This window comes from Pseudomonas sp. F8002 (genome assembly GCF_013385495.1).
GTDB lineage: Bacteria > Pseudomonadota > Gammaproteobacteria > Pseudomonadales > Pseudomonadaceae > Aquipseudomonas.
Genome location: NZ_JACAPW010000014.1, coordinates 54,803 through 96,296, shown reverse-complemented (window position 1 = coordinate 96,296; position 41,494 = coordinate 54,803). Strand labels below are relative to the sequence as shown.

The 41,494-nt window shown below is 61.0% G+C and carries 46 protein-coding genes, 1 tRNA gene and 1 pseudogene (1 of these 48 only partly in view); 23 read left to right on the top strand and 25 right to left on the bottom strand.

Translation table 11 applies throughout. The features are described 5' to 3' along the window. Positions 1-33 precede the first annotated feature (33 nt). The 4 genes from HX811_RS11725 to HX811_RS11710 form a co-directional block, all read right to left on the bottom strand. Entirely contained in the window at positions 34-1,437 is a 1,404-nt protein-coding gene (locus HX811_RS11725; protein WP_177020529.1) for a heavy metal sensor histidine kinase, read from the bottom strand. After that, entirely contained in the window at positions 1,434-2,108 is a 675-nt protein-coding gene (locus HX811_RS11720; RefSeq protein WP_003214417.1) for a heavy metal response regulator transcription factor, read from the bottom strand. The genes HX811_RS11725 and HX811_RS11720 overlap by 4 nt, the downstream gene beginning before the upstream one ends. A gap of 219 nt (positions 2,109-2,327) precedes the next feature. Continuing rightward, the gene (locus HX811_RS11715; protein ID WP_177046005.1) at positions 2,328-2,513 is read right to left on the bottom strand and encodes a hypothetical protein; all 186 of its coding nucleotides are present in this window, start codon (positions 2,511-2,513) and stop codon (positions 2,328-2,330) included. A gap of 160 nt (positions 2,514-2,673) precedes the next feature. Continuing rightward, entirely contained in the window at positions 2,674-4,002 is a 1,329-nt protein-coding gene (locus HX811_RS11710; protein WP_134325732.1) for an OprD family porin, read from the bottom strand. A gap of 238 nt (positions 4,003-4,240) precedes the next feature. Between HX811_RS11710 and HX811_RS11705 the strand changes: the two genes are divergently transcribed. From HX811_RS11705 to HX811_RS11695, 4 genes and pseudogenes are all read left to right on the top strand, one after another. Further along, positions 4,241-4,573: a DUF2790 domain-containing protein gene (locus HX811_RS11705; RefSeq protein WP_177022676.1), complete on the top strand. Its 333-nt coding sequence runs from the start codon at positions 4,241-4,243 to the stop codon at positions 4,571-4,573. Positions 4,574-4,622: 49 nt separating this feature from the next. Further along, a pseudogene (locus tag HX811_RS32225) lies at positions 4,623-5,456 on the top strand (PAS domain-containing protein); the annotation flags it as partial. 108 nt (positions 5,457-5,564) lie between these two features. After that, complete coding sequence (locus HX811_RS32220) at positions 5,565-5,996, top strand: methyl-accepting chemotaxis protein (RefSeq protein WP_371132413.1); 432 nt, start codon at positions 5,565-5,567, stop codon at positions 5,994-5,996. A 54-nt stretch (positions 5,997-6,050) separates the two neighbouring features. Continuing rightward, positions 6,051-6,626: a flavin reductase family protein gene (locus HX811_RS11695; RefSeq protein WP_003214424.1), complete on the top strand. Its 576-nt coding sequence runs from the start codon at positions 6,051-6,053 to the stop codon at positions 6,624-6,626. A 164-nt stretch (positions 6,627-6,790) separates the two neighbouring features. Here the strand turns inward: HX811_RS11695 and HX811_RS11690 are convergent, their stop codons facing one another. Then, the gene (locus HX811_RS11690; RefSeq protein ID WP_102368105.1) at positions 6,791-7,675 is read right to left on the bottom strand and encodes a LysR family transcriptional regulator; all 885 of its coding nucleotides are present in this window, start codon (positions 7,673-7,675) and stop codon (positions 6,791-6,793) included. 121 nt (positions 7,676-7,796) lie between these two features. Between HX811_RS11690 and HX811_RS11685 the strand changes: the two genes are divergently transcribed. Further along, positions 7,797-9,167, top strand: a complete 1,371-nt coding sequence (locus HX811_RS11685) for an MFS transporter (protein ID WP_218172300.1) — start codon at positions 7,797-7,799, stop codon at positions 9,165-9,167. 121 nt (positions 9,168-9,288) lie between these two features. Here HX811_RS11685 and HX811_RS11680 read toward each other — a convergent pair whose 3' ends face one another. Next, positions 9,289-10,092, bottom strand: coding sequence for an AraC family transcriptional regulator (locus tag HX811_RS11680; protein WP_010177073.1), 804 nt, complete (start codon positions 10,090-10,092; stop codon positions 9,289-9,291). 204 nt (positions 10,093-10,296) lie between these two features. Between HX811_RS11680 and HX811_RS11675 the strand changes: the two genes are divergently transcribed. From HX811_RS11675 to ddlA, 4 genes are read left to right on the top strand one after another with little or no spacing between them, the layout of a single operon-like run. Then, on the top strand, positions 10,297-10,851 hold the full coding sequence (locus tag HX811_RS11675; RefSeq protein ID WP_010177072.1) for a DUF2975 domain-containing protein: 555 nt from the start codon (positions 10,297-10,299) through the stop codon (positions 10,849-10,851). Positions 10,852-10,858: 7 nt separating this feature from the next. Continuing rightward, positions 10,859-11,074 (top strand): helix-turn-helix transcriptional regulator, encoded by a 216-nt coding sequence (locus HX811_RS11670; protein ID WP_010177071.1) that lies wholly within the window; start codon positions 10,859-10,861, stop codon positions 11,072-11,074. A 41-nt stretch (positions 11,075-11,115) separates the two neighbouring features. Next, positions 11,116-11,754 carry a LysE family transporter gene (locus HX811_RS11665; protein ID WP_177045999.1) on the top strand — a complete coding sequence of 213 codons (639 nt, stop codon included), beginning with the start codon at positions 11,116-11,118 and terminating at the stop codon, positions 11,752-11,754. A 43-nt stretch (positions 11,755-11,797) separates the two neighbouring features. After that, a complete protein-coding gene (ddlA, locus tag HX811_RS11660; RefSeq protein ID WP_010177069.1) occupies positions 11,798-12,892 on the top strand; it encodes a D-alanine--D-alanine ligase in 1,095 nt (364 codons plus the stop codon). A gap of 13 nt (positions 12,893-12,905) precedes the next feature. Here ddlA and HX811_RS11655 read toward each other — a convergent pair whose 3' ends face one another. From HX811_RS11655 to ggt, 4 genes are all read right to left on the bottom strand, one after another. Then, entirely contained in the window at positions 12,906-13,220 is a 315-nt protein-coding gene (locus tag HX811_RS11655; RefSeq protein WP_010177068.1) for a DNA-binding transcriptional regulator, read from the bottom strand. Next, the gene (locus HX811_RS11650; protein WP_087693782.1) at positions 13,207-13,527 is read right to left on the bottom strand and encodes a transcriptional regulator; all 321 of its coding nucleotides are present in this window, start codon (positions 13,525-13,527) and stop codon (positions 13,207-13,209) included. The genes HX811_RS11655 and HX811_RS11650 overlap by 14 nt, the downstream gene beginning before the upstream one ends. A 158-nt stretch (positions 13,528-13,685) precedes the next feature. Further along, on the bottom strand, positions 13,686-14,408 hold the full coding sequence (locus HX811_RS11645) for a polyphenol oxidase family protein (protein ID WP_177045997.1): 723 nt from the start codon (positions 14,406-14,408) through the stop codon (positions 13,686-13,688). Positions 14,409-14,431: 23 nt separating this feature from the next. Beyond that, on the bottom strand, positions 14,432-16,258 hold the full coding sequence (gene ggt / locus HX811_RS11640; protein ID WP_177045995.1) for a gamma-glutamyltransferase: 1,827 nt from the start codon (positions 16,256-16,258) through the stop codon (positions 14,432-14,434). Between the two features lie 197 nt (positions 16,259-16,455). Here ggt and HX811_RS11635 point away from each other — a divergent pair, with 197 nt between their 5' ends. After that, positions 16,456-17,346: a bifunctional helix-turn-helix transcriptional regulator/GNAT family N-acetyltransferase gene (locus HX811_RS11635; protein WP_218172297.1), complete on the top strand. Its 891-nt coding sequence runs from the start codon at positions 16,456-16,458 to the stop codon at positions 17,344-17,346. Positions 17,347-17,388: 42 nt separating this feature from the next. On the opposite strand, the gene HX811_RS11630 is transcribed toward HX811_RS11635, so the two are convergent. The 4 genes from HX811_RS11630 to rimJ all read right to left on the bottom strand — a co-directional run bounded on the left by HX811_RS11630 (position 17,389) and on the right by rimJ (position 21,947). Next, positions 17,389-19,797, bottom strand: a complete 2,409-nt coding sequence (locus HX811_RS11630; RefSeq protein ID WP_087693778.1) for a TonB-dependent siderophore receptor — start codon at positions 19,795-19,797, stop codon at positions 17,389-17,391. 75 nt (positions 19,798-19,872) lie between these two features. After that, positions 19,873-20,817: a FecR domain-containing protein gene (locus HX811_RS11625; RefSeq protein WP_102368112.1), complete on the bottom strand. Its 945-nt coding sequence runs from the start codon at positions 20,815-20,817 to the stop codon at positions 19,873-19,875. Continuing rightward, positions 20,814-21,329 carry a sigma-70 family RNA polymerase sigma factor gene (locus tag HX811_RS11620; protein ID WP_003217834.1) on the bottom strand — a complete coding sequence of 172 codons (516 nt, stop codon included), beginning with the start codon at positions 21,327-21,329 and terminating at the stop codon, positions 20,814-20,816. The genes HX811_RS11625 and HX811_RS11620 overlap by 4 nt, the downstream gene beginning before the upstream one ends. 33 nt (positions 21,330-21,362) lie before the next feature. Then, positions 21,363-21,947, bottom strand: coding sequence for a ribosomal protein S5-alanine N-acetyltransferase (rimJ, locus tag HX811_RS11615; RefSeq protein WP_177045991.1), 585 nt, complete (start codon positions 21,945-21,947; stop codon positions 21,363-21,365). A gap of 145 nt (positions 21,948-22,092) precedes the next feature. On the opposite strand from rimJ, the gene HX811_RS11610 reads away from it, so the two are divergent. Next, on the top strand, positions 22,093-23,133 hold the full coding sequence (locus HX811_RS11610; RefSeq protein ID WP_177045990.1) for a DMT family transporter: 1,041 nt from the start codon (positions 22,093-22,095) through the stop codon (positions 23,131-23,133). 81 nt (positions 23,134-23,214) lie between these two features. On the opposite strand, the gene HX811_RS11605 is transcribed toward HX811_RS11610, so the two are convergent. Beyond that, positions 23,215-23,291: transfer RNA gene (locus tag HX811_RS11605), tRNA-Met, on the bottom strand. A gap of 269 nt (positions 23,292-23,560) precedes the next feature. Then, positions 23,561-23,881 (bottom strand): DUF6124 family protein, encoded by a 321-nt coding sequence (locus HX811_RS11600; RefSeq protein ID WP_063033154.1) that lies wholly within the window; start codon positions 23,879-23,881, stop codon positions 23,561-23,563. A gap of 426 nt (positions 23,882-24,307) precedes the next feature. On the opposite strand from HX811_RS11600, the gene HX811_RS11595 reads away from it, so the two are divergent. Beyond that, positions 24,308-25,525 (top strand): MFS transporter, encoded by a 1,218-nt coding sequence (locus tag HX811_RS11595; protein ID WP_063033153.1) that lies wholly within the window; start codon positions 24,308-24,310, stop codon positions 25,523-25,525. Positions 25,526-25,639: 114 nt separating this feature from the next. Here HX811_RS11595 and HX811_RS11590 read toward each other — a convergent pair whose 3' ends face one another. After that, positions 25,640-26,185, bottom strand: a complete 546-nt coding sequence (locus HX811_RS11590; RefSeq protein WP_177045987.1) for an RNA polymerase sigma factor — start codon at positions 26,183-26,185, stop codon at positions 25,640-25,642. A 263-nt stretch (positions 26,186-26,448) separates the two neighbouring features. Here HX811_RS11590 and sctW point away from each other — a divergent pair, with 263 nt between their 5' ends. The 11 genes from sctW to sctU all read left to right on the top strand — a co-directional run bounded on the left by sctW (position 26,449) and on the right by sctU (position 36,670). Beyond that, positions 26,449-27,543, top strand: coding sequence for a type III secretion system gatekeeper subunit SctW (gene sctW / locus HX811_RS11585; RefSeq protein WP_177045985.1), 1,095 nt, complete (start codon positions 26,449-26,451; stop codon positions 27,541-27,543). Next, entirely contained in the window at positions 27,540-29,636 is a 2,097-nt protein-coding gene (gene sctV / locus HX811_RS11580) for a type III secretion system export apparatus subunit SctV (protein ID WP_177045984.1), read from the top strand. The genes sctW and sctV overlap by 4 nt, the downstream gene beginning before the upstream one ends. Before the next feature lie 85 nt (positions 29,637-29,721). After that, positions 29,722-30,621, top strand: coding sequence for an FHA domain-containing protein (locus tag HX811_RS11575; protein ID WP_177045982.1), 900 nt, complete (start codon positions 29,722-29,724; stop codon positions 30,619-30,621). Further along, positions 30,618-31,976: a FliI/YscN family ATPase gene (locus HX811_RS11570; RefSeq protein WP_177045980.1), complete on the top strand. Its 1,359-nt coding sequence runs from the start codon at positions 30,618-30,620 to the stop codon at positions 31,974-31,976. The genes HX811_RS11575 and HX811_RS11570 overlap by 4 nt, the downstream gene beginning before the upstream one ends. Continuing rightward, the gene (locus HX811_RS11565; protein ID WP_177045978.1) at positions 31,963-32,391 is read left to right on the top strand and encodes a YscO family type III secretion system apparatus protein; all 429 of its coding nucleotides are present in this window, start codon (positions 31,963-31,965) and stop codon (positions 32,389-32,391) included. The genes HX811_RS11570 and HX811_RS11565 overlap by 14 nt, the downstream gene beginning before the upstream one ends. Then, positions 32,388-32,846, top strand: coding sequence for a type III secretion system HrpP C-terminal domain-containing protein (locus HX811_RS31990; protein WP_256344421.1), 459 nt, complete (start codon positions 32,388-32,390; stop codon positions 32,844-32,846). Before HX811_RS11565 ends, HX811_RS31990 begins: the two co-directional genes overlap by 4 nt. Continuing rightward, entirely contained in the window at positions 32,843-33,856 is a 1,014-nt protein-coding gene (locus HX811_RS11555) for a FliM/FliN family flagellar motor switch protein (RefSeq protein ID WP_177045976.1), read from the top strand. Before HX811_RS31990 ends, HX811_RS11555 begins: the two co-directional genes overlap by 4 nt. Continuing rightward, the gene (gene sctR, locus HX811_RS11550) at positions 33,853-34,506 is read left to right on the top strand and encodes a type III secretion system export apparatus subunit SctR (protein ID WP_177045974.1); all 654 of its coding nucleotides are present in this window, start codon (positions 33,853-33,855) and stop codon (positions 34,504-34,506) included. Before HX811_RS11555 ends, sctR begins: the two co-directional genes overlap by 4 nt. A 7-nt stretch (positions 34,507-34,513) precedes the next feature. Next, a complete protein-coding gene (gene sctS / locus HX811_RS11545; RefSeq protein ID WP_010177045.1) occupies positions 34,514-34,777 on the top strand; it encodes a type III secretion system export apparatus subunit SctS in 264 nt (87 codons plus the stop codon). A gap of 10 nt (positions 34,778-34,787) precedes the next feature. Beyond that, complete coding sequence (sctT, locus tag HX811_RS11540; RefSeq protein WP_177045972.1) at positions 34,788-35,576, top strand: type III secretion system export apparatus subunit SctT; 789 nt, start codon at positions 34,788-34,790, stop codon at positions 35,574-35,576. Further along, positions 35,573-36,670 carry a type III secretion system export apparatus subunit SctU gene (gene sctU, locus HX811_RS11535; RefSeq protein ID WP_177045970.1) on the top strand — a complete coding sequence of 366 codons (1,098 nt, stop codon included), beginning with the start codon at positions 35,573-35,575 and terminating at the stop codon, positions 36,668-36,670. The genes sctT and sctU overlap by 4 nt, the downstream gene beginning before the upstream one ends. Here the strand turns inward: sctU and HX811_RS11530 are convergent. The 8 genes from HX811_RS11530 to sctJ all read right to left on the bottom strand — a co-directional run. Next, complete coding sequence (locus tag HX811_RS11530; protein WP_177045968.1) at positions 36,667-37,026, bottom strand: transcriptional regulator; 360 nt, start codon at positions 37,024-37,026, stop codon at positions 36,667-36,669. The two genes, sctU and HX811_RS11530, sit on opposite strands and share 4 nt — an antisense overlap. 5 nt (positions 37,027-37,031) lie before the next feature. Further along, positions 37,032-37,226 (bottom strand): HrpT family type III secretion system protein, encoded by a 195-nt coding sequence (hrpT, locus tag HX811_RS11525; RefSeq protein WP_177045966.1) that lies wholly within the window; start codon positions 37,224-37,226, stop codon positions 37,032-37,034. Beyond that, positions 37,223-39,364 carry a type III secretion system outer membrane ring subunit SctC gene (sctC, locus tag HX811_RS11520; RefSeq protein WP_177045964.1) on the bottom strand — a complete coding sequence of 714 codons (2,142 nt, stop codon included), beginning with the start codon at positions 39,362-39,364 and terminating at the stop codon, positions 37,223-37,225. Before sctC ends, hrpT begins: the two co-directional genes overlap by 4 nt. A 15-nt stretch (positions 39,365-39,379) precedes the next feature. Beyond that, a complete protein-coding gene (locus tag HX811_RS11515) occupies positions 39,380-39,799 on the bottom strand; it encodes a type III secretion protein (RefSeq protein WP_256344420.1) in 420 nt (139 codons plus the stop codon). Next, a complete protein-coding gene (locus HX811_RS11510) occupies positions 39,777-40,013 on the bottom strand; it encodes a hypothetical protein (RefSeq protein WP_177045962.1) in 237 nt (78 codons plus the stop codon). Before HX811_RS11510 ends, HX811_RS11515 begins: the two co-directional genes overlap by 23 nt. 103 nt (positions 40,014-40,116) lie before the next feature. Beyond that, a complete protein-coding gene (sctL, locus tag HX811_RS11505; protein WP_177046009.1) occupies positions 40,117-40,695 on the bottom strand; it encodes a type III secretion system stator protein SctL in 579 nt (192 codons plus the stop codon). A gap of 11 nt (positions 40,696-40,706) precedes the next feature. After that, a complete protein-coding gene (locus HX811_RS11500) occupies positions 40,707-41,033 on the bottom strand; it encodes a type III secretion protein (RefSeq protein WP_256344419.1) in 327 nt (108 codons plus the stop codon). Positions 41,034-41,253: 220 nt separating this feature from the next. Then, on the bottom strand, positions 41,254-41,494 hold the 3' end of the coding sequence (sctJ, locus tag HX811_RS11495) for a type III secretion system inner membrane ring lipoprotein SctJ (protein WP_177045960.1). Its footprint extends 545 nt past the window's final position; only the last 241 of its 786 coding nucleotides appear in the window; its start codon lies beyond the right edge, outside the window — the gene reads right to left on this strand; the stop codon is at positions 41,254-41,256.

The window sequence follows — 41,494 nt, the reverse complement described above, 5'->3', positions numbered from 1 at the left end:
AAGACGGGGTGGGGCCTCCCTCACCACAATGGGTTATTGGCAGATAGCGTTGGTATGAAGGGGAAACACCAACCGAAACACAGTGAAATCTCCGGGCTCGCTGCTGACTTCTGCCCGGCCTTGATGCAGGGTCATGATCGACCGCACGATGGCCAGCCCCAGCCCGGTCCCCCCTTCGGAGCGGGCGCGGCTGCTGTCGACGCGGTAGAAACGCTCGAACAGGTTCGGCAGGTGGTGCGCTTCAATCCCCGGGCCCGGGTTGCCCACCGACAGCGAGACTTGCTGCCCGTGGGTTTCCACCTGCAACGACACCGTGGAAGCGTGTGGCGTATGACGGATGGCATTGGACAACAAGTTGGAAATCGCCCGCTGAATCATCAGGCGATCGCCATGCACCGAGGCATCACCGTGAAGGCTCAGGCTCAGTTGCTTGTCTTCGGCACTCAACGCAAACAGTTCCATCACCCGGCGTGCCTCAGCGGCCAGGGACACGGGCGCAAACGAAACCCGCGCCGCCGGGTGGCTGACCTGTGCCAGGAACAGCATGTCGGAAACGATCCGCGCCAGCCGCTCCATTTCTTCGGTGCTGGATTCCAGCACCGCCTTGTACTCCTCGGGCGGTCGCTCCCGGGACAACGTCACCTGGGCCTTGCCCATCAAGTTGGTCAGTGGCGCGCGCAGCTCGTGGGCCAGGTCATCGGAGAACTGCGACAGCTGCTGCACACCGCCATCCAGGCGCTGCAGCATGAAGTTGATGCCCTGCGCCAACTCGCCCAACTCGTTGGGCAAGTTATCCACAGCCAGGCGGTGGGTCAGATCCTGTGTGGTGACCTTGGCCGCGACGCGGCTGAACTGTTGCAGCGGTGCGAGCCCGCGTTGCACCACCCACCACGCGCCGATGCCGATCAGCAGCAACAGCAGCGGCAGGGCGATCACCGTGGAACGCAGGTAAGCACTGAGCAATGCCTGATCGTCCATGCGGTCCAGGGACAGCAGCACCCGCACGCGTTCGCCGCTGGACAGGCGCATCAGGCTGGAGGCGCTGAGCACCTGGTTGCCGTTGCTGTCGTCCCAGTTCAGGTAACCGAGGGTCTGGCGTGGTGCGAAGTCGGTCAGCAACGGTTCCTGTGGCTTGGCACCGACGCTCAGCAGCACCGCCTCATCGGGTGCGGTGCCGACGATGGTCAGGTAGAAATTGTCATGCCCCATCACCAGGTCCATCAGCGAATGCGGGCGGGCCTTTATGTCGCGGGTGTCCAGGCCGAGGGCGAGGCTGTGCTGGATCTGCTCCATCTTGCTTTCCAGGCCCTTGCGCGCCAGTTTCTCAAGCTCGTGGGTCAGCGCCAGGTAGGCCAGTGTCGCGAGCAGCACCACCAGGCCCGCGCCCATCAGGCTCACCGTCAGCCCGAGGCGCATCGACAGGCTGCTGGCTTTCATTGGCGGGCCTCCAGCACATAGCCCACGCCGCGAATGGTATGGATCAGCTTGACGTCACTCTGGTCATCGACCTTGGCCCGCAGGCGGCTGATGGAGACCTCCACCACGTTGGTGTCGCAGTCGAAATTCATGTCCCACACCAGGGAAATAATCTGCGTGCGGGTCAGCACTTCGCCGGACTGACGCATCAGCACATGCAGCAGCGCGAACTCCTTGGTGGTCAGGTCAATGCGCCGGGTGCCGCGATAGGCGCGGTGGCGGCGCGGGTCCAGTTCAAGGTCCGACACGCGGAAGACTTCCGGCACCGGTATGTGCTCGCTGCGGCGCAACAGCGTACGCACCCGGGCCAGCAATTCGGGGAATTCGAAGGGTTTGACCAGGTAATCATCGGCGCCCATGTCCAGGCCCTTGATCTTGTCAGTCAGCCGGCCACGGGCTGTGAGCATCATCACCCGTTGGTTGCTGTCGCGGCGCAGTTGCTCCAGCACTTCCCAGCCGTCCTTGGCCGGCAGGTTTACATCGAGAATCACCAGTTCATAGGCGTGTTGCCCGGCCAGGTGCAGGCCGTCCACGCCGCTGGCGGCGCAGTCGACCACGTAACCGCTTTCGGTCAGGCCCTGCTGCAGGTAGGCGGCGGTTTTTTGCTCGTCCTCAACCACAAGGATACGCATGGGGGTTTACCTTTTACTGATAGAGAGAGACTGAAATTCGAATTTTCCGAAGCCTGAAGGCTGAAGTAGCTACAGGGTCAATCAGCCAGTTTGTGACTGGTTGTTGCGTTGCAGAACGGGCGGGCAAAAAAAACGCCCCATCCGGGGCGTTAAAAATTCATCTCTTTCCAAAGGAGCTACACAAAAGCTTCAGAGATGAATGTGCTCGGTGTGCGCCGTTCAGATCGACTGCTTCTGTGCGTCGGCGGGCGCGGTCTCGGCCACGGACTGTTCACCGTGGACCTGCTGCTGTTGCTGGCGGAACTCGGCGAGGAACTGCCGGGAACGGTCGGCGCCGTCGTCGGCGAATGCGAGGGTGGAAGTGGCGCCGAGAAAACTGATCAATAACAGGTGGAATGGCTTCATGACGTGTCTCCAAATAAGGCGTGTGCCGTTAGTTGTGACCAGTATATGAAGCGCAACTTAACGAGAAGGTGAGGCGCATATTACAGTTCTGACAGGCTTCAATTTGTGAACAGATGTTAGTCAACGGCAAATGAATGTAAGCATTTGCCGTTGTGTTCATTTACAGAATTGCCAATGGGTATTCGACAATCAACCGAACTTCTTCCAAGTCCGACTCAAAGGCACTTGAGCGAACGGTCGCCTGGCGCAAACGCAGCGACAGGTCTTTCAAGTTACCGCCCTGCACCACGTACTTCGCCTCGATATCCCGCTCCCAGCGGCGTTGATCGGTCAGCGGGTCGCCGGCCGCGTCACGGCGCATGTACACGCTGTTGGCGTTGCTGTAGTCGGCGCCGGTACCTTTGCCATAGCGGGTCATGAAGGTCAGGCCAGGAATGCCGAAGGCCTGCATGTCGAGGTTATAGGCGAGCATCCACGAGCGTTCCCTGGGCGAGTTGAAGTCGCTGTACTGGATCGAGTTGTTGAGGAAGATCGAGTCCGACATGCGCAGGTAGTCAAAGTCGTCATCGCCGTTGTTGCGCTGGTGCGACAGGGCCAGGCTGTGGGCGCCGACCTTGACCCCAAGCCTGGCGCTCCAGATGTTGTTATCGAACTCGCCAAGGCGTTTCTTGCCCTCGTCCACGGCCTTGTAATAATTGAAGTCGCCAAACAGCGACACGTCATCGTTCAGCGGGTAGCTGGCGGCGCTGCCGAAGTAGTACTGGTCCCAGGCATCCTTCAGGCGGCTGGTGTACAGGCTGACGCTGAGGTGTTTGTTCACCTGGTAGTCGCCGCCGGCATAGCCGATCCAGGGTGAATCCACCTTGCCCGCATAAAAGGTCGCGAAGCCTTTATCCATGCCGCTCTGGGTGGGCTGGCTCATGCCGCTCAAGTGCCCGGCCTGCAAGCTCAAGCCGTCAATGCTGGTGTTTTGCGCGGTGACGCCACGGAAGCTTTCCGGCAACACCCGCGAGTCGCCGTAGGCCACCACCGGGGTCAGCGGGAACACGTCACCGGCCTTGATCACGGTATCCAGCAGGCGCACTTTTACCGCGCCGCCGAGCTTGCTGTAGCCGTCCTCGGGGTGGTTGTCGCTGTCTACCGGCAGTACGCCGAACGAGCCCTTGCCGCCGCTGCGACCGGTGCCGGAGTCGAGTTTCAGGCCATACATCGCAAACGCATCGAGGCCGAAACCCACCGGACCCTGAGTGAATCCGGATTCGAACTTGCCGATAAAACCCTGGGCCCAGGCTTCGGAATAGCCATTGCCGGTGGGGCTCGACTGGCCCTTGCGGTCATCGCGGTTGAAGTAGAAGTTGCGGGCCAGCACGTTCAAGGTGCTGCCTTCGATAAACCCTTCGGGTTTTTCTTCCACGGCCATGCCTGACAGCGGGGTGAGCCCCGCCAGGGCGGCAATCATGGAGAGTGAAAATGTGCGGTTAGTGCTCATGTAGCGCTCCTCGGTAGTGGCAGCTATCAGCTTCTTATCGATGGGGCATTCTTGTTGTGATGGTGCCCGGGCAGATAGTTGCAAACACGAGATAACGGCGAGGTGGCGCACAGATTACAATTTTGGAATTTCAATAAAACATAACGGATAAGTAATCTTTCGGTGAACGTTGCGACAGGCTTGGTTAGTTATTCTTGCTCTGAACTTTTAATTCAATAAGTCAGACGAGGACACCCTCATGAATACCCTGAAAACCACTGTCGCTGCATTGGCCCTGATCGTTTCCGCCAGCGCGATGGCCGAAGGTGGAGGCGACCGCACCTTCGCCCAATTGATGCAAAACAATGAGCAAGCCATGGCCGCCTACGCCGCCAGAAAGGGCAAGCCCGCGCCCGAGGTGCTGGTGTATCGCTACGGCATGAAGCTGGACATTGCCAAGGTGGTGAATGTCACGCCGCCGATCCGCTCGTGCAGCGCGGTGCCGTCACGCATGACCTACGAAGACTCCACCGGCAAGCTCAACACGCTCCACTACCAAGTGATGGGCATCTGCCGTAACAACGGCAGTTGAGGGGCTGAAAAAATATAGTTGGGCAATGGGCTAAAGCTCTCTTAAGAAAATGCCGGCAGCGCCGATGCAGGTCAGATCCCGCCCTCATTTGCCCACCGGTGCCTCCATGTTCAACACCCGTCTCAAGCAGGAGCTGTCTGCTCTTCGCGAAGAATTATCCAGTTTGCAGCAGGTCAAGGAGAGCCTGGAAAGCGAAATGATGGCCCTGACCCTGGATCCCGAAGGGCGCATCGAGTCCGTCAATGCCATCTTCCTTCAAGAGATGGCTTACCAGGCAAGCCAGCTGCAAGGCCGCCTGATCGAGGATCTGGTGCCGGCGCACGTCAAGCACGACACCTTTCAACTGCGCTTCACGAACGCCCTGGTGCGTGGCGAACACTTCGCCGGTTCCGTACGCCTGATGCGCGGCAACGGCAATGAGGCGTGGCTGCGCTCCATCGTGCAACCGGTGCGTGGCAGTGACGGGCGTATCAAGCATATTTCGATGTACTCCAGCGACCTGACCCGCACTATCGAGGCGTCCCGCGAGCACGAAAACCTGATCACCGCGCTGGTGCGTTCCACGGCAGTGATCGAGTTCGACCTCAACGGTAATGTACTGACGGCCAACGACCGTTTCCTCAACGGCATGGGTTACAGCCTGGCGCAGATCCAGGGCAAACATCACCGGATATTCTGTGAGCCGCAGGATGCCGGCAGCGCCGAGTACCAGCAGTTCTGGAAGCGCCTGAACGCCGGTGAATTCGTCGCGGGGCGCTTCAAGCGGGTGGACAGCCACGGGCGGGTGGTGTGGCTGGAGGCGTCGTATAACCCGGTGCTCGACGCCAACGAGCGGCTGTACAAAGTGGTCAAGTTCGCCACGGTGATCACCGACCAGGTCAACCAGGAACAGGCCGTGGCCGACGCGGCCAACATCGCCTACAGCACCTCGCTGCACACCGACAGCAGCGCCCAGCGCGGCACCACCGTGGTCACCCAGGCGGTGGAGGTGATGCGCGACCTGGCCAAGCACATGGAGCAGGCGGGTGAGGGCATTGAAGCGCTGAACGCCCAGTCCCAGGTGATTGGCAGCATCGTCAAGACCATCAGCGGCATCGCCGAGCAGACCAACCTGCTGGCGCTCAACGCCGCCATCGAAGCCGCCCGTGCCGGTGAGCAAGGCCGTGGTTTTGCGGTGGTGGCCGATGAGGTTCGGCAACTGGCGTCGCGTACCAGCAAGGCCACCGAGGAAATCGTCGGCGTGGTGCGCCAGAACCAGGACATGGCCCGCGATGCAGTGGCGCTGATGACCGATGGCCGCCTGCAGGCCGAGCAAGGCCTGGCCCTGGCGGCCGAGGCGGGTACGGTGATCGTCGAGATCCAGGACGGCGCCCAGAAAGTGGTCAGCGCTGTAGGGCAATTCGCCAATCAACTGAGCAGCTAGTCACCCGGGCTCATGCTTGAGGTATCGTAGGTTTTTTTTCCGAGCCTTTCGTCCATGAGCCCTAACCATCGCCGTCCCGTCCCGCTGTCCAAGGCCTACCGCTTGCTCAACCACGGCCCGACCGTACTGGTCAGCGCCGCGCACAACGGCCAGCGCAACATCATGGCTGCGGCATGGGCGATGCCGCTGGATTTCGAGCCGCCCAAAGTCGCCGTCGTGCTGGATAAGGCCACCTGGACCCGGCAACTGCTCGAAGGCGCCGGCACTTTCGTGCTCAACGTACCGTGTGCGGCCCAGGCCGATATCGTGCAGACCGTGGGCAACACCACCGGCAGCGAGACCGACAAGTTCGCCGCATATGACTTGCAGACGTTCAGCGGCGAACACACCGAAGCGCCGATGCTTGAAGGCTGCGTGGCGTGGCTGGAATGCCGCTTGCTGCCGGAACCGCATAACCAGCAGACCTACGATCTGTTCCTCGCCGAAGTGGTGGCCGCCCAGGCTGATGAGCGCGTATTCAGCGACGGTCGCTGGCATTTCGAAGGGCAGGATGCGCTGCGTACCTTGCACCATGTGGCGGGCGGGCATTTCCTGACGATTGGTGAGCCGATTGATGGGCGACAGCTTTAAGCCCAGTGCCAATTCTTCCGGTACAGCCTGGTTTTGTGGCGAGGGAGCTTGCTCCCGCTGGAGCGCGAAGCGGTCCCATTGTTTCCTGCCAATACACTTGGTCGGTAGATATACGACTGCTGCGCAGCCGAGCGGGAGCAAGCTCCCTCGCCACAAAGGTTGTGTTACCACTGGGCTTTGCTGAGTGCCTCGGCAAACGCCATCAACTTCGGCGAGTACTGCCGCGATGGCGGATACACCAGCGATATCGCCCGACTGCGCCCGGCAAATTCCTCCAGCAAGGGCACCAGGCGCCCGGCCGCCAGATCTTCCCGCACCGCAAAGTCCATCACCTGGGCGATGCCGAATCCGCCCAGCGCGCCGTCCACCAGCGCATCGCCGATATCAAAGATCAACCGCCCCTCGACACTCACGTCCTGCACCCTGCCATCGAGCATGAACTGCCAGTCCACCAGCCGGCTGGTGCGCAGGTTGCGCACGGTCAGGCAATTATGGTCCTGGAGTTCATCGACGGTCTGCGGCGTACCAAAACGCGCGAGATAAGCCGGGGCGGCGACGGTGACCCAGCGCAGCGGTGGCAGTGCCCGGGCGATCAGGCGTTGGTCCTGGATGTCGCCGGTGCGCAGCAAGGCGTCAAAGCCTTCGTCGACGATGTCCACCAGGCGGTCGGTCATTACCGCTTCAATGCGCAGGTCGGGGTATTGCAGGGTCAGCTCGCCGATCACCGGCATCACCACCTTGCGGCCAAACAACGAGGGCGTGCTGATCTTCAGCAAACCGGACGGTGAGGCACGGCGGTCGAGCATTTGCCGCTCAGCTTCGGCCAGTTCCGCCAGCAGCGGCGCGCTGCGTTCATACAGCATCTGCCCGTCGGGCGTGAGGCTGACGCTGCGGGTGTTGCGTTGCAGCAGGCGCACACCCAGCTGGTTTTCCAGTCGGGAAATGGCCCGGGACAAGCCCGATTGGGTCAGCCCCAGGTCTCCGGCGGCGCGAGTGAAACTGCGGGTTTCGGCGACGCGCACCAGCAGGCGAACAGCATTCAGATCCATGATTAAAGTCATTACTGAAAGAGTGATAGGGCTATTTATCATCTGTTGGGCATGAAAGAAACTGGCGCCTCTCATTTTCAGGCAGGACGCTGTGATGTCTTCTTCTCGACCCTCTGGCTGGATGCTGTTGCTGCTGGCAACCGCGCAACTGATCATCGCCCTCGACGCGACCATTGTGTTTGTCGCGCTGCCGCAAATCGGCAGCCACCTGGGTTTTTCTGCCCAGCAATTGCAGTGGGTGGTCAGTGCCTACAGCGTGGCGTTTGGTGGCTTCCTGTTGCTGGGCGGTCGGTCGGCGGACCTGTTGGGCAAGCGGCGCTTGTACATGCTCGGCCAGTCGCTGTACGCGCTGTCTTCCCTGGCGGCGGTGCTCGGTGGCAGCGCCTTGCTGCTGGTGCTGGCCCGGGCGGTGCAGGGCGTGGGCGGCGCGCTGTTGTTCCCGGCCACGCTGGCGCTGATCAACACCCACTACGCCGAAGGGCCTGCGCGTAATCGGGCGTTTGCCGTGTGGAGCGCGGCGTCTGCGGCGGGCCTGGCATTGGGCGCGTTGCTCGGTGGCGTGCTGACCCAGGCCTGGGGCTGGGAAGCGGTGTTCCTGGTGAACGTGCCGTTGGCCGGTGCCTGTGCCCTGGCGGCGCGCTACTGGATTCCCGCCGATGGCGAACGGGCCCTTGGGCGCAACTTTGATATCAGCGGCGCGTTGACCGTGACGCTGGGCGGCACCTTGCTGGTGTTCTCCCTGGTGCAGGGGCCGGAGTGGGGCTGGGCGGCGCCGTCGACCCTGGGCTGCATGGCCCTGGCGTTGGTGCTGCTCGGGTTATTTGCGTGGATCGAACACCGGGGCCGTGATCCGTTGATGCCGCTTCGCTTGTTGGGCTATCGCGAGTTGCGCATGGCCATGGTGTTGACGGCGGTGTTCATGAGCAGCTTTGGCGTGCAGTACTACTTTCTGGCGGTGTACTACCAGCAGGTCTACGGCTACAGCGTGTTGCAGGCGGGGTTGGCGTTTTTGCCGGCGACGCTGGTGTGCACCGCGGGTATCTGGCTGGCGGAGCGTTCATTGGCGCGGCTGGGGTTGCGCAACACCCTGGTCAGCGGCCAGTTGGCGGGCGCGGTGGGTATCGCTTTGGTATGTGTGGCGTTGCCGACGGGGGCGGGGTTCTGGTCGTTGCTGCCGGGGATTTTCATCCTGAGTATTGGCCAGGGCATGACCTGGACGGCAATGTGGGTGGCTGCCGGCCTGGGCATTCGGCCAGGAGAGCAGGGCGTGGCGGCGGGCATGGCGTCCACCAGCCAGCAGATTGGCGGCGCACTGGGGCTGGCGTTGCTGGTGTCATTGGCGAACGCCGGAGGGGCGACGGGCGCGGCGCAGGCAGGCGGGATTGAACTGGCGTTGTGGTGGAGCGCGGCGATTGCCCTGGCGGGGGCGGTTCTGGCGTTAGCACTTAAAGAGCGCGCTATAGAGTCGGATGCGATTTCAGCAGCGACATAAATCAACTGTGGGAGCTGGCTTGCCTGCGATGGCGGAGTGTCAGCCAACAATTTATTAACTGATCCACCGCCATCGCAGGCAAGCCAGCTCCCACAGGTTGATCGCGTTTCCAGGCGGGATTTCAGCGCCCGAGCATCTTCACCCAGCGCGACGGCGGCATGCCGAAGGTGCTGCGAAACTGGCGGGTCATGTGGCTCTGGTCGGTGAATCCGGCGGTCAGCGCGGCATCCACCAGTGACTGGCCCTGGCCCAGCAGGCTGCGCACCAGGTCCAGGCGACGCATGGTCAGGTAGCGATAAGGGCTGGTACCAAACAACAATCGAAAATCCCGCGACAACGCCCAGCGGTCGCGGTTGGCGTATTCCGCCATCTCATCGAGGGTGATCGGGCGGCCCAGCGCGCTGTGGATAAATTCCCGCGCGCGCTCGGCGGCGCGGTAGTCGAAGGTCTTGCGGTTCACCGTGATGCCCGACGCATTGTTCAGCGCCTGGGCCAGGTCAAACATCGCGTCCTGTTCCTGCAACGGATCAATCGGGCAATCCAGGCTTTGCAGCAACACCTCGCTGGCGCGGTACAGCCACGGGTCGCTGGACAGCCCGCCGGGAATAAACGGCAACGGCTTGCCGCCGAGCACCTGCTGGATCAGCGCCGGCTCCACGTAGATCATCCGGTATTTGAAGCCTTCCTCGCTGCCGGCCCAACCGTCATGCACTTCGTCGGGATGGATCACCATGGTCCGCCCCGGCAGGCTGTGGGTCATGCCGCCGCGATAGTGAAAACTCTGCACGCCGAACAGGGTGCGGCCGATGGCGTAGGTGTCGTGGCGATGGGGGTCGAAGCCAAACCCGGCAAAATACGCCTCGATACGCTCCAGGCCACTGGCGTGGGGCGCGCGGTGCAGCCAGTCGAGAGAGGGTTTGGTCATGGTGAAAGCCGCAAGTCGGGACGCAAATACGTTAACCCAGTGTGACCGGGCTGTCTGCCGTGGTCTTGAACGATTGTGCCAGCACCGGAACGACGGGGGCAGGGATCCGGTTTATACGTGGATATCGCAAATCATTAAAAAATGATTGTTTTACGATAATTTATCGTTTATTTTTCGCCACACATTAACCCCCGAGGCTTACCCATGAATTCCCAACGTCTTGCCCAACTTAGCCAGCGCATGGCACTGCTCACCCTGCTGTTGATTGTCGCGATGCTGCTGCTCAATACCACCGCGTGGCTTTACCCGGTACAAAGCGCTTCGGTCGGGTTTGGTTTCGCCTTGAGTGCCCAACAGATCGAGGGGCGGGCCGAGATGGTGGCGGCGTTCCCTTGGTGGCAGACCCTGGGCGGTGTCCTGCTCTCCAGCATTCCCCTGATGGCGCTGGTGTCGGGCTTGAATCATTTGCGCCAGCTGTTTCAGAACTATGCCCGTGGCGAGTATTTTTCCAGCGCCGCCGCCCAGCACTTGGGTAAAGTAGGCCGGGCCGTGGCACTGTGGGTGTTGCTGGATTTTCTGTGCGAGCCATTGCTCAGTGTCTGGGTCACGATGAATGAGCCGGTTGGCCAGCGGCTGCTCACCTTGAGTTTTACCCCGCCCAGCATCGTTGCGCTGTTTCTCGCCGGCTGCATCTCGGTGATCGCGCGTATCCTGTGGCAGGCCAGTGAAGTGGATTCTGAAAACCGCACGTTTGTTTGAGAACAGCATGTCTATTGTCATTGAGTTGGACGTTATGCTCGCCCGGCGCAAGGTCAAGTCCAAGGACCTGGCCGCCGCCATTGGTATCACCGAACAAAACCTGTCATTGCTCAAGCAAGGCAAGGTCAAGGGCATACGGCTGGCGACCCTGGACGCGATCTGCAAGTATCTGGAGTGTCAGCCGGGCGACCTGTTGGTGCACGAACCCGAACCTGAGCTGTAAACGGCAAGGATCTTTTAATTCCCTTAAGGATGGATCAATCGATGCTTTTCCCCAGCCTGCCGTATGCCGCGCCGTTGTTGTCGCTGGCCTTGCTCTGGACCGTCGCGGTGGTGACGCCCGGCCCGAACTTCTTCAACACCGCGCAACTGGCCGCCAGTTGTTCACGCCGCCATGGCGTGGTGGCGTCGGCTGGCGTGGCCACCGGCACCGTGATGTGGGGCCTGGCAGGCGGCTTGGGGATCAAGTCGTTGTTCACTGCCGCGCCCATGTTGTACCTGGCGTTCAAGATCATCGGCGGCTGCTACCTGATTTACCTGGGGTTGAAGCTGTTCAAACGCTCGGCACCGTCGATGGCCCAGAATCTGTTGCCCGACGAACCGCGTCGCTCGCTGTTCTCTGCCTGGCGCCTGGGTTTGCTGGGTAACCTGTCCAACCCCAAGGCGGCGCTGTTCGTCGCGACGATCTTTGCATCCACCATGCCGCCGTCACCGTCGCCGATGCTGCTGACCCTGGCCGTGATCACCATGGCGACGCTGTCGTTCAGTTGGTATTCCTGCGTGGCGCTGGTGTTTTCCAGTGAACGCATGGCCAACGTCTACAGCCGCTCGCGCAAGTGGCTGGACCGGTTTGCCGGTGGTTGTTATGTGCTGTTCGGGGCCACGCTGGTAGCGAATCGCTGACGGCTCATGGTAAGAAGCCTTACTTTCAAACGTGAGGCCGATCATGAGCAAGCTGCGGGTAGGGATTATTTTTGGTGGCCGTTCGGCCGAGCACGAAGTGTCGCTGCAATCGGCGCGCAACATCGTCGATGCACTGGACCGTTCGCGCTTCGAGCCGATCCTGATCGGCATCGACAAGGCCGGCCACTGGCACCTCAACGACACCTCGGGCTTTTTGCTCAACGAGGAAAACCCGGCGCTGATCGCCCTCAATCAATCCAACCGTGAACTGGCCGTGGTGCCGGGCAAGGCCAGCCAGCAACTGGTGGAAACCGCCAGCCAGGCCACCCTGGAACATGTCGACGTGATCTTCCCGATCGTCCACGGCACCCTCGGCGAAGATGGCTGCCTGCAAGGCCTGCTGCGCATGGCGGACTTGCCGTTTGTCGGCTCCGATGTGCTGGGGTCGGCCGTGTGCATGGACAAGGACATCAGCAAACGCCTGCTGCGCGATGCCGGGATTGCCGTGACACCGTTCATCACCCTCAACCGTCGCACGGCGGCGCGAACCACCTTCGAACAAGCCCGGCAGAAACTCGGAGTGCCGATGTTCGTGAAACCCGCGAACCAGGGTTCATCCGTGGGCGTGAGCAAGGTGAGCAGCGAGGCTGAATATCAGGCCGCCGTAGAACTGGCCCTCGGGTTTGATGAAAAGGTGCTGGTGGAGTCGGCGGTAAAAGGCCGGGAAATCGAATGCGCCGTGTTGGGCAACGAGAATCCCATCGCCAGTGGTTGCGGCGAGATCGTGGTGCGGGACGGTTTCTACTCCTACGACAGCAAATACATCGATGACCAGGCGGCCCAAGTGGTGGTGCCGGCGGACATCAGTGTTGAAGACAGCGAGCGCATTCGCGCCTTGGCCATCGAAGCGTTTGAGACGTTGGGCTGTGCCGGGCTGGCGCGGGTGGATGTGTTTCTGACGGACGAGGGCGAGGTGCTGATCAACGAGATCAACTCGTTGCCGGGTTTTACCCGCATCAGCATGTACCCCAAGTTGTGGCAGGCGGCGGGCATGAGCTACAGCGAGCTGGTAAGCCGGTTGATCGAGCTGGCGCTGGAGCGGCATGCGGGGCGTAAGGGGCTGAAGATCAGCCGGTAGCCCAGGAATGCCATCAGGCGTTACTGAGGACTTCTCGAAAAACGTCCGGCCTGATGGCTGCTATATGCAGCAATGAACGTGCTGCGCCGGACGGAGAGCGGCGGCCTTGCTCCCATTCTTGAAGCGTTCGTACAGAGACTCCCAGCAATTCGGCGAACTTGGGTTGCGACAGCCCAGTTTTACTTCGGGCCTCGGCGGCTTGGGTGATTTCGACGTGATGGACCTGGCCATGACGACCTTCCTTGACATCAATAACGGCAGCCAGCAATTCCTCGCCGATGTTGCGTTTGGCGTCACGTTCCTTAAGTTGTTTCTCAGTGAGTGGCATGGTTCATTTCCTTGGCGATTTTGTAGAGGACATGCGCGGGAATATTCTCGGTGGCACCTTTGCCATAAATCAGCAGGGCAACCAGTGCACCACACGCCAATTGTGTTGTGTAGATGATCCGCACTGAGCTGCTCTTGCCTCGGCCTTCAAGGCTCCAGCGTACTTTTCGGCAACCACCAGATCCTGGAATGACAGTTCCTGAGTCGGGGTGGTTGGCGAGAAAAGCCATAAAAATACCCCGTTCTTCTTCGGTCCAGTAATCGGGCCATAGCTTGCTGAATAGTGGCGACTCGATGATCGTTAACACGCAAAATTCTACGTCTTTGACGTAGCCTCTGGCAAGGAATGGCGGGGCCAGAAAATGTCAGCGGATGGAGTGGTATTCAAGAAGCGTTGTATCGCAAAAGATGACAGCCTATGGGCTCCCCAAGGCTAGTAGCTACGAGAACTGTAGGGGGCTTCCCATCACTCTGCGCGAGCAATCCACGAATACAACAACGTCTTGCGCTCCGTGCTGTCATGGGTCCTTCGGCGATAACTCGCAAACGCCGGCGAGGTGCAATACGTACACACCTCACTCACCTCGACCTGTTCACGCCTGATTCCCGCCGCCTCCAGCAAGATCAGCGCATAACGACTCAAATCAAACCACGCACTCAAGGCCTGCCTGGGTTCTGGCGGCTGAATCTCCGGTGCCAGCAACGGCCCCGGCTGCTCGAACGTCCACGGCGCATTCCCGTCCGGCCATAAGTGACCCTGGCTCGCCTGTAACTGCGCGACAAACTCGCCGCTCACCTCATAACAACAAGGCTTGATCGACGGCCCGATCGCAACCCGCAATTGGTCCAGCGCCACACCCTCGGCGCTGAACCGTTGCATGGCATTGGCGATAATCCCGCCTTGCAGCCCCTTCCAGCCGCCATGAGTTGCCGCGACAAAATCTCCGCTCTCCGAGGCCATCAGCAACGGCAAACAGTCGGCAGTGATCACCGCGATCGGCTGCACATCCCGGCTGAAAACCCCATCGGCCTCAACCGTATTGGCCGTAAGCTCCGCGCTCCATTCAATGGTCGTGGCGCTGTGCACCTGCTTGCAGATGAACACGTCGTCAGGTCGCAATGGATCGTCAATCGAACAGAACCCATGGTCGACGCCAACCAGGGCGCCGAGGTTATTTGCCTTGTGCACGCGCAGCTCTCCAGTGAGTCACATCAGTCCCCGAGGGCCTCGCCTTCACGGCGTGGGTCCGCCCCGCCGATCAACGATACCTTGCCCTGCGCATCACGCACCCGAACGATCGCCTGGGCGCCGCTGGTCATGTCGATTTCACTCAGGGCGTGGCCCTTGTCCTTCAGCGCCTGTTTCAACGGCGCACTGAACAAGCCGGCTTCCAGTTCGGTCGCCCCGTTGCGGCTGCCGAAGTTGGGCAGGCCGACGGCGGCTTGCGGGTCGAGGTTCCAGTCGAGCATGGCCACCAGGGATTTGCTCACATATTCGATGATCTGCGAGCCGCCCGGCGAACCCACCGTGGCCACCAACTCGCCGCTCTGGCGATCAAACACCAGCGTCGGCGCCATGGACGAACGCGGGCGTTTGCCCGGCTCGATCCGGTTGGCCACCGGCTGGCCATTTTCTTCAGGGATGAACGAGAAGTCAGTCATCTGGTTATTCAGCAAAAAGCCCTGAACCATTACGTGGGAACCGAACGCGGCCTCCACCGTAGTGGTCATCGACACCGCGCCACCCACGTCATCCACCGCCACCACTTGGGAGGTGGAAATACGCAGCGGCGAGCGATCCGGCGCGTAGGCCACCTGAATCCCGGCAGGCTTGCCCGGCTTGGCGACGCCCATGCTGCGCTCACCAATCAGTGCCGCGCGGCTGGCCAGATAATCCGGCGCGACCAGCCCGGCAACCGGCACCGGCACGTAGTCAGAGTCCGCCACATACTGGGCGCGGTCGGCATAGGCCAGGCGGTCGGCCTCGGCGATCAGGTGCACCGCTTCGGGCACCGGCTCCAGGCCTGCCGGGGAGTCGTTTTTCACCGGCTTTAACGGTGCCAGGGCCATACGCGGGTCGCGGGCTTCCAGGGCCTGCAACGTGCCGAGGATTTGCGCGATGGCAATCCCGCCCGACGACGGCGGCGGCATGCCGCAGACTTTCCAGCGCTTGTAGTCGGTGCACAACGGCGCCCGCTCAACCGCGCTGTAGCCTTTGAGGTCGGTCAGGGTCAGGCTGCCGGCATTGCTGTTGCCCTGCACCTTGCGGGTGATTTCTTCGGCAATCGGGCCGTAGTACAGCGCGTCCGGCCCTTCCTTGGCGATGCGCTTGAAGACGTTGGCCAGCGCCGGGTTTTTCAGCAGCGTGCCGGTGGCCTTGGGGCTGCCGTCGGCGTTCAGGAAGTAGGCGGTCATTTCCGGCGAGCGGCTCATGTAACGGTCGGCGGCGATCAGGCTGTGCAGGCGCGCCGAGATCGGGAAACCCTGTTCGGCCAGGCGAATGGCCGGCTCGAACAGCGTTGCCCACTGCAGGTGACCGGTCTTTTTGTGGGCCATTTCCAGGGCGCGCAACACGCCCGGCGTTGCCACCGAGCGCCCGCCAATCTGTGCCTGCGGGAACGCCATCGGCGTGCCGTCGGCGTTGAGGAACAACCGCTCGGTAGCGCCCGCCGGTGCGGTTTCGCGACCGTCATAGGCCTGCACCTTTTTGCCGTCCCACAGCATGATAAACGCACCGCCGCCGATCCCGGAGGACTGCGGCTCCACCAGGGTCAGCACGGCCTGCATGGCAATCGCGGCGTCGATGGCCGAGCCGCCCTTGCGCAATATCTCGCGCCCGGCTTCGGCGGCCAGCGGGTTGGCGGCGGCGGCCATGTGGCGCTCGGCGTTGCGGGGGCTCATGTCGGTGCGATAGCCCGAGCCGAGCTCCGGGGCGGGCGGCAGTTCCGGCGCGGTGGCGCTGTGGCAGGCGGCGAGGGTGAGGGCGGCGGTGATCAGCGAGAGGGTGGTAAGGCGTTGGCGGTGAAAAATCGAAAACACGCGATGACTCCGTTCATTTGAGAATGATCTGTTGTCCGTGGGGAGGGAATGTACCTCAGTGGTTTGCAGGTTGGGAGATTGATCTGTATTTGGTTGTGCGGTACAACTATGTCCCTCGTCATTCGGGCAAGAGGTTTCCCCCCGTGAACCGTTCCAAGCCAGACCTTATCGATCAGATCCGCTGTGCCTCGCGTCTTATGGTGCGAGAGCTGGGCTTCATGCAGCCGAAGTTGGCGGCCAGCAGTTACCCACCGTCATCGGTGCACACGATTGTTGAAATCGGCGAGCATGGCGCGCTGACAGCGGCTGAACTGGTCATGTTGCTGGGGCTGGAAAAGTCGTCGGTGAGCCGCATGGTGCGCAAGCTGGTCGAGGCGGGCGAGCTGGAAGAGTTTGCCAACGAGGACGATGCCCGTTCGAAAAAGCTGCGCCTCACCACACGAGGCCAGAAGACGTTACGCGACATCGAAACGTTTGCCCGGCGCCAGGTGGGCGAGGCGATTGGCGACTTGTCCAGCGAACGGCAACAGGCCGTCAGCCGTGGGCTCGATCAATACGCCGCAGCCCTGCAAACCCAACGTACTGGCGCCCGGCAGCCAAGGCACTACCGCATTGCCCATGGCTACCGGCCAGGCATCATCGGGCGTATCGCGCAGATGCACGCCGAGTACTACGCCCAGCATGCGAATTTTGGCCAGCCGTTTGAAAGCCTGGTGGCGGCGGACATGGCCGAGTTGATGGGGCGCCTGGCCAACCCGCGCAACCAAGTCTGGGCAGTGCTGGACGCAGAGCAGATCGTCGGTTCGATCGCGATTGATGGCGAGGGCGAAAACGGCGAGGCGACCCTGCGCTGCTTCATCCTTGACCCGTCTGCCCACGGCCAGGGCTTGGGTAAACGGTTGTTGCAAGAGGCGCTGGATTTCTGTGACGGGCACCGGTTTCCGGCGGTGCGGCTGTGGACGTTCAAGGGCCTGGATGTGGCGCGCAAGCTTTATGAAAGCGCGGGCTTTGTGCTGGAGTCGGAACAGGAGGGGCAGCAGTGGGGCAAGTCTGTGGTGGAGCAGTGTTTTGTGCGGCACGCTGTTTGACGCAACAGCGCCCCACGTCACGGGGCGCTGGCGCCTGGCCGGTTAGAAGTCCCAGCGCGTGGTGAGCATCACGTTGCGCGGGGTGCCGTAATAGGCCGTGTTATAGAAGCCGATGTTGGTGTAGTACTGCTTGTCGAACAGGTTGTTGACGTTCAGCGTCGCGGAAAGATGTTCGCTGACCTGATACTTGGCCATCGCGTCCACCACCCAATACGCTTCCTGCGAGAACTCTTCGTTTTGCGCCTTGGGCCGGTTGTACACCACTTGCCAGCTTCTGCTCTGCCAGCGCGCGCCGCCGCCGACGGTCAGGCGGTCCAGCGGACCCTTGAGTTTGTACGAGGTGAAGAAACTGAGCTGGTCCTCCGGCTCCCAGGTCGAAGCCTTGTCGCCATGCTCATCCCGCAGGATCTTGTGGGTGTAGCCGGCCTGGGCCTGCCAGCCCGGCGCCAGCTCGCCGGACATCTCGGCCTCGAAACCCTTGGTTTTGGCCTTGATGCCTTTCTCGGCATACCCGAGGGATGGGTTGGTCGGCGCGGCGTTGTATTCGGCGTCCGGCTCCGCACGGTTGGTTTCGTGCACTTCGAAGTAGGCCATGCTGGTGTTGAGCCGGCCCTCGAAGAACTCACCCTTGAGGCCGGTCTCGTAGTTCTTGCCTTCATCCGGTTCCAGCAATTTGTTGTTGCGGTCGCGGCTGTAGGTCGTCGGCATGAAGATGTCGGTGTAGCTGGCATACGCGGTGAAGTTGTCGTTCAGGTCGTAGGTGACCCCGGCGTAGGGCACCAGCTTGCCGGTCTCGGTGGAGTCGTCTTCGCCACGCAATTTGTAGTTGGCCACGCGGCTGCCGAGGAACAGGTTCAGGTCATCCATGAGGTTGAAACGTGCGGCCATATAGCCTGCGGATTGGCGGGTCGTGGCATCGATGATCCGTGTCGGTTCACCCCAGTTCGGCTCCGGAGCGTTGCCATCGAAGTTCCAGAAATCGATCTCGTTGTTGCCCACATAAGTGGGGGCGCCGTAGTCCTTTCCGGTCCAGTGGGAGTTCGAGGCCGACGCGCCAATCACCAATTCATGGGTACGGCCCAGCAGGCTGAACGGACCGCTGGCGTAGACATCGCCCGAGTCGGCGCGGGTGTTGCCGGTGAACTTGTTCGCGTACAGGGACGACAGTCCGGTGGCGGGGAACGGGCCACTCATGATCGAGCCCAGGGGCGCGTCGTAGCCCATGAGTTGGTGGGTGTATTGGCCCTTGATCACCCAGCCATTGTCGAAGTTGTGTTCCAGGGTGGAGAACACGCTGCGGGAGTACTGCTCCCAGCGGCTCCACTTGGCGCCGTTGTTGTAGGAGCGTTTTACATCGATGCGGTTGCCGTTGCGATCGAACAGCGCACGGCTGCCGGACCAGCCCGAGCCTTGCGGGTCGCTGTCCAGGTAATCGAAACCGACGGTGAGCAGGGTGTCGTCGGTCAGGTCGGCTTCCAGCGTGCCGAAATACACATTGGTGCTGCGCTGGTAGTGGTCCATGAACGAGTGCTTGTCCTGGTACGCCGCCACCGCACGCCCGCGCACGTTGCCGCTGTCGGTCAGCGGGCCACTCACGTCGATCTGGGAACGATAGTTGTCCCAGCTGCCGGCGCCGAGTTCGACGCTGGCCTTGAAGTCCCGCGTGGGCTTTTTGCGGATCAGGTTGATCGTCGCGCCAGGGGCGCCGGCGCCGGTCAGCAGTCCGGTGGCACCCTTGAGGATTTCCACGCGGTCATAGATCGCCATGTCGCTGAGGGTCTGGCTGGACGAGTAGGCGGAGTTGCGCAGGGTCGGGATGCCGTCGTACTGGAAGTTTTCCACCGAGAAGCCGCGGGCGTAGTAATTGTTACGCTCGCTGTCGAAGGTCGACACGGTGATGCCCGGTGTATGGCGCATCACGTCGTCGATCGAAGTGAGCGCGAAGTCATCCATATGCTGGCGCGTGATCACGGTGATCGACTGCGGGGTTTCCCGTGGGGTCAGCACCATGCGCGTGGCGGTGGCGATGGTGCCCGGGGTGTAGGAACCGCTGCCCTCAGTGATGGTGCCCAACTGATTCGCGGTGATCTCTGTGGCACCCAGCGACAGCGCGCCGCCGGCCACCGGCAGGCTTTCCAGCTGGTAGCCATCGGCATTGCCGCGTGCTGCGAAGCCGGTGCCGGCCAGCACCTGCGCGAACCCGTCCTCCACGTTGTAGCTGCCGCGCACGCCGGGGCTGTCCAACCCGGCCACTTGTTGCGATAGGAACGAGATCGGCACGCCGGCGGCCTGGGCGTAACGCGTCAGCACGTCACCGAGTTTTCCGGGGGCGATGTCGAACGCCTGTACCTGCTGCTGCGCGTAGGCCAGGCCCGGCACCGCCAGGGGCAGGCAGCCAAGCAACAGTCGACTGGCCAGCAACAGGCCGCCGCGTGTGGGGGTTGAAGACATGTTATCGGTGCTCCTTTGGATGTTGGCCAAGGAAAGGACGCGGCAAAACCGAAAACACGCAACGGTGCGTAAGAATTATCCGGCGGGGGATTTCAGGCGCACACGTGTGAGCCACGGGGTGTAGGTGCTGACTTCAATCGGCAGGGTGCGTGTGAGCAGGCGCAATGCGCGGTCGCTGTCGTCCGTCGGCAGCATCACCGTCACCCGAATGCCTTGCAGCGCCTGGCGATCGAACATCAGCACACCCGGGCGATGCCGCGCCAGGCGCTCAAGTACATCCGCCAGCGGCTCGTCGTTGGCCAGCAACTGGTGGGCCGTCCAGGCTTGCTGCTGCGCTTGCACATCAACGCTTTTCGGCGTACCGGGCCCGCTTGCATCCAGGCGCACCTGCTCGCCGGGGCCGAGGGTAATCGTATGCCCGGCACTGTCGATGCGGGTCGAGGATTCGAGCATCTTGACCACGGTGGCGGTGTCGCTGAGTTCGACGATAAAACGCGTGCCCAGGGCGCGAATGCTGCCCTGCGGGGTGTCGACATAAAACGGGCGCTGGGTGTCCTTGGCCACTGTTACCAGAATCTCACCATGCAGCAGTTGCACGCGGCGCTGGCTGGCGTCCAGGTGCAGGTTCACCGCAGAGCTACCTTCCAGTTGCAGGTCACTGCCGTCGGCCAGCAGCGTCTGGCGCCATTGGCCACGGTCGGTGCTCAGGTCGGCGAACAGATAGCCACGTTGCTCGTACTGGTACGCCGGCACCCCCGCGAGCAGCAGGGCCAGGGCGAGACACTTGACCAGCGTTGCCCCTTGGCGAGGCTGCCGGGCCCGGCGCAATGCGGCACGGGCCGGGGCTTGTTTGAGAGGCAGCAAGTGGCCCTGAAGGCGGGCAATGGCTTGCGGGTGCTGCGGGTCGGCGGCCAGCCAGGCGCGAAACGCCTGTTCGTTGGCGGCATTGCCTTCGTGATCCAGCCGCACCAGCCATTCGGCGGCCTGGCGCAGCACAGCGTGGGGCAGAGGCTGGTTCATGGCTGGGCGCACGCATCGCACGCCAGCAAGGCTTCCACCAGATCGTTCTGTACTGTGCGCACCGAGACACCCAGGCGCTGGGCGATTTGCGCCTGGTCCAGGCCTTCGAGGTAACGCAGGATGAAGGTGTCGCGGATCCGCTTGTGCATGCGTGCCAAGGCCCGGTCGATCGCCTCAAGCATTTGCGCGGCTTGCAGGATCTGCTCCGGCGACGGGGCTTGCTCAAGGTACGCGGCGCAGCGCTCGAGCTCTTCGCGGTAAGCCTGTTCCAGGCGTCGACGGCGGCCATTGTCCATCAGCAACCGGCGCGCGATGGTGGCCAGATAAGCCCGTGGCTCACCCGGCGCCACGTAAGTACCCGATGCCAGCAAGCGTACGAAAGTGTCTTGCGCCACGTCGGCCGCCTGATGGGAGCAATGCACGCGACGCCGCAACCAGGTCAACAACCAGCCGTGGTAGCCGCGGTACAGCGCATCGAGCGTAGGAGCGTCGGTGGGCGAAGACAGCTTCATGAGAGAGAGTCGTAAGTGAGAATTAATCCCATTCTAGTGGTTTAAAACTTCGGGCTGCAATAGACGGTCGCTTGCCGGATTGATCAGTGCCGTTAACACATGGTCCGCCCAGACCCCGTTGATCCTCAGATACGCCCGCGCCTCGCCCTCTTTTTCAAACCCCAGCCGTGCCAGCAGGCGCGCACTGCGCTCATTCTCTGGGCGGTAGTTGGCCATGATTCGGTGCAGCTGCATGGCGTCGAACACATGGGCAATCGCCGCCGTCAGCGCTTCGTGCATCAAGCCTTGGCCTTGGGCGGATTCAGCCAGCGCATAACCCAAGTGGCAGGCCTGAAACGCACCGCGCACGATGTTGCTGAAGTTGCAGGCGCCGATGATTTGGTCCTGGCTGAATATCAGCAGGTGCAACGCTTCGCCGCTGGCGGTTTTGTCGGCCATGGCGTGGAGGCGTTCGATGATGGCGTCCAGTTCAAAAAAGGCGTCGTCACGCGAAGGCTCCCAAGGCTGCAGAAAGGCGCGATTTTGCAGCAGGTACATTTGCAGGGCGCGAGCGTGGGAAGGGTGGGCGCCCAGCAGTAAGAGGCGGTCAGTGCTGATGCCGGTAGCGGGGAATGTCATGCGTCACCTTCTTGTGGTTTGCCAGCCGGGCTATCCTGCCGTTTCAGTCGTACAGAATCCAGCCAGGCTGGCATTCACATAATTCTTACCCGGGCACAGCTATGATGCTCGTCCTTATGCAATAAGCCTGACAGGGCGGCCCATTATGAATGTGAGCGTTCTCTACGCGTTGGCGGCGGCGGCGTTGTTCGGCGCCAGCACTCCGCTTGCCAAGCTCCTGGGGGTGGATACGCCGCCCATCCTGTTGGCCGGGCTGCTCTATCTGGGCAGCGGCCTGGGCCTGGCCATCGTTCGGTTTGCTCGCGACCACGGCTGGAAACGGCCCGGGCTTGCAGCCGGAGAGTGGCCCTGGTTGGTGGGCGCCATTGTCTTTGGGGGCGTGCTTGCGCCTGTGGCGCTCATGTACGGGCTCACCCGCACAGCGGGCGCCACCGCATCGCTGATGCTCAATCTTGAGTCGGTGCTCACGGCCGTGCTGGCGTGGGTCGTGTTCAAAGAGAACGCAGATCGCCGCATCGTGATCGGCATGATCGCTATTGTTCTGGGCGGGATCGTTTTGTCATGGCCGCACGGGACAGCGACGGCTCATGATTGGACGGGGCCGTTGGCCGTGGCTTTCGCCTGTTTTTGTTGGGCCATCGACAACAACCTGACCCGTAAGGTCTCTGCCTCGGATGCGCTGTTTATCGCCGGCAGCAAAGGCTTGGCGGCGGGTGTGGTCAATTGCTGTTTGGCGTTGGCCATCGGGTCGCAACTGCCAGCGGTGGCCACGCTCGGGTCAACCATGGTGGTTGGGCTGCTGGGGTATGGCGTGAGTCTGGTGCTGTTTGTGCTCGCTCTGCGCGGGCTTGGCAGCGCGCGCACCGGAGCCTACTTTTCCACGGCTCCCTTTCTTGGCGCGGTCATCTCGATCCTGATCCTGGGCGAGTCGGTTTCGCTGATGTTCTTGCTCGCGGCCGCCTTGATGGCCATCGGGGTGTGGATTCACTTGATGGAACATCATGCGCACGAGCATCAGCACGATCCCCTCACACACGGTCATCGCCATACACACGATGAGCACCACCAGCATGTGCATAACTTTGCGTGGGACGGTACCGAGCCACATAGTCATGCCCATGAGCACGCACCGATCCAGCATAGTCATGCGCATTTTCCCGATGTGCACCATCGGCATAAACACTGACGTCTCCAGGGCAGTAGGGCCCTGGACTTTTCTTCAGGCATAAAAAAACGGCCTACCTTTCGGTAAGCCGTTTTTAGTACTTGGTGGCTACACAGGGACTTGAACCCCGGACCCCAGCATTATGAATGCTATGCTCTAACCAACTGAGCTATGTAGCCAAGTGGCGCGCATTATTCGCGGAGAACGGGAATGCGTCAAGCGCTTTTTTTGAAAATTTATCTACGCTATCAACTGTTTAACGGGAAACACCGGGTTTGGTGACGAGCGGTTGGGGTTTGCGCAGGTCCCAAGGCGGCGAAGATCAAAAGGTGGGAGCGGGCTTGCTCGCGAATGCGGTGTGTCAGTCAGCAGAGGTATTGGCTGGTCCACCGCCTTCGCGAGCAAGCCCGCTCCCACAGTTGATCTGCGGTGTTCTGGCGTTCGTGCGTCAGGTTTTGCGCGGGTGCAGGCACTCTATCGAGCGGTCGACCATGGCTTTGGCCATTTCCAGCAGGTGCCACACGGCAAGCACTTTGGCACGCTCGGGGCTTTGCAGTTGTTCGCCACAGTCGAGCGCGGTGGCCGAGGCGCTGTGCAGCAGGTCGGCGGTGTAGAGCAGGGAGTCTTCGAAGCTGATTTCGTCGCTGATGGCGTAGAAGTTTGTCGAGGGTTGCGGCGGGTCAGTGGGTAGGTAGTGGTCGAGCGCTCGGTTGAAGGCGGCGCGGTCTTTGGCTTGGTCACGGGGTGGATCGGGGACAATTTTAAACATGGCATAGCTCCTGATTAACTTGAAGCCGTACCGTTCGCGACTAAACGAAGGGTGGCGGCTGTACGCAGGTTAGTCGACCGGCTAATCAGGAAAACCCGGCGCACCCGAAGGTGCCCTGCGCACAGCCACCATGAAACCTCATGAAAGCATGCGCCTGATATAAGTCCGGGCGACTAAACCCGATCACTGAAAACCAGCGACGGACCGAAGACTAGCCACCGACTCCCCCAGGCACAAGGCCGAAAGATTCTCTAGGAAACGTCCCGCAAATTAAAGGGATTCATCTTGCTGGCCCTTTACAAACCATGACCGCTGCATCGATTCATCTACTCGTTAGCCTGCTAACGGGATAGCCTTCCTGCACCCAAAAGTGGCACATTGTCGCACCTGCACCTGTGCATCCATCTGCTGTACGGAAAACCTCCCATGGCTCTGAGCAATTCCCAGCCCTCCGTGGCTACGGCGCCTGCCGCCGGGCAAACCAGCCCGTTGGTGATGCGTGTAATCGGCGCGGTGGCGCTGGCGCATTTGATCAATGACTTGATCCAGTCGGTACTGCCCTCGATCTACCCGATGCTCAAGGCCAATTACGGCCTGACGTTCACCCAGGTCGGCCTGATCACCCTCACGTTCCAGCTCACCGCGTCCCTGCTGCAACCGTGGGTGGGTTATTACACCGACCGCCATCCCAAGCCGTACCTGTTGCCCTGTGGAATGATCTGCACGCTGGTAGGCATCTTGATGATGTCCCAGGTGGGCAGCTTCCCGTTGATCCTGCTGGCGGCGGGGTTGATCGGCATCGGCTCGTCGACCTTCCACCCGGAAGCGTCCCGCGTGGCGCGCCTGGCCTCGGGCGGGCGTTATGGTTTGGCGCAGTCGACGTTCCAGGTGGGCGGTAATGCCGGCTCGGCCTTCGGCCCGTTGCTGGCGGCGGCGATCATCATTCCGTTCGGCCAGGGCAATGTGGCCTGGTTCGGCCTGTTCGCGGTGTTTGCGTTGTTTGTGCTGTATGCGATCAGCCGCTGGTACGCGCACCACTTGAACCTGTTCAAGCTCAAACAAGGCCAGGCGGCCACTCACGGCCTGTCCAAGGGCCGGGTGCTGAGCGCGCTGGTGGTGCTGGGGCTGCTGGTGTTTTCCAAGTACTTCTACATGGCCAGTTTCACCAGTTACTTCACCTTCTACCTGATCGAGAAGTTCGACCTGTCGGTGGCCAGTTCCCAGCTGCATCTGTTCCTGTTCCTCGGCGCGGTGGCGGCGGGCACGTTCTTTGGCGGGCCGATTGGCGACAAGATCGGCCGTAAGGCAGTGATCTGGTTTTCGATCCTCGGCGTGGCGCCGTTCACCCTGATTCTGCCCCATGTGGACCTGTTCTGGACCAGCATCCTGAGCGTGGTGATCGGCTTTATCCTGGCTTCGGCGTTCTCGGCGATTGTGGTGTACGCGCAAGAGTTGGTGCCGGGCAATGTGGGGATGATCGCCGGGGTGTTCTTCGGTCTGATGTTCGGTTTTGGCGGGATTGGTGCGGCGCTGCTGGGGCACCTGGCAGACATCCACGGCATCGAGTACGTGTACACGCTGTGCTCGTTCCTGCCGCTGTTCGGGGTGTTGGCGATTCTGTTGCCGCGTACCAAAAAGGCCTGATTTCAAGCCATTCGAGTCGGGCAGATATCCCTGCTGCCCAACGCTTGCGTCAAACGGGTAAATCAATTGCTCCTGCAAAGGGTGTCAGTATAGCGCCGATGCCCTGATTTACGCCTACAGCGGGTTGTAGGTGGCTCGCTTCAGGTGTTCGCGTGCCCGGGACAAACGCGAGCGCACGGTGCCAATGGGGATGTCCATGGCGTCGGCGGTGTCCTGGTAGCTGCCGTCGGTCTCCAGTGAGGTGTACAGCGTTTTACGCATTTCCAGCGGCAAATCCGTGATCGCCCGCAGGGTTCTTTCGAGCTTGCGGTTGACCTCGAACTGCCAGTCCAGGTTGTTGTTGTCTTCCTGCCCATGCCACAGCGCCTCATCGAACTCGCAATGCACCGGCTTGGCATACATGCGCCGAAAGTGATTGCGGATCAGGTTCTGGGCAATCCCGCACATCCACGTGCTGACGGTGGCCTGGCCGCTGAAGCGGTCTCGGCTGCGCCAGGCCTCCAGGTACGTCAGTTGCAGAATATCGTCTGCATCTTCCGGGTTGAGTACGCGTTTATGAATGAAGCGCCGGAGTTTCTTGTGGTGGTCTTCCGACAGGTTCTGGATGGAGCGGTGCGGGTCAGGTGTAAGGTGAACTAAAACATCGATAGGGATATCCATGATTTTTTCCTCAGGGTAGACACGGTCGAAATGATTTCGACGGGAACCCTCTAAGCACTGCCTGTGCCAAGGAGAAAAAATTCATAAGCAATTGATTTATATAAATAAATATCTTGTTTCGAGGCTTTTTTGTGCAAGGATTTGCACAGGTGGCTGCGGGCGCGTGCCGATCTTTTCACATGCCCGGTATCGTCGATAAACATGGAACCGTAACGGGATTGCCAGCCACACAAGGAAACGAAACTTCCTGTCCAGGCATCTCCATGAAACTTGATCCTTCTATTGATGTAAAAAAAAACCAGAGCCTGGATCAGCCTGTTCCAGCGAGTACTGATAACCCGCCAGTTCGCCAGGCACCCGCCGGGACGGCGGTCGACAATTTCGAGGCGCTGTTCGGCCAGGAGGTTGAACTCAACAGCAAGGCCTTGGGCCGGCGTATGTTGGCGCCGGGCGTGACGCCTGTGGCGCAGTTGACACAACTCTATGAGCAACTGGGCCATCCCGCTCAGGCAACACTGGCGACCATTGCGCGCACCATCAGGGTTCAACTGTTGCTCAAGCCCAGCCTCGAGAAATTGCTGGAGCTGACAGGAAACGACCCGGCCCGTACATTTGTCGTGCTCAAACAGGTGGCTGCGCAGGCACAAGCTGAAGCGCGTACCTCCGAGGCGGCGCTGGCCAGCGATGCCCTGGCGCGGCTGGAGGTGCGCTTCAAGCCGCAGATCCAGGCCGGCTTGAACATCGCGCAGGCCTTGCAGGCAAGCAGTGACGACCCGAGTTTGCGGCAGGCGGTACGCACTGTGTATTACGCCAGCGTGGTCGCCCGGCAATCGCTCGCCAGCATGATGCAGGCGCTGTTGGGGTTGTTCGGTGGCGATGAGTTTGGCCGCGGGTTGAAATTGATGCGTCGAGCCCTGGCAGACGACATTGCGGCGTATTGCCCTTCGCTCCCCACCGCCCAGCTGCGCACCTTGCTGTTGGGGTTGAACAGTTGTGGTCAACTGGGCAGTGTGCTGGCCAGCTGCCGTGACTTGATCGATCGGCTGGCCGTATTGCATCCCGGAATTGATCGGGACACCGTAGCGCTGCTGCAGCGCATTCTCGGTTACGCGGGCACGGGTATCGCGTCTGCCGAAGTCCAGCGCCTGGCCGGCGAGCTGGGTGGGCCGGCATCATCCGTCCAGATTGTTTCGCTCAATGCCCTTTACCCGGTGCTCGAGAGCTTGCCCCTGGCGTTGTGGCGCGACAGCAAGGGCCGCCAGGAAGCGTTGCACAATTTCATGGTGGTAATGGATGAGTACGCTCGCATCGAACGAGGCTCCCGGCATGTCGGCGCGCTGCCGATAAACCACTCATGAGTGCGCTGCGGGCAGTCAACGCGATACTGCTCAAGGTTGCACAACGCGCCGAGGTGCTGGGTGCGGTCGTGATCCTGGGCATTGTGTTCATCTTTATCGTGCCGTTGCCGACGTGGCTGGTGGATATCCTGATTGCCGTCAACATTTGCATTTCGTGCCTGTTGATCGTGCTGGCGCTGTACCTGCCCGGGCCGCTTGCGTTTTCCTCGTTTCCGTCGATTCTGCTGTTGACCACGATGTTCCGCCTGGCGTTGTCGATCGCGACAACGCGCCTGATCCTGCTGGAGCAGGACGCCGGTGACATTGTGGAGGCCTTCGGCAACTTCGTGGTGGGGGGCAACCTGGCGGTGGGGTTGGTGATCTTCATGATCCTGACCATCGTCAACTTTCTGGTGATCACCAAGGGTTCGGAGCGTGTCGCCGAAGTGGCGGCGCGCTTCAGCCTGGATGCCATGCCCGGCAAGCAAATGTCCATCGACAGCGACTTGCGTGCCGGCCTGATCGATGGTGGACAGGCGCGCGACAAACGCGAGCAGTTGTCCCGTGAGAGCCAGCTGTTCGGGGCGATGGACGGGGCCATGAAGTTCGTCAAGGGCGATGCCGTGGCCGGGCTGATTATCGTGGTGATCAACTTGCTGGGCGGGTTCAGCACCGGCATGTTCCAGCATGGCATGAGCGCCGCCGACTCCATGGCGCTGTATTCGGTACTGACGATTGGCGATGGCCTGATTGCGCAGATTCCAGCGCTGCTGATCTCCCTGACGGCCGGCATGATCATTACCCGTGTAGCACCGGCCGGGGCGAATAAAGGGGCCAATAACATGGGCGCTGAAATCGCCCGGCAAATGACCAGTGAGCCCAAGAGCTGGGTCATTGCTTCGATCGGCATGCTGGCTTTTGCAGCGCTTCCGGGCATGCCGACGGTGGTCTTTATCCTCATTTCGCTGATGACGGGCTCGCTGGGTTATTACCTTATGCATCAGCGTCAAAAGCAGGACGCGCCTGCAGATACGGCGGCTGACGACGTCCCGGCGGAGATGAACGGTGACGAAGACCTGCGCGCCTTTGATCCATCCCGGCCTTACTTGCTGCAGTTTTCACCGGGCCTGCAGGGCGCTGACCGCACAGCGCAAGTGATTCATGGCATTCGCCAGGCCCGAAACCGCATGGTTGCCCATATCGGCCTGACACTGCCGGCATTCGACGTCGAGTTTATTCCTTCCTTATCCGACGATGAGTTTCGCTTTTGCGTGCACGAAGTCCCTGTGATCAAAGCTACCTTCGGTGATCGGGTAGCGGTTGAATCGGCGGCGCTGGGCGTCGAGCCACAAGAAGGTACCCAGGGGCTGGTGGAGCGAGACGAGCAAGACTGGGTATGGTTGGCGCCCGATGATCCGTTGCTCGACGATGCACAGCTTGAACGCCATACCGCCCATGACTTGATCATCGAACGCATGATACGGGCGATGCTGTTCAGCGGGCCGCAGTTTCTCGGTATCCAGGAGTGCAAGTCGATTCTCAGCTGGCTTGAGTGCAGCCAGCCGGAGCTGGTTCAGGAGCTGCAACGGATCATGCCGCTTTCGCGCTTCTCTGCCGTGTTGCAGCGCCTGGCCAGCGAGGGTGTTCCGCTGCGGGCGGTGCGGCTGATTGTCGAGTCGTTGATCGAGTACGGCCAGCATGAGCGTGAACCAGATGCCCTGGCTGACTATGCGCGGATCGCCCTCAAGTCGCAGATTCTGCACCAGTACAGCGAAGCTGATGGCTTGCACGCCTGGTTGTTGTCACCCCATACCGAGAATGTCCTGCGCGAGGCGCTGCGCCAGACCCAGACCGGGGTGTTCTTTTCCCTCGACAACGACAGCAGTGCAGCGCTGGTGAGCTTGCTCAAGCAAGCCTTTGCCGTGCGGGCCAAGAGCAAAAGTGTGCTGCTGGTTGCGCAAGACTTGCGCAGCCCCCTGCGGACATTGCTTGTGGAAGAGTTCAACCATGTGCCGGTGTTGTCGTTTGCCGAGTTGGGCAGTTCGTCGAAGGTCAAGGTGCTGGGGCGGTTTGACCTGAGTCAGGACGATCTGCTGCGTGGGGCCGTGGCATGAGTACTGTTTTGGCGATTGCGCATTGCCTTGAAACGGACGGTGCTGCGTGGGCCCGGTTGGTCCGTGCGGCCATGAGGGCCTGACAATGTTTGAGCTACGAGTACTCGATGGTTTGCACCAGGGGGCGGCGCTGCCGTTGTTCGGCGAGCAGTGGAGCATTGGTGCGCACCCTGACGCTGACCTGGCGCTATACGCCCCGGGCATTGCCGAGCGCCATGTGCGGTTACAGTGTGTTGACCAGCGCTGGTCGGTGCAGGCCGAGGGAGGGGTGATGCAGGACGCCGCCGGCCAGATCCTGACGCAGATTGCCGACCTGGCACTCAACACGACATTTTCGATTGGCAACGTTCGGCTCTGCGTCGCCCGCGCCGACCAGCCCTGGCCCCAGCCGACAGTGACTGCCGAGCAGGCGCCCAAGCCTGCGGCCGAGACCCCCGTGCCGCTGAAGCTTTCTTCAATTTCGAGCACGCAGCAGAAACGCTTGATCAGCCTGGTCGTCGTCGTTGCGGTCATCATCACCGCGCTGGGCATGACCACGAGTGGTGATCGCGAAGCCCAGGCGTCGTTGATGCCACCGGCGATCCGCAAGAACGAACTGGCCTCACCTTTCGAGGTGCGCCAGCAGTTGCTCAGGATGCTCAGCGAGCGCGAATTGATCAACCGTATAAGCATCCAGTTGGTCAATGACCAGGTGCTGCTCGACGGCGATGTACTCCAGGAAGACATGGAGTTGGTATCACGCATGCTCAGCCGGTTTGGCGAACAGTTCGATACCGCGGTGCCGGTGATGAGCCGGGTCAGGACTCGCGACGGAACGTTCCCTTTCAAGATTTTGCAGATTGTCGGCGGCCCCAACGGTCACGTGGTTCTGGAACAGGGGAACCGACTGTTTGTGGGGGATGAAGTGGATGGCTTGCGACTGGTGTTGATCGATAACACCAAAGTGGTGTTCGACGGTAAGCAACGCTTCGAGGTGCGCTGGTGAGCCAGGACCTGCAAGCCCGTCTTGAGGCCTGGGAGCAACGCCAGTCGAGTGCGCTGGACAGCTTCGCGCCGGTGTCGGTGCGCGGTCGTATCCAGCGGGTGAACGGCATGTTGTTGCAGTGCCGGCTGCCCCAGGCGCGCATCGGTGATTTGTGCCAGGTCGAAAAGTCCATCGGCGAATATATGCTGGCCGAAATCATCGGTTTCGATCAGCAGGATGCCGTGCTCAGTGCGTTGGGCAATCTTGAAGGCGTGCGCGTGGGCGCCAGTGTGCAACGCCTGGGGGTGCCACACCGGGTACGGGTCGGCGACGATTTGCTCGGCCAGGTGCTCGATGGGTTTGGCCGGCCGATTGCGGGCGATGGCCCAAGCGCCTTTGTGGAGGCCGACATCGCAGAGGCGAGCACGGTGTTGTGCGAGGCGCCGTTGCCTACCGAACGCCCGAGAATCAGCCGGGCGTTGTCCACCGGCGTACGCTCGATCGATGGGTTGATCACGCTGGGAGAAGGCCAGCGCGTCGGCCTGTTCGCCGGCGCGGGGTGCGGCAAGACCACCTTGTTGGCCGAGATCGCCCGAAACGTCGAGTGTGATGTGATCGTGTTCGGGTTGATTGGCGAGCGCGGCCGCGAGTTGCGGGAATTTCTCGACCATGAGCTGGATGATCAGTTGCGCGCCAAGGCGGTGCTGGTGTGTGCAACCTCCGACCGCTCGAGCATGGAACGCGCCCGCGCGGCCTTCACTGCGACAGCGCTGGCCGAAGGGTTCCGGCGCAAGGGCAAGCGGGTGCTGCTGCTGATTGACTCCCTGACCCGATTTGCCCGGGCCCAGCGTGAAATCGGCCTGGCCGCGGGCGAGCCGCTGGGCCGCGGCGGCTTGCCACCGTCGGTATACAGCCTGATGCCGCGCCTGGTGGAGCGGGCCGGGCTGACCCGTGACGGAGTGATTACCGCCATCTACACCGTGCTGATCGAGCAGGACTCGATGAACGACCCGGTTGCGGATGAAGTGCGTTCCCTGCTCGACGGCCACATCGTGTTGTCACGCAAGCTGGCCGAACGTGGTCACTACCCGGCGGTGGATGTGCTGGGCAGCCTTTCGCGGATCTTGAGCAACGTCGCCACGCCCGAGCATATAAAGGCGGGCACCGCCTTGCGCCGCTTGTTGTCGGCGTACCAGCAGATCGAACTGATGCTCAAGTTGGGCGAATACCAACCCGGCAGTGATGCCCTGACTGACCTGGCGGTGGACAGCCGCCAGGCCGTCGATGGCTTTCTGCGCCAGGACCTGCGTGAGCCGGCAGCGATGGCGATGACGCTGGACCAATTGATGGAGTTGACCACCGATGTCCCTTTCTGAAATCGATACCTTGCGGCATTTGCGCAAGCATCGGGCTGACCGGGCGGAGCGCGCGCTGCGTGCCGCCAAAAGGCAACAGCAAGCGCTGCTGTTGCAGATCCGGCAGGCGGCGGATGCCCTTGAACAGACCAGGCTGGACGAAGCCCGGAAAACCGCCGAGTTGCTGGGCAAGCATCAAGGGCACGTGATCTCGCTCCAGGACATCAAGTCCTGGAATGCCCAGGAGCGCACGTTGTCCGCCGACACTCGCCGCGAAGAAGGGCAGTTACATGAGCTGCACGGCCAGCGCGATGAGCAGTTGATCCACATCGACAGCGCGCAGAAGCAGGTTACCCAGTGCCTGCGCGAGGTTGAAAAACTCCAGGAACTGTCCCTTTTGTTGGGGCAGGAAGAAGCCGTGCAGGAAGAAACATGACGCAAGTTCCAGTGAGCAGCCCTGAGCGCCCGCGTCTGCGTGAGCCTCGGGATGAACGTGAACCCGGCCCGGGGGCGATAGTGCCATGGGAGCACGGACGGTTATTTGCCCAGCTGCTTGGCAACGATGATGAAGGGGGCGGTTTCGGTTCCGCCCTACCGGGAACCCCTGCATCAAGTCATGCCGCGATGATCGCGGCCATGACCGAGCAGTTGGTACCGCGGATACACGCCGCTGTTCAGTGGCCTTTGCACGCTGTGCTTTACCTGCCGAGCCTGGGGCGGATCAACGCCAGCGTGCGCCGTGAGCAAGGTACCTGGAACGTTGAGCTGGAGGCGCAGGAAGAGCGCACCGCGCGCTGGCTGCCTGGGGTGCGCCAGCACCTTGAGGACGGGCTGGCCGGCGCGTTGGCCCAGCCTGTCAACGTACACCTGGCACATGTGGACCCGGCATGATCATGCCGTTTTTAACCTTGCCGGTGGTCAGCGGCGCCAATGTCGCGGCGCGGCGCAGGCTGGGGCGTGGGTTGCGCATGGCGTTTCAGGTCGCGGGGCAGAACGGAGAACTGTTGATGGAACCGGGCCGTGCCCCCGCAGGCGTCAAGCCGCTGTTTTTCGAGAGCGCCTGCGGGGTGCTGGCTTTCGCCGAACCAGGGCCACTGTTCAGCCTGCTGGGGGAGTGCCCGGTGACGCTGGCAGAGGCCGACAACGATCCAGACTCGTGGTTCTGGGAACTGTTCCAGCACCACCTGAGCCCTCAGGTGCGGGGGCTGTTTGGCTTCCTGCGGTTGCTGCCGGCGCCCAGGAAATTGAACTTCGGTTGTCGCTTCACGGTGACGCTGGGGAAGTTCAGGGTCGTGGGTTACCTGTGGCTGACGCCAGAGCGCTTGCTGGCACTGTGCGAGGCCGGTCCGTGGCAGTCGACAGCGGGGCCATTGCCGGCGTCGTTCCAGTTGGCAGTGGCGATGACCCTGGGCCGCTTGAAGCTATCCATCACGCAATTGAGCGGTGTCCGTGCCGGTGACGTGGTGATGCTTGAGCAACCCTTTTTCGATGTGCAGGGCAATGGTCACCTGTATGTGGGCAAGCACCGGCTGCAAGGGTGCATTGATGACGAATCCGGGCCGTTGTGCCTGACGCTTGTTTCGATCGAGGAAACGTCCGTGGACGAGGATTTTGCAACATCGCAGTACCCGGGGGATGAGCTGGATGAACCGGTAGTGGATGTCTTTGGCCACGAGCCTTTCGATGAGTTGAACATGGCCCTGACGGTGCGTTGTGGCACCCTGAACCTGACCCTGGGCGAACTGCGCAATCTCGCCCCCGGTGCGGTGTTGGGCATTGCCGGGTACGCGCCGGGCATGGCCGGGCTTTATTACGGCGACAGGCCGATCGGGCAAGGGCAGTTGGTGGAAGTAGACGGGCGCCTTGGTTTGCAGTTGTCCCGCGTGATTTTTTCGCGATGACATTTCAGGGGGTCGACCCCCTTATCCTGGCACTGTTTTTAGGTTCGCTGTCGCTGATGCCACTGCTGCTGATCATCTGCACATCGTTCTTGAAGATCGTGATTGTGCTGATGATCACCCGTAACGCCATCGGTGTGCAGCAGGTGCCTCCGAGCATGGCCATCAATGGAATAGCGCTGGCCGCGACGCTGTTCATCATGGCGCCCGTGGGCTACCAGATTGCCGAGAACGTCAAGGCCTCGCCCGTGGACATGAGTAGCGTGCAGGCTTTTCTGGAAACAGGCAAGGAGGCCATACAGCCGTTGCGCGCGTTCATGCTGCGCAACACCGACCCGGATGTGTTGACCCACCTGCTGGAAAACAGCGCGCGCATGTGGCCGCCTGAAATGGCGCAGAGCACTCAGCGCGAAGACTTCATCCTGTTGGTCCCGGCGTTTGTGTTGTCGCAGTTGCAGGCGGGGTTCGAGATCGGCTTCCTGATCTACATTCCGTTCATCGTCATCGACCTGATCGTGTCCAACCTGCTGCTGGCCCTGGGGATGCAAATGGTCTCGCCCATGACCATTTCCCTGCCGCTCAAGCTGCTGTTGTTCGTGATGGTTTCCGGGTGGTCGCGATTGCTCGACAGCCTGTTCCTTTCTTACCTCTGAGTGCCCTATGGAACCGATTGTGCTGTTCAAACAGGGCATGTTGCTGGTGGTGGTGCTGTCGGCGCCGCCGCTGATCGTGGCGGTGATCGTCGGCGTGCTGACCTCCCTGGTGCAGGCCCTGATGCAGATCCAGGACCAGACGCTGCCCTTCGGCATTAAGCTGGTCGCGGTGGGCATTACGCTGGTATTGACCGGCCGCTGGATCGGCCTGGAGTTGATCCAGTTGATCAACCTGATGTTCGACATGATCGCCCGTTCGGCATTGAACTGAGGGAACACGCGTGCAGATCTATCTAGAATATTTGCCAAGCCTGGTGGTGGCCATGGCGCGCATTTATCCTGTCGCGATTCTGGTGCCGGCGTTTTGTTTCCAGCACATAAAAGGCAGGCTTCGGAACGTGATCGTGATGGTCATGGCGTTGATACCGACACCCGGTATACATGCCGCCATGAGTGGCCAGGATTACTCCGTGTTGATGCTCATCGGCCTGGTACTCAAGGAAGTTGCCCTGGGGTTTTTACTGGGGACCCTGTTGGCCATGCCGTTCTGGATGTTCGAGTCGGTGGGGGCCCTGCTGGATAACCAGCGTGGCGCTTTGGCGGGCGGCCAACTCAACCCTTCGCTGGGTCCGGACGCCACCCCCATTGGCCACCTCTTCAAACAGTTGGTGATTTACCTGCTGATCGCGGTCCTGGGCCTGAGCGTGCTGACCCAGGTGATCTGGGACAGTTACCTGATCTGGCCGGCAACCGCCTGGTTGCCGCTGCCGGCAGTCAATGGGTTCGGTGTTTTCCTCGGCGTGCTCGGCGATACCTTTACCCACATGATGCTGTACGCCGCGCCTTTTATTGCAGTGCTGTTGTTTCTGGAATTCGGCTTCTCCGTGTTGGGGCTGTACAGTCCGCAACTGCAAGTTTCTACCCTGGCCACGCCGGTCAAGAGCCTCGTGGGGTTGGGTATCCTGCTGCTGTATTTCCCGCTGCTACAGGACTTGATCGTCGAACACATGGCGCAGTTGGTAGACCTTAAGCACTCCCTCGGCCTGATGTTCGGGGGCTCAACACCATGAGTGATTCAGGTGAGAAAAAACACGCGGCCACGCCCAAGAAACTCAAGGATCAGCGCCAGAAAGGCCAGGTCGCCCAAAGCCAGGACGTCGGTAAGCTACTGGTGCTGACGGCCCTCAGCGAAATCGCGTTGTTCACCGCCGAAACCAGCATGCAGCGCTTTCAGCAGTTGCTGGTGATGCCCATGTCTCGCTTCGAGCAGCCCTTTGTGCGGGCGCTGGAGGAAGTGCTGACGGAAGGCTTGATCGTGTTTTTTTCCTTCGCCTTGCTGATGGCCGGATTGGCGATCGCGGTGAAGTTGATCAGCGGCTGGATTCAGTTCGGTTTCCTGTTTGCGCCGGAAAGCCTGAAGCTGAATTTCGGCCGTCTCAACCCTCTTAGCCAGGTCAAGCAGATGTTCTCTGCCAAGTCGCTGATGAACCTGTTGATGGGGTTGGTCAAGGCGCTGCTCCTTGGCGTGATTCTGTATGTGGTGATCGGACCGTCATTGAGCGCCTTGATCAACCTGGCCACCAGCGACCTGCAGAGTTACATCCTTGCGTTGATCATCCTGTTTCGCCATCTGCTGCACGCTTGCCTGGGATTGCTGCTGGTCCTGGCATTGATCGACATGGCGCTGCAGAAGCACTTCTTTGCCAAGAGCATGCGCATGACTCAGGTGGAGGTGATGAAGGAATACAAGGACATGGAAGGCGACCCCCACGTCAAGGGTCAGCGGCGTCAGTTGGCCTATCAACTGGCCCAGGAAGAGCCGAAGGTCAAGCTGCCCAAGCTGGAAGAGTCCGACATGCTGGTGGTCAACCCGACGCACTTTGCTGTCGCGCTGTACTACCGGCCGGGCAAAACGCCGCTGCCGCTGCTGGTGGATAAAGGCACGGATGCCGAGGCCCGGAAACTGATTGACCGGGCCAAGGCGGCCGACGTGCCGGTGATCCAGTGTGTGTGGCTCGCGCGCACGCTGTACGAGAAGAAGCTTGGGGCGAACATCCCCCGGGAGACGTTGCAGGCGGTAGCGTTCCTCTACCGCACCCTGCGTGAGCTCAACGACGAGGCCAAGCGTGAAACGCTGGAGTTTCCGGAGCTTAAGCAACGTTAACGGTAGCGGTGCACGTCCAGCATATCGAGGCAGCCCAGTGAAAGCAGCTTGCCGATGATGTCATCTGCCTCCTCTGCACCTGCCGGCAGCGCGTGCCAGATCACCAGGGCATCCCTGGCATCGAGATAGGCAAAGCAGCCGTCAAACGCCACCGCCTGTTCAAAAAGCCGCTCCAGTACCCGTTCCAACTGTCCAGCTTTCAGCGCTCCACGGTCGACCTGCAACGCAAGCCCAGGTTTACCACCGGCCTTTAATGGGGACACGCTTATGCCCGGGCTGAGGGGCAGGTGGGCGTCCTTGCCGCCCACCAGGTTATCCAGGAATACCTGGCGAGACGACGTATCGTTCGGCCCCATGGAGCTTACCGTTCCAGTGAGATCGTTTGATAGTCGGAGCGCTCGCCGGCAGGGCCCGATTCGACGCGCATCTGCGGCGGCCACCAGACTACCAGCTTATCGGCGCTCGATTGCGGGCGTGAACAGGAGTCGCCCTTGCACGTCGGCGTACAACCAACGATAAGCAGGGCCAGGCCGAGGAGGGTGAGTAGGCGTTTCATGGCGCGTTCTTCCGGGTGGGGGTGATCAGGGAGGGGCGGGACACACCGATGTGTTCATCTTTGACCACGGGCCGCATGGCGATAAATACCTCCGCCTCTTCCCCCGGCTTGAGCCAGGCACGTGGCCAGACGCTGACGGCCAGGGTCTGGGAGTTGCTGCACTCTTTTTCATCGATGCGCACGTTACGGTTGAACTGATTGCGTACTACCACCACGGCCACATTGAACTGCGGGCCTGCATACCATTGGCTGCGTTCGGTGTTCAGGGCCAATAGCTCGCGGGTGCTGCACAAGGTGTCCAGGCCCAGTGGCATGGGCGCGGCCTTGAAGGCCGTGGGTACTTGCCCGGTGACGAGGTGAGCCAGGGTGCTGGTGATGTCGCTGCGCTTGATCACCGGTTGATGCTCGGCATACCGCCGGGCCAATGGCTTGAGTGCGGCCTGCAGTTCGGCTTGATCCTCCTGTGGCAAGTAACGTGAAGGATCAGCCTGATCGCCGATCACGCGCGGCGTCAGGATAAACAGGCGTTCGCGCCGGTTGTTCTGGCGTTCGGAAGAAGAAAACAGGGCCTTGCCCAGCAGCGGAATATCCCCCAACACAGGGATCTTGCTTTGTTTGTCGGTGCTTTCGGTGACATGGAAGCCACCGACCACCAACGAGCGTTTTTCGGCCATGACCGCCTGTGTGCTGACCTTGCCGCGGCGCACATCGGGGCCGATGCGCTCGGGGTTGGACTCGTTGAAGTTGCCATCCTCGATATCCACCACCAGGTGGATCTGGTGATTGCCGCGGGTAGTGATCACCCTCGGTACCACCTGGAAGCTGGTGCCGACCGTGATGGGCAGGATAGTTGCAGTCTCGGTGCCGGCGGTGAGGTATTGGGTGCGGTTGAAATCGATCACCGCCGGCTGGTTTTCCAGGGTGAGCACGGACGGATTGGACACCATGGTCGCCAGGCCACGTTGCTCCAGTGCGCGAATATCGGTGTAGAAACGGTCTCTGTTTTTGATCCGCAACTGTGATGAAGTCCCGGGAGCCATGTTTACTTCGCCACGGAAACGACTGTTTTGAAAGCCCCAGTTGACCCCGAATTCCCGCAGTTGAGTGCGCTCGATATCAAGGATGATCGCATCGATTTCCACCAGCTTGCGGGCTACGTCGAGCTGGCTGATCAGCTCACGGTACATCGCCTGGCGCTCCGGCAGGTCGTAGATCAGGATGGCGTTGTTGCGCACATCGGCTTCGACTCGGATTTTGCTGGTGGAGACCGGTGCCCGAGGGGTGAGCGACATGCCGGTGTCCGCCGGTCCCGGGTTCATCGTCTGACCGAGCATTTGCCCCAGCATCGGGTTACTCAGGCGCGGAAATGCCGGGGTTATGGGTGAGGGTTGGGAGGCAGAGGGAGGGCGTGGGCTCATGCCTGAAAGCGTCGAGGCTGTGCGAGGTTCCAGCAGCCCCCGCAGCATGCTGGCAACGCCTGGGATGGTCAGTTTCTCGCCGCGATAATCAATCTGGCGGTCCGCCGCATTGGCGAACTTCAGCGGGTAGCTGAGGACGCTCTGCTTTTCATCGGGGGACTTGCGCTGGCTGCTGAACTGCTTGATCTGTTCGATATAGCGCTTGGGACCGGAAACCAGCACCACGCCGTCGTCAGGCAATTCGCCCCAGCCGAAGCGGCTATCGAGCAAGCCTATATCGGTGAGGGCCTGCTTGAGGTCAGCGATGGTCTCGGAGGAGACCTCCAGGCGTGCAGATTCCTGCTGGTCCAGGGTGCTGACGTACAGCGTGTTGTTGTACAGGTACCACTGGAAACGGTGCTCTACGCCGAGCCTGTCGAGAAGCGATTGTGGGGTATTGGCGCGTATCTTGCCGTTGACGTTGCCTTCGAGGAGGCCGTCGATTTGCAGTTGGGTACCGAAGGTCTGGGCGAAGTCCTCCAGCACATCCCGCAGGGGCTTGTGTTCGGCCTCGTAGGCATAGGCGGTGTTTTTCCACTCGGTGGGAATGGCAGCAAAACTGTTGTGCGCCGGAGCGAGCAAACAAGCCAGTGCGATCAGGCATCGCCAATCCGCACGTCGAAATGAAATTCCAGGCGGGTTTACGCGCAAGCCGCTGCGCTTGTAGGTTTCGTTATACATGACAGGTTCTCTATTTCAGTGCAGAGGCTTACGTAACACGGTGGCCTGGCACTTGCGCGCAGGTTTCGCCTGGCGAGCAATGACGCTGCGCCAGGTGTCGCGCTGGTTGAGGAGTGCTTCGAGAGCGTTCAACAGTTGGTCCTGACTGCAACCCCGTGGCAGGCCTTGCACCAGCCAGAGATGGCCGGTCCTGGGACAAATGGCCAATGCACCCGCGAAATGCGCCAGGCTGGCCCCTCCGAGACGTAGCCAGGCCTGCAACGGATAGGTTGTGAGACCAGGGCGAGTCAGTTGAATACGCAGCAGTAGATGATTTTCATGGCACTGCAGGCTCAGCTCGTCGTCGTTTTCATACAGCCGGGCCTGTGGTTGATGGCCATTCAAACAATCAATCAAGGTTGAGTGCCAATCCTCAGGAACTGTTTGCGAGAACATAATTTTTAGTCTCGTTTTTGAGGGTATGCAAGGCTGACGCCATCGACACTTTCTTAGCCATGTTGAGTGATTGCTCGGTCATCTGGGCGAACAGCATCTTCAGCTCTTCTATGTCTTGCATTTCATGAACATCCTTTGTGATGTCCCCGAAGTTCTTTTCGTCCCGGGCCAGTTCCCGGTATAGCTTTGAAAGGCTGCGGTCGTCACTAATCATGGGTTGTCTCCGTGGTTGCTACCTCATGTGTGGCCGCTGATGTGTTACAGGTTCCATCGGTCTAGGAAATTTGTTGAAAAACAGCGCTCATCGACGCCGTGAATCACTTGAGGGGGGCGGGTATCAGATGGTCCAGAGCATCGGCCCAATTGATATGAAAGCCGCCGTCTTTTGTCTCAAGCAGCAATGACTGGGCGCTGACAGCGTTATCGACTCGAAGTGTCCACGGCACATCGACCAGGCGAGCGAGCCACTGTTCGATGGCTTCTCGGTCCTGTGGATGGCACAGCAGGGTCGCGTTGACGGGAGGCAGTTGAGCCGCCAGCAGTTGGTTGAGTAGAGCCCTGATGCGTTGGGGGGGCGGGGTCTCATCCAGGAAGCCCCGAATGGCGGTGCTGATCACTGAGGTTGCGACCTGTTCCAGGCTCTCATGCATCGCCTGACGTTCCGACTCCCAGCGTTGCAGAATGGGGTTGGCGCGTTGCCAGAAGTTTTCGCCTGCCTCTTCCAATACACGCTCACACTGGGCTTGAGCCTGTTCTATGAGCGAAAGTGCCTGGGCTTGGGCGTGTTCGATCAACTTGCTGGCCTGGGTGAAGTCGACAAGCATTTCCCGAGGAATCAGAGCTGGCGGCAACTGTGTGTTAACGGTATGCAGCTCGATTTTTTTGGGGCAAAACATACTGGTTTTTCTCACGAGGGCAGGTGCTGGGTTTCGTTGAGGATGTTTGACGTTGCCCGCCAGAGGGCGGCTTGCCACAGGGTGTCCCAGCGGCCGTGGGTGCTGAGCAACCTGGGGTGCGATTCCAGTTCAAGTACTCGCTGGCGGGCAAAGCTCAGGCGCAACCGCTGCCAGATGGCCGGTGATACCCAGGCGCGCAGGTAATGCAGAGGGTCGTCAACGGTCGCTGGCAACAGCACTTCGGGTGTCATTGCCTTGGTCAGGCGCTGGCACCAGAGGTGTTGTTCTCGGTTCAAGCGGCTGTCGCGGCTGGGGTTGTCTATTTCTTTGACCAACAACAGGGCAAGGTCTTGTTGTGGCGGACTACAGGTCAGTACCAGTTGGAATATAGGCGCAGAAGGGCGGGGAGGAAGTTCAGGCTCGATCTCGAACAAAAGGCTCACCCGTTGATGAAAAGCGCGTGAGAGCGTCTCTGTTTCCACAAAGCGGTTCTGCGTGTACCAGTCGCGGTGCGCGTTTTCCCATGGGGAAACCCACCATCGAACCCACAGGAGGTCCTTATTCATGGGCCGGTACGGTCGCAGACTCTTTCGGCTGGTTGTCCTTAATCCGTCGGCGCCAGAGTAACCCTGCAGAGCCTCCCAGCAGTAAGGCGATCAAGGAGGCTATGATACTGGTACGCCAGAACGCGAGGTCTTGCTCCGGTACCAGGAAGGGCCCGAGATAGATGAGTTGTTGCTTCTCCTGATAGGCTGTAGCTGGCACGAAAACGACGGTCAGTTTTTGCGTGTTTTCTATC

Excerpts from the sequence above, each read along its gene's own strand:
- HX811_RS11620 (WP_003217834.1), bottom strand. The coding sequence starts at position 21,329 with ATGAAGCTGTCTTCGCCCACCGACGCTCCTACGCTCGATGCGCTGTAC.
- HX811_RS11565 (WP_177045978.1), top strand. The coding sequence starts at position 31,963 with ATGTCCCTTTCTGAAATCGATACCTTGCGGCATTTGCGCAAGCATCGG.
- sctU (WP_177045970.1), top strand. The coding sequence starts at position 35,573 with ATGAGTGATTCAGGTGAGAAAAAACACGCGGCCACGCCCAAGAAACTC.
- HX811_RS11720 (WP_003214417.1), bottom strand. The coding sequence starts at position 2,108 with ATGCGTATCCTTGTGGTTGAGGACGAGCAAAAAACCGCCGCCTACCTG.
- sctV (WP_177045984.1), top strand. The coding sequence starts at position 27,540 with ATGAGTGCGCTGCGGGCAGTCAACGCGATACTGCTCAAGGTTGCACAA.
- HX811_RS11710 (WP_134325732.1), bottom strand. The coding sequence starts at position 4,002 with ATGAGCACTAACCGCACATTTTCACTCTCCATGATTGCCGCCCTGGCG.
- HX811_RS11555 (WP_177045976.1), top strand. The coding sequence starts at position 32,843 with ATGATCATGCCGTTTTTAACCTTGCCGGTGGTCAGCGGCGCCAATGTC.
- sctR (WP_177045974.1), top strand. The coding sequence starts at position 33,853 with ATGACATTTCAGGGGGTCGACCCCCTTATCCTGGCACTGTTTTTAGGT.
- HX811_RS11705 (WP_177022676.1), top strand. The coding sequence starts at position 4,241 with ATGAATACCCTGAAAACCACTGTCGCTGCATTGGCCCTGATCGTTTCC.
- rimJ (WP_177045991.1), bottom strand. The coding sequence starts at position 21,947 with ATGACATTCCCCGCTACCGGCATCAGCACTGACCGCCTCTTACTGCTG.
- HX811_RS11600 (WP_063033154.1), bottom strand. The coding sequence starts at position 23,881 with ATGTTTAAAATTGTCCCCGATCCACCCCGTGACCAAGCCAAAGACCGC.
- HX811_RS11715 (WP_177046005.1), bottom strand. The coding sequence starts at position 2,513 with ATGAAGCCATTCCACCTGTTATTGATCAGTTTTCTCGGCGCCACTTCC.
- HX811_RS11590 (WP_177045987.1), bottom strand. The coding sequence starts at position 26,185 with ATGGATATCCCTATCGATGTTTTAGTTCACCTTACACCTGACCCGCAC.
- HX811_RS11575 (WP_177045982.1), top strand. The coding sequence starts at position 29,722 with ATGTTTGAGCTACGAGTACTCGATGGTTTGCACCAGGGGGCGGCGCTG.
- ddlA (WP_010177069.1), top strand. The coding sequence starts at position 11,798 with ATGAGCAAGCTGCGGGTAGGGATTATTTTTGGTGGCCGTTCGGCCGAG.
- HX811_RS11530 (WP_177045968.1), bottom strand. The coding sequence starts at position 37,026 with ATGGGGCCGAACGATACGTCGTCTCGCCAGGTATTCCTGGATAACCTG.
- hrpT (WP_177045966.1), bottom strand. The coding sequence starts at position 37,226 with ATGAAACGCCTACTCACCCTCCTCGGCCTGGCCCTGCTTATCGTTGGT.
- HX811_RS11625 (WP_102368112.1), bottom strand. The coding sequence starts at position 20,817 with ATGAACCAGCCTCTGCCCCACGCTGTGCTGCGCCAGGCCGCCGAATGG.
- HX811_RS31990 (WP_256344421.1), top strand. The coding sequence starts at position 32,388 with ATGACGCAAGTTCCAGTGAGCAGCCCTGAGCGCCCGCGTCTGCGTGAG.
- HX811_RS11665 (WP_177045999.1), top strand. The coding sequence starts at position 11,116 with ATGCTTTTCCCCAGCCTGCCGTATGCCGCGCCGTTGTTGTCGCTGGCC.
- sctL (WP_177046009.1), bottom strand. The coding sequence starts at position 40,695 with ATGTTTTGCCCCAAAAAAATCGAGCTGCATACCGTTAACACACAGTTG.
- HX811_RS32220 (WP_371132413.1), top strand. The coding sequence starts at position 5,565 with ATGCGCGACCTGGCCAAGCACATGGAGCAGGCGGGTGAGGGCATTGAA.
- HX811_RS11610 (WP_177045990.1), top strand. The coding sequence starts at position 22,093 with ATGAATGTGAGCGTTCTCTACGCGTTGGCGGCGGCGGCGTTGTTCGGC.
- sctC (WP_177045964.1), bottom strand. The coding sequence starts at position 39,364 with ATGTATAACGAAACCTACAAGCGCAGCGGCTTGCGCGTAAACCCGCCT.
- HX811_RS11670 (WP_010177071.1), top strand. The coding sequence starts at position 10,859 with ATGTCTATTGTCATTGAGTTGGACGTTATGCTCGCCCGGCGCAAGGTC.
- HX811_RS11690 (WP_102368105.1), bottom strand. The coding sequence starts at position 7,675 with ATGGATCTGAATGCTGTTCGCCTGCTGGTGCGCGTCGCCGAAACCCGC.
- HX811_RS11635 (WP_218172297.1), top strand. The coding sequence starts at position 16,456 with ATGGTGCGAGAGCTGGGCTTCATGCAGCCGAAGTTGGCGGCCAGCAGT.
- HX811_RS11510 (WP_177045962.1), bottom strand. The coding sequence starts at position 40,013 with ATGATTAGTGACGACCGCAGCCTTTCAAAGCTATACCGGGAACTGGCC.
- HX811_RS11655 (WP_010177068.1), bottom strand. The coding sequence starts at position 13,220 with ATGCCACTCACTGAGAAACAACTTAAGGAACGTGACGCCAAACGCAAC.
- HX811_RS11515 (WP_256344420.1), bottom strand. The coding sequence starts at position 39,799 with ATGTTCTCGCAAACAGTTCCTGAGGATTGGCACTCAACCTTGATTGAT.
- sctW (WP_177045985.1), top strand. The coding sequence starts at position 26,449 with ATGAAACTTGATCCTTCTATTGATGTAAAAAAAAACCAGAGCCTGGAT.
- HX811_RS11675 (WP_010177072.1), top strand. The coding sequence starts at position 10,297 with ATGAATTCCCAACGTCTTGCCCAACTTAGCCAGCGCATGGCACTGCTC.
- HX811_RS11680 (WP_010177073.1), bottom strand. The coding sequence starts at position 10,092 with ATGACCAAACCCTCTCTCGACTGGCTGCACCGCGCGCCCCACGCCAGT.
- HX811_RS11630 (WP_087693778.1), bottom strand. The coding sequence starts at position 19,797 with ATGTCTTCAACCCCCACACGCGGCGGCCTGTTGCTGGCCAGTCGACTG.
- HX811_RS11695 (WP_003214424.1), top strand. The coding sequence starts at position 6,051 with ATGAGCCCTAACCATCGCCGTCCCGTCCCGCTGTCCAAGGCCTACCGC.
- HX811_RS11685 (WP_218172300.1), top strand. The coding sequence starts at position 7,797 with ATGCTGTTGCTGCTGGCAACCGCGCAACTGATCATCGCCCTCGACGCG.
- HX811_RS11595 (WP_063033153.1), top strand. The coding sequence starts at position 24,308 with ATGGCTCTGAGCAATTCCCAGCCCTCCGTGGCTACGGCGCCTGCCGCC.
- HX811_RS11725 (WP_177020529.1), bottom strand. The coding sequence starts at position 1,437 with ATGAAAGCCAGCAGCCTGTCGATGCGCCTCGGGCTGACGGTGAGCCTG.
- sctS (WP_010177045.1), top strand. The coding sequence starts at position 34,514 with ATGGAACCGATTGTGCTGTTCAAACAGGGCATGTTGCTGGTGGTGGTG.